At 56.8% G+C, this 51,719-nt stretch carries 73 protein-coding genes and 2 pseudogenes (2 of these 75 only partly in view); 25 read left to right on the plus strand and 50 right to left on the minus strand.

Annotated features, from left to right (window positions below; genetic code table 11):
* The 5 genes and pseudogenes from RMV17_RS15330 to RMV17_RS15350 all read right to left on the minus strand — a co-directional run.
* Window positions 1-1,001: the 5' end (the start) of a DUF1983 domain-containing protein gene (locus RMV17_RS15330; protein ID WP_311880900.1), read on the minus strand. Its footprint begins 2,605 nt before the window's first position; 1,001 of the gene's 3,606 nt are visible here — the first part of the coding sequence; its start codon is at window positions 999-1,001; its stop codon lies beyond the left edge, outside the window.
* Window positions 1,002-1,059: 58 nt separating this feature from the next.
* Window positions 1,060-1,653 (minus strand): tail assembly protein, encoded by a 594-nt coding sequence (locus tag RMV17_RS15335; protein ID WP_311880903.1) that lies wholly within the window; start codon window positions 1,651-1,653, stop codon window positions 1,060-1,062.
* 59 nt (window positions 1,654-1,712) lie between these two features.
* Window positions 1,713-2,057, minus strand: coding sequence for a hypothetical protein (locus RMV17_RS15340; RefSeq protein ID WP_311880905.1), 345 nt, complete (start codon window positions 2,055-2,057; stop codon window positions 1,713-1,715).
* Window positions 2,058-2,090: 33 nt separating this feature from the next.
* Window positions 2,091-2,198, minus strand: a pseudogene (locus tag RMV17_RS15345) (phage tail protein); the annotation flags it as partial.
* A gap of 57 nt (window positions 2,199-2,255) precedes the next feature.
* Entirely contained in the window at window positions 2,256-2,606 is a 351-nt protein-coding gene (locus RMV17_RS15350; protein WP_311880907.1) for a hypothetical protein, read from the minus strand.
* A gap of 134 nt (window positions 2,607-2,740) precedes the next feature.
* On the opposite strand from RMV17_RS15350, the gene RMV17_RS15355 reads away from it, so the two are divergent.
* Together RMV17_RS15355 and RMV17_RS15360 are read left to right on the plus strand one after the other, a co-directional pair.
* On the plus strand, window positions 2,741-3,277 hold the full coding sequence (locus RMV17_RS15355; protein ID WP_311880909.1) for a hypothetical protein: 537 nt from the start codon (window positions 2,741-2,743) through the stop codon (window positions 3,275-3,277).
* Window positions 3,278-3,363: 86 nt separating this feature from the next.
* Window positions 3,364-3,567 carry a hypothetical protein gene (locus tag RMV17_RS15360; protein WP_311880911.1) on the plus strand — a complete coding sequence of 68 codons (204 nt, stop codon included), beginning with the start codon at window positions 3,364-3,366 and terminating at the stop codon, window positions 3,565-3,567.
* On the opposite strand, the gene RMV17_RS15365 is transcribed toward RMV17_RS15360, so the two are convergent.
* The 26 genes from RMV17_RS15365 to RMV17_RS15490 form a co-directional block, all read right to left on the minus strand.
* Window positions 3,564-3,809 carry a hypothetical protein gene (locus RMV17_RS15365; protein WP_311880913.1) on the minus strand — a complete coding sequence of 82 codons (246 nt, stop codon included), beginning with the start codon at window positions 3,807-3,809 and terminating at the stop codon, window positions 3,564-3,566. The genes RMV17_RS15360 and RMV17_RS15365 overlap by 4 nt on opposite strands.
* A gap of 25 nt (window positions 3,810-3,834) precedes the next feature.
* Window positions 3,835-4,599 (minus strand): C40 family peptidase, encoded by a 765-nt coding sequence (locus RMV17_RS15370; protein ID WP_311880915.1) that lies wholly within the window; start codon window positions 4,597-4,599, stop codon window positions 3,835-3,837.
* 1 nt (window position 4,600) lies between these two features.
* Window positions 4,601-5,350, minus strand: a complete 750-nt coding sequence (locus RMV17_RS15375; RefSeq protein WP_311880916.1) for a phage minor tail protein L — start codon at window positions 5,348-5,350, stop codon at window positions 4,601-4,603.
* A gap of 9 nt (window positions 5,351-5,359) precedes the next feature.
* On the minus strand, window positions 5,360-5,698 hold the full coding sequence (locus tag RMV17_RS15380; RefSeq protein ID WP_311880918.1) for a phage tail protein: 339 nt from the start codon (window positions 5,696-5,698) through the stop codon (window positions 5,360-5,362).
* On the minus strand, window positions 5,698-8,748 hold the full coding sequence (locus tag RMV17_RS15385; protein WP_311880920.1) for a phage tail tape measure protein: 3,051 nt from the start codon (window positions 8,746-8,748) through the stop codon (window positions 5,698-5,700). The genes RMV17_RS15380 and RMV17_RS15385 overlap by 1 nt, the downstream gene beginning before the upstream one ends.
* A 27-nt stretch (window positions 8,749-8,775) precedes the next feature.
* Window positions 8,776-9,045 (minus strand): DUF1799 domain-containing protein, encoded by a 270-nt coding sequence (locus RMV17_RS15390; RefSeq protein ID WP_311887057.1) that lies wholly within the window; start codon window positions 9,043-9,045, stop codon window positions 8,776-8,778.
* Window positions 9,046-9,098: 53 nt separating this feature from the next.
* Window positions 9,099-9,479 carry a phage tail assembly chaperone gene (locus RMV17_RS15395; protein ID WP_064116694.1) on the minus strand — a complete coding sequence of 127 codons (381 nt, stop codon included), beginning with the start codon at window positions 9,477-9,479 and terminating at the stop codon, window positions 9,099-9,101.
* Window positions 9,480-9,488: 9 nt separating this feature from the next.
* Window positions 9,489-10,148 (minus strand): phage tail protein, encoded by a 660-nt coding sequence (locus RMV17_RS15400; protein WP_311880923.1) that lies wholly within the window; start codon window positions 10,146-10,148, stop codon window positions 9,489-9,491.
* Between the two features lie 39 nt (window positions 10,149-10,187).
* The gene (locus RMV17_RS15405) at window positions 10,188-10,616 is read right to left on the minus strand and encodes a phage tail terminator-like protein (protein ID WP_311880924.1); all 429 of its coding nucleotides are present in this window, start codon (window positions 10,614-10,616) and stop codon (window positions 10,188-10,190) included.
* The gene (locus RMV17_RS15410; RefSeq protein WP_311880925.1) at window positions 10,613-11,209 is read right to left on the minus strand and encodes a hypothetical protein; all 597 of its coding nucleotides are present in this window, start codon (window positions 11,207-11,209) and stop codon (window positions 10,613-10,615) included. Before RMV17_RS15410 ends, RMV17_RS15405 begins: the two co-directional genes overlap by 4 nt.
* Window positions 11,206-11,574 carry a hypothetical protein gene (locus tag RMV17_RS15415; protein WP_311880926.1) on the minus strand — a complete coding sequence of 123 codons (369 nt, stop codon included), beginning with the start codon at window positions 11,572-11,574 and terminating at the stop codon, window positions 11,206-11,208. Before RMV17_RS15415 ends, RMV17_RS15410 begins: the two co-directional genes overlap by 4 nt.
* 16 nt (window positions 11,575-11,590) lie before the next feature.
* On the minus strand, window positions 11,591-12,094 hold the full coding sequence (locus RMV17_RS15420; RefSeq protein WP_311880927.1) for a DnaT-like ssDNA-binding protein: 504 nt from the start codon (window positions 12,092-12,094) through the stop codon (window positions 11,591-11,593).
* A gap of 57 nt (window positions 12,095-12,151) precedes the next feature.
* A complete protein-coding gene (locus RMV17_RS15425) occupies window positions 12,152-12,742 on the minus strand; it encodes a hypothetical protein (RefSeq protein WP_311880929.1) in 591 nt (196 codons plus the stop codon).
* A gap of 45 nt (window positions 12,743-12,787) precedes the next feature.
* Window positions 12,788-13,750, minus strand: a complete 963-nt coding sequence (locus RMV17_RS15430; RefSeq protein WP_311880931.1) for a major capsid protein — start codon at window positions 13,748-13,750, stop codon at window positions 12,788-12,790.
* A gap of 12 nt (window positions 13,751-13,762) precedes the next feature.
* Entirely contained in the window at window positions 13,763-14,491 is a 729-nt protein-coding gene (locus RMV17_RS15435; protein ID WP_311880933.1) for a hypothetical protein, read from the minus strand.
* A gap of 80 nt (window positions 14,492-14,571) precedes the next feature.
* The gene (locus tag RMV17_RS15440; RefSeq protein ID WP_273915418.1) at window positions 14,572-14,940 is read right to left on the minus strand and encodes a hypothetical protein; all 369 of its coding nucleotides are present in this window, start codon (window positions 14,938-14,940) and stop codon (window positions 14,572-14,574) included.
* Between the two features lie 32 nt (window positions 14,941-14,972).
* Window positions 14,973-16,064: a minor capsid protein gene (locus tag RMV17_RS15445; RefSeq protein WP_311880937.1), complete on the minus strand. Its 1,092-nt coding sequence runs from the start codon at window positions 16,062-16,064 to the stop codon at window positions 14,973-14,975.
* Window positions 16,039-17,457: a DUF4055 domain-containing protein gene (locus tag RMV17_RS15450; protein WP_311880939.1), complete on the minus strand. Its 1,419-nt coding sequence runs from the start codon at window positions 17,455-17,457 to the stop codon at window positions 16,039-16,041. The genes RMV17_RS15445 and RMV17_RS15450 overlap by 26 nt, the downstream gene beginning before the upstream one ends.
* Window positions 17,454-18,755, minus strand: coding sequence for a terminase large subunit domain-containing protein (locus RMV17_RS15455; protein ID WP_034152698.1), 1,302 nt, complete (start codon window positions 18,753-18,755; stop codon window positions 17,454-17,456). The genes RMV17_RS15450 and RMV17_RS15455 overlap by 4 nt, the downstream gene beginning before the upstream one ends.
* Window positions 18,742-19,203 (minus strand): DUF2280 domain-containing protein, encoded by a 462-nt coding sequence (locus tag RMV17_RS15460; protein WP_273915414.1) that lies wholly within the window; start codon window positions 19,201-19,203, stop codon window positions 18,742-18,744. Before RMV17_RS15460 ends, RMV17_RS15455 begins: the two co-directional genes overlap by 14 nt.
* A 32-nt stretch (window positions 19,204-19,235) precedes the next feature.
* A complete protein-coding gene (locus tag RMV17_RS15465; RefSeq protein ID WP_311880942.1) occupies window positions 19,236-19,859 on the minus strand; it encodes a putative metallopeptidase in 624 nt (207 codons plus the stop codon).
* Between the two features lie 89 nt (window positions 19,860-19,948).
* Window positions 19,949-20,491 carry a hypothetical protein gene (locus tag RMV17_RS15470; RefSeq protein WP_311880943.1) on the minus strand — a complete coding sequence of 181 codons (543 nt, stop codon included), beginning with the start codon at window positions 20,489-20,491 and terminating at the stop codon, window positions 19,949-19,951.
* A gap of 113 nt (window positions 20,492-20,604) precedes the next feature.
* A complete protein-coding gene (locus RMV17_RS15475) occupies window positions 20,605-20,853 on the minus strand; it encodes a hypothetical protein (RefSeq protein WP_311880945.1) in 249 nt (82 codons plus the stop codon).
* Window positions 20,850-21,038: a hypothetical protein gene (locus RMV17_RS15480; protein WP_311880946.1), complete on the minus strand. Its 189-nt coding sequence runs from the start codon at window positions 21,036-21,038 to the stop codon at window positions 20,850-20,852. The genes RMV17_RS15475 and RMV17_RS15480 overlap by 4 nt, the downstream gene beginning before the upstream one ends.
* Window positions 21,035-21,226, minus strand: a complete 192-nt coding sequence (locus RMV17_RS15485; protein ID WP_311880947.1) for a hypothetical protein — start codon at window positions 21,224-21,226, stop codon at window positions 21,035-21,037. The genes RMV17_RS15480 and RMV17_RS15485 overlap by 4 nt, the downstream gene beginning before the upstream one ends.
* A complete protein-coding gene (locus RMV17_RS15490; protein WP_311880948.1) occupies window positions 21,226-21,456 on the minus strand; it encodes a hypothetical protein in 231 nt (76 codons plus the stop codon). Before RMV17_RS15490 ends, RMV17_RS15485 begins: the two co-directional genes overlap by 1 nt.
* A 253-nt stretch (window positions 21,457-21,709) precedes the next feature.
* On the opposite strand from RMV17_RS15490, the gene RMV17_RS15495 reads away from it, so the two are divergent.
* The gene (locus RMV17_RS15495) at window positions 21,710-22,147 is read left to right on the plus strand and encodes a hypothetical protein (RefSeq protein WP_311880949.1); all 438 of its coding nucleotides are present in this window, start codon (window positions 21,710-21,712) and stop codon (window positions 22,145-22,147) included.
* A gap of 34 nt (window positions 22,148-22,181) precedes the next feature.
* On the opposite strand, the gene RMV17_RS15500 is transcribed toward RMV17_RS15495, so the two are convergent.
* The 12 genes from RMV17_RS15500 to RMV17_RS15555 all read right to left on the minus strand — a co-directional run bounded on the left by RMV17_RS15500 (window position 22,182) and on the right by RMV17_RS15555 (window position 28,684).
* Window positions 22,182-22,514: a phage holin, lambda family gene (locus RMV17_RS15500; RefSeq protein WP_085731213.1), complete on the minus strand. Its 333-nt coding sequence runs from the start codon at window positions 22,512-22,514 to the stop codon at window positions 22,182-22,184.
* A 73-nt stretch (window positions 22,515-22,587) separates the two neighbouring features.
* Window positions 22,588-22,845: a hypothetical protein gene (locus RMV17_RS15505; protein WP_311880951.1), complete on the minus strand. Its 258-nt coding sequence runs from the start codon at window positions 22,843-22,845 to the stop codon at window positions 22,588-22,590.
* A gap of 288 nt (window positions 22,846-23,133) precedes the next feature.
* Window positions 23,134-23,298, minus strand: coding sequence for a hypothetical protein (locus tag RMV17_RS15510; RefSeq protein ID WP_311880953.1), 165 nt, complete (start codon window positions 23,296-23,298; stop codon window positions 23,134-23,136).
* A 76-nt stretch (window positions 23,299-23,374) separates the two neighbouring features.
* A complete protein-coding gene (locus RMV17_RS15515; protein ID WP_311880954.1) occupies window positions 23,375-23,683 on the minus strand; it encodes a hypothetical protein in 309 nt (102 codons plus the stop codon).
* A 174-nt stretch (window positions 23,684-23,857) separates the two neighbouring features.
* Window positions 23,858-24,535 carry a hypothetical protein gene (locus RMV17_RS15520; protein ID WP_311880955.1) on the minus strand — a complete coding sequence of 226 codons (678 nt, stop codon included), beginning with the start codon at window positions 24,533-24,535 and terminating at the stop codon, window positions 23,858-23,860.
* Window positions 24,532-25,137, minus strand: a complete 606-nt coding sequence (locus tag RMV17_RS15525; RefSeq protein ID WP_311880957.1) for a recombination protein NinG — start codon at window positions 25,135-25,137, stop codon at window positions 24,532-24,534. The genes RMV17_RS15520 and RMV17_RS15525 overlap by 4 nt, the downstream gene beginning before the upstream one ends.
* On the minus strand, window positions 25,134-25,604 hold the full coding sequence (locus RMV17_RS15530) for a hypothetical protein (RefSeq protein ID WP_311880959.1): 471 nt from the start codon (window positions 25,602-25,604) through the stop codon (window positions 25,134-25,136). The genes RMV17_RS15525 and RMV17_RS15530 overlap by 4 nt, the downstream gene beginning before the upstream one ends.
* The gene (locus RMV17_RS15535; protein ID WP_311880961.1) at window positions 25,597-25,824 is read right to left on the minus strand and encodes a hypothetical protein; all 228 of its coding nucleotides are present in this window, start codon (window positions 25,822-25,824) and stop codon (window positions 25,597-25,599) included. Before RMV17_RS15535 ends, RMV17_RS15530 begins: the two co-directional genes overlap by 8 nt.
* A complete protein-coding gene (locus RMV17_RS15540; RefSeq protein WP_311880962.1) occupies window positions 25,821-26,618 on the minus strand; it encodes a hypothetical protein in 798 nt (265 codons plus the stop codon). Before RMV17_RS15540 ends, RMV17_RS15535 begins: the two co-directional genes overlap by 4 nt.
* On the minus strand, window positions 26,605-27,531 hold the full coding sequence (locus RMV17_RS15545) for a helix-turn-helix domain-containing protein (RefSeq protein WP_311880964.1): 927 nt from the start codon (window positions 27,529-27,531) through the stop codon (window positions 26,605-26,607). The genes RMV17_RS15540 and RMV17_RS15545 overlap by 14 nt, the downstream gene beginning before the upstream one ends.
* Before the next feature lie 268 nt (window positions 27,532-27,799).
* Window positions 27,800-28,414, minus strand: coding sequence for a hypothetical protein (locus tag RMV17_RS15550; protein ID WP_311880965.1), 615 nt, complete (start codon window positions 28,412-28,414; stop codon window positions 27,800-27,802).
* A 54-nt stretch (window positions 28,415-28,468) separates the two neighbouring features.
* Window positions 28,469-28,684, minus strand: coding sequence for a YdaS family helix-turn-helix protein (locus tag RMV17_RS15555; protein WP_311880966.1), 216 nt, complete (start codon window positions 28,682-28,684; stop codon window positions 28,469-28,471).
* An 87-nt stretch (window positions 28,685-28,771) separates the two neighbouring features.
* Between RMV17_RS15555 and RMV17_RS15560 the strand changes: the two genes are divergently transcribed.
* From RMV17_RS15560 to RMV17_RS15585, 6 genes are all read left to right on the plus strand, one after another.
* Entirely contained in the window at window positions 28,772-29,503 is a 732-nt protein-coding gene (locus RMV17_RS15560; RefSeq protein ID WP_311880967.1) for a helix-turn-helix transcriptional regulator, read from the plus strand.
* A 33-nt stretch (window positions 29,504-29,536) separates the two neighbouring features.
* Complete coding sequence (locus tag RMV17_RS15565; protein WP_311880968.1) at window positions 29,537-30,982, plus strand: PIN-like domain-containing protein; 1,446 nt, start codon at window positions 29,537-29,539, stop codon at window positions 30,980-30,982.
* Between the two features lie 529 nt (window positions 30,983-31,511).
* The gene (locus tag RMV17_RS15570; RefSeq protein ID WP_150596909.1) at window positions 31,512-31,784 is read left to right on the plus strand and encodes a hypothetical protein; all 273 of its coding nucleotides are present in this window, start codon (window positions 31,512-31,514) and stop codon (window positions 31,782-31,784) included.
* Between the two features lie 357 nt (window positions 31,785-32,141).
* Window positions 32,142-32,570 carry a hypothetical protein gene (locus RMV17_RS15575; RefSeq protein WP_311880971.1) on the plus strand — a complete coding sequence of 143 codons (429 nt, stop codon included), beginning with the start codon at window positions 32,142-32,144 and terminating at the stop codon, window positions 32,568-32,570.
* A gap of 193 nt (window positions 32,571-32,763) precedes the next feature.
* A complete protein-coding gene (locus RMV17_RS15580) occupies window positions 32,764-33,012 on the plus strand; it encodes a hypothetical protein (RefSeq protein WP_311880972.1) in 249 nt (82 codons plus the stop codon).
* Window positions 33,013-33,015: 3 nt separating this feature from the next.
* Window positions 33,016-33,465: a hypothetical protein gene (locus tag RMV17_RS15585; protein WP_311880973.1), complete on the plus strand. Its 450-nt coding sequence runs from the start codon at window positions 33,016-33,018 to the stop codon at window positions 33,463-33,465.
* A 3-nt stretch (window positions 33,466-33,468) separates the two neighbouring features.
* On the opposite strand, the gene RMV17_RS15590 is transcribed toward RMV17_RS15585, so the two are convergent.
* The gene (locus RMV17_RS15590) at window positions 33,469-33,804 is read right to left on the minus strand and encodes a hypothetical protein (protein WP_311880974.1); all 336 of its coding nucleotides are present in this window, start codon (window positions 33,802-33,804) and stop codon (window positions 33,469-33,471) included.
* Window positions 33,805-33,898: 94 nt separating this feature from the next.
* Between RMV17_RS15590 and RMV17_RS15595 the strand changes: the two genes are divergently transcribed.
* The 5 genes from RMV17_RS15595 (at window position 33,899) to RMV17_RS15615 (ending at window position 37,564) form a co-directional block, all read left to right on the plus strand.
* Window positions 33,899-34,786: a RecT family recombinase gene (locus RMV17_RS15595; RefSeq protein WP_311880976.1), complete on the plus strand. Its 888-nt coding sequence runs from the start codon at window positions 33,899-33,901 to the stop codon at window positions 34,784-34,786.
* Complete coding sequence (locus RMV17_RS15600; protein ID WP_311880978.1) at window positions 34,783-36,411, plus strand: YqaJ viral recombinase family protein; 1,629 nt, start codon at window positions 34,783-34,785, stop codon at window positions 36,409-36,411. Before RMV17_RS15595 ends, RMV17_RS15600 begins: the two co-directional genes overlap by 4 nt.
* A complete protein-coding gene (locus RMV17_RS15605; RefSeq protein WP_311880979.1) occupies window positions 36,408-36,650 on the plus strand; it encodes a hypothetical protein in 243 nt (80 codons plus the stop codon). The genes RMV17_RS15600 and RMV17_RS15605 overlap by 4 nt, the downstream gene beginning before the upstream one ends.
* The gene (locus tag RMV17_RS15610; protein ID WP_311880980.1) at window positions 36,647-37,111 is read left to right on the plus strand and encodes a hypothetical protein; all 465 of its coding nucleotides are present in this window, start codon (window positions 36,647-36,649) and stop codon (window positions 37,109-37,111) included. The genes RMV17_RS15605 and RMV17_RS15610 overlap by 4 nt, the downstream gene beginning before the upstream one ends.
* A gap of 75 nt (window positions 37,112-37,186) precedes the next feature.
* Window positions 37,187-37,564: a hypothetical protein gene (locus tag RMV17_RS15615; RefSeq protein ID WP_311880981.1), complete on the plus strand. Its 378-nt coding sequence runs from the start codon at window positions 37,187-37,189 to the stop codon at window positions 37,562-37,564.
* Here the strand turns inward: RMV17_RS15615 and RMV17_RS15620 are convergent.
* The 3 genes from RMV17_RS15620 to RMV17_RS15630 all read right to left on the minus strand — a co-directional run bounded on the left by RMV17_RS15620 (window position 37,557) and on the right by RMV17_RS15630 (window position 39,267).
* A complete protein-coding gene (locus RMV17_RS15620) occupies window positions 37,557-38,213 on the minus strand; it encodes a hypothetical protein (RefSeq protein WP_311880982.1) in 657 nt (218 codons plus the stop codon). The genes RMV17_RS15615 and RMV17_RS15620 overlap by 8 nt on opposite strands.
* Before the next feature lie 71 nt (window positions 38,214-38,284).
* On the minus strand, window positions 38,285-38,473 hold the full coding sequence (locus RMV17_RS15625; RefSeq protein ID WP_311880983.1) for a hypothetical protein: 189 nt from the start codon (window positions 38,471-38,473) through the stop codon (window positions 38,285-38,287).
* 92 nt (window positions 38,474-38,565) lie between these two features.
* On the minus strand, window positions 38,566-39,267 hold the full coding sequence (locus tag RMV17_RS15630; RefSeq protein ID WP_311880984.1) for a hypothetical protein: 702 nt from the start codon (window positions 39,265-39,267) through the stop codon (window positions 38,566-38,568).
* Window positions 39,268-39,352: 85 nt separating this feature from the next.
* Between RMV17_RS15630 and RMV17_RS15635 the strand changes: the two are divergent.
* Window positions 39,353-41,157 (plus strand): annotated as a pseudogene (locus RMV17_RS15635) (DNA cytosine methyltransferase).
* 331 nt (window positions 41,158-41,488) lie between these two features.
* Here the strand turns inward: RMV17_RS15635 and RMV17_RS15640 are convergent.
* Together RMV17_RS15640 and RMV17_RS15645 are read right to left on the minus strand one after the other, a co-directional pair.
* On the minus strand, window positions 41,489-41,821 hold the full coding sequence (locus tag RMV17_RS15640) for a hypothetical protein (RefSeq protein ID WP_311880985.1): 333 nt from the start codon (window positions 41,819-41,821) through the stop codon (window positions 41,489-41,491).
* Window positions 41,818-42,186, minus strand: a complete 369-nt coding sequence (locus tag RMV17_RS15645) for a DUF6864 domain-containing function (protein ID WP_311880986.1) — start codon at window positions 42,184-42,186, stop codon at window positions 41,818-41,820. The genes RMV17_RS15640 and RMV17_RS15645 overlap by 4 nt, the downstream gene beginning before the upstream one ends.
* Before the next feature lie 418 nt (window positions 42,187-42,604).
* Between RMV17_RS15645 and RMV17_RS15650 the strand changes: the two genes are divergently transcribed.
* The 6 genes from RMV17_RS15650 (at window position 42,605) to RMV17_RS15675 (ending at window position 46,336) form a co-directional block, all read left to right on the plus strand.
* Entirely contained in the window at window positions 42,605-42,919 is a 315-nt protein-coding gene (locus RMV17_RS15650; protein ID WP_311880988.1) for a hypothetical protein, read from the plus strand.
* 49 nt (window positions 42,920-42,968) lie between these two features.
* Window positions 42,969-44,135: a site-specific DNA-methyltransferase gene (locus tag RMV17_RS15655; RefSeq protein ID WP_311880989.1), complete on the plus strand. Its 1,167-nt coding sequence runs from the start codon at window positions 42,969-42,971 to the stop codon at window positions 44,133-44,135.
* Window positions 44,136-44,186: 51 nt separating this feature from the next.
* The gene (locus RMV17_RS15660; RefSeq protein ID WP_311880990.1) at window positions 44,187-44,390 is read left to right on the plus strand and encodes a hypothetical protein; all 204 of its coding nucleotides are present in this window, start codon (window positions 44,187-44,189) and stop codon (window positions 44,388-44,390) included.
* Between the two features lie 39 nt (window positions 44,391-44,429).
* Window positions 44,430-44,672 carry a DUF4224 domain-containing protein gene (locus RMV17_RS15665; protein ID WP_311880992.1) on the plus strand — a complete coding sequence of 81 codons (243 nt, stop codon included), beginning with the start codon at window positions 44,430-44,432 and terminating at the stop codon, window positions 44,670-44,672.
* Window position 44,673: 1 nt separating this feature from the next.
* Window positions 44,674-45,723 (plus strand): tyrosine-type recombinase/integrase, encoded by a 1,050-nt coding sequence (locus RMV17_RS15670; RefSeq protein ID WP_311880994.1) that lies wholly within the window; start codon window positions 44,674-44,676, stop codon window positions 45,721-45,723.
* A gap of 451 nt (window positions 45,724-46,174) precedes the next feature.
* Entirely contained in the window at window positions 46,175-46,336 is a 162-nt protein-coding gene (locus RMV17_RS15675) for a hypothetical protein (RefSeq protein ID WP_311880995.1), read from the plus strand.
* Window positions 46,337-46,466: 130 nt separating this feature from the next.
* On the opposite strand, the gene RMV17_RS15680 is transcribed toward RMV17_RS15675, so the two are convergent.
* A complete protein-coding gene (locus RMV17_RS15680) occupies window positions 46,467-46,847 on the minus strand; it encodes a hypothetical protein (RefSeq protein ID WP_311880997.1) in 381 nt (126 codons plus the stop codon).
* A 483-nt stretch (window positions 46,848-47,330) separates the two neighbouring features.
* Between RMV17_RS15680 and RMV17_RS15685 the strand changes: the two genes are divergently transcribed.
* The 4 genes in view from RMV17_RS15685 to RMV17_RS15700 are tightly spaced (at most 33 nt apart) and all read left to right on the plus strand, a layout consistent with a single transcriptional unit that may run on beyond the window.
* Window positions 47,331-48,011, plus strand: coding sequence for a class I SAM-dependent methyltransferase (locus RMV17_RS15685; protein ID WP_311880998.1), 681 nt, complete (start codon window positions 47,331-47,333; stop codon window positions 48,009-48,011).
* Window positions 48,012-48,044: 33 nt separating this feature from the next.
* Window positions 48,045-49,586 carry a class I adenylate-forming enzyme family protein gene (locus RMV17_RS15690; protein ID WP_311880999.1) on the plus strand — a complete coding sequence of 514 codons (1,542 nt, stop codon included), beginning with the start codon at window positions 48,045-48,047 and terminating at the stop codon, window positions 49,584-49,586.
* A gap of 15 nt (window positions 49,587-49,601) precedes the next feature.
* Window positions 49,602-50,636, plus strand: a complete 1,035-nt coding sequence (locus RMV17_RS15695) for a class I SAM-dependent methyltransferase (protein ID WP_311881001.1) — start codon at window positions 49,602-49,604, stop codon at window positions 50,634-50,636.
* On the plus strand, window positions 50,629-51,719 hold the 5' portion of the coding sequence (locus RMV17_RS15700) for an acyl-CoA dehydrogenase family protein (protein WP_311881002.1). Its footprint extends 70 nt past the window's final position; the window shows 1,091 of its 1,161 coding nt (coding positions 1-1,091); its start codon is at window positions 50,629-50,631; the stop codon falls past the right edge of the window. The genes RMV17_RS15695 and RMV17_RS15700 overlap by 8 nt, the downstream gene beginning before the upstream one ends.

Below are 51,719 nucleotides of genomic sequence, written 5' to 3' on the forward strand. Positions count from 1 at the left end.
AAGCGTGGTTCCTGCCCGCTTAATCCGTTCGGCACCAGCTGGTCGCAGTATTGGGCGATGCGATACAGCTCCCACTTGTCGACCATGAACGGCTTGATGCGCTTGCCCAAGCCGAAGCGCTCTTCAGTGCAAATGCCGTAGGTGATCCACGCCGGGTTATTAGTCCAGGCCGATTTCATCGAGCCGTCCCACGTCCCCGTATAGGTGCGCTGAATCGGGTCATAGTTGCTCGGCACCATCCAGCGGCGAGCCTTGCACTTGACGGTGACGGCCGGGATGTTGGTGAACTGCTCAGCGTCGAACTCGATGTAGAGAAGCGCGGTATTCGGGTAGCGAAGCTTCGCGTCGATCACCTCGGTGTAGCCGGCCACCAGCATGGTGTCGGCGATCTTGTTGGTGTTCTGATTCGGAGTCAGGCGGCGCACGCGGATCTGCCAGCCGGTAGTGGCGTCCGGCAGGTCAATGCGGCGCGAGCGCTCGTAGCGCGTGGTGGTCTTGCCGTCGACAGCATCCACCAGCACCTGCTGATAGGCGCCGCCGTCGGTGGCCACATCAATGGCGTACTCCATGCGGTACCCGCCAACGTTGCCTTCGTCGTCGGACCGTTGCAGTGCCGGCCAGGCCAGTCGCATGCGCACCGCAGAAAGCTGAGTGTTAGTAATCGACCGCACCCACGCGGTATCGCTGCGCAGTTCGATGTTCAGCGATGTCTCATTCTCCACGGCCGGAATGCCGGGGATGTAGGTCTGATCCACGGAGCCCGGGCGCCAATCCCACTTCACGTTCGGGAAGTTGTAGTTGCCGCTGGAATCGCGGATTGGCGTGTTGTCCAGATAGATGTCGTAATCGGTCGGGACGCCGTCGAATTCACCCTCGCCCACGGCGATCAACAGCTTGGCCAAGTTGGTCGAGCGCAGGCTGTCGGAGGCTTCGGTTGGCGACTTCGGCTTGCTGCTGCCGCCCTTCTCGCCGCTGATGTCGATCTGTGCTGCTGCGCCCATGCTTTCCTCCAGGCATAAAAAAACCGCCTCATGGGCGGTTGATGTGTTGCTGACCTGCTTACACTTTGTCTTCAGCCAGGATCGAAGCAGAGATGATCATCCCGCCCCACCGGCGTTCGCCGATGCAGATCGGTGCCGGGTTGCCGCTGGCCGTGGTGTTCTTGGCGCTGCCGAAGGCGTAGGACGGGGAGTTTTCGGGGGATGCGCTTTGCTTCAGGCCCGTCGCTTGCGGACTCAGGAGCTGCACGACGCCACCGATTGTCAGACCAACACCGGCTGAAAAGAGACTCGGCCCAGCCCCGCCAGCAAAAAAAGAAGCCGCGATCAGCACCACCCCGATAATCGTTTGGAATACCCCTGCGCGTTTGCTTCCCGTAATTACTGGGACGATACGAATTTCGTGAGTACCTCCCAATGAGAAATCTTTCTCGCCGACGTTCTTTTTATTACGGAAAATCGCGAAACGCATGCCGCGTAGATCTAGGTCTTTGATCGCCTTATCAAAACCATCTAGCGTGCATTTCAAAGCCTTGAAGGCCTCACCAACTGACTTTGTTCCGAGTTCTCGATAATGAGTTCGCCCGAACAGTTTTGCCAGCGGCCCCGATAGTAGGATGGTTGTCATCAATGGATTGGAAGCTGTCGCCGACATAACATATTTACTCCTGACGAAAAAAAACCGCCATTTGGCGGTTTGTTGATCTAGTCGGGTCACAGACAGTCTCGGACTGCGTCCTCAATCGCTCCGCGTCCCACCATTTTTGCCCACGGCATTCTCTGATAGAGGGACACCTTGCTTCCCGAGCCGACGCTGGTTACTTCAAGCACTTCATCAGCCGAGATATCTGTTGCCACGATTAAGCGATAGCCGTTCTCAGTTTCAGACATAGTCGATGCTGAGCGGGACTCCTGCCATTTAGGCAGTACACACAAAGCGTATTGTTTAGGCGACTTCTTCGAGCTTGCGCTAATGGACGGAGGATTCTTTTTCAAATCACTCGGGGTTGAACAACCCGCCAACAGCATTGCCCCCAACGCCACTACGATAAATTTCATGCAGGTCACTCCTGTGGAAAATGGCCCACGATATCACTGCGCGTCCTTGTGGCGCAGCACCAACCGTGTTCTGTCGAGCCACGGCCCGCCGAAGACTATGACATCAGGTGCTAGTCCATACATATGGTGTAAAGAGCGGGGAAAAACCGAACGCTGCGGCATGCTCCAAACAAAAAAAGCCGCCTGAAGGCAGCCCTGTCAAAGACATTTATTCACAACTTCGGCTCGTCGGTTTTTACGCCAATCCATCAGTCCAGACGTGAAATACAATTCAACGCGGCTTCCATTTGAAGAGTTCTTAAAATCCGCAAACTCAATCTGGCCTGCGCTTACGACTGTCTTACCACTATCAGGTAGCGGCTGTACAAAGACGTCGTAATGCGCCCCAGCTATGGACTGATTCTGCCAGCCATAGAGAACACATTCGGCCACAGTATTAGCATCTTTTTTACTGTTAAATGTTTTCCATGGCCCGTCAGCACGACGCTCGCTCATTGAGGCACAACCAGCCAACAGCGCTACCGCCAACGCTCCTACGATCAATTTCATCCAGGTCACTCCTGTGGGAAAGGAGAGTACTGTAGCGCGGCACTGTCCGGGCATCCAGCGTGGATGGAATGCCAGTGGCAAAATTGGATCCATAAGTAGTAGCGTTATGCCTTATTTCTTTTGAAGGATCCGGTATGGATCTCGCTACTGATTTACCTAGCTACAAAGATCTGTATCTCCCTGTTCTTGTCGCTTTGGCTTTTTGGGGCTTCAAAAAAGCTTTCGTTCCCGCACAGCGCTTTGTAGGGAAAGCCCTTCGAAAGTCTCGCAGCAAAGAGCTGAAAAAGGCGAAAGCGATTCGTGTCGATGCCTTCGCTGTACAGCGACAGCTTCAGAAAGAAGGCGCGCTTTTCGGAGCGTTCATGTTGTCAGCAATCGTATCGATGGGAGTCATGTTAATAGCGCTTCAAACGACTTCTTCAACAAGTCGAGTCTTTTACCAACTCGTTTACATGGCTCCGCCGCTCGCGCTAGAAGTGTGGTGGTTATCCCAGAAAACGTTTGTTGAGACGCTCCTTCAAGAAGCCAGTCGCCTTGGACATGGATTCACAAGAACCATCCCCTCCAGATATCGCTCGCCTAGGCGAGCAAAAGATCGTGAAGTTCGACAAGAACAAATCAGGATCGTGAAGAAAACGAAGACCACTTGGAGGCAAATCAAACAGTGCTGATTGCTTTTAAATACCCAGTCCTTTGCCTGCAAGCCCAAGGACTGGGATTGCGCCAATTTCGGCGCGGATAACGCAAGGAAAGTGAAATGAGCAAAGAGCTGCCAAAAGATCCAGAAAATGAAGGCTGGGTACTCGGCTGGGGTGTTGTCCGCAATGCGCCTTGGAGCTTTATTGGCATTTATCAAAGCGAAGACGAGGCAAGATCCGCAGCGAATAATGCTGGAGAGGGCTACTTGGTACATCACGGATCGCACAAGCCAGGAACAGATGATTTCGTCTGGACTTCCTAAGCCAGATTCGTGAGCGTAACGGTCCCGGGGCCGAAGGTGATTTCGGCTCTTAGCCCAGGCTTTCCAATGTAGCCGCGACTATGGCCATCACCGCCGGGGCCGACTTTGCCCTTGAAGTTCAAACGGTCGATTTCAATATTGTCGTCGAGGACAGAGATCACAACTTCTGCACCCCGCAGCGCCCCGCAGGACGCAGTAAATAAATCTCGAATATTCAATACGTAGTTCTGAGTGACTTCCATTTCCTGCTCCCGCGGCCGTGCCGCATCAGGTGGTTGGTTGTGCATCTTTATGCCGGAGTATCAGGCGTGTTCTCTCATGCCACGGACCGCCGAACACGATGACTTCGGACGGCCTGCCATACAGGTGGTGAAGCAGGAACGGACCGGGGCCGAACGTTGCTGCGCCCTCACCGGGCAAAGCCGGATCAGCGCCTAGGAAAATCCCGGCGTGGTTTGGGTAAACCGTGCGCCCCACTTCCATCACGATCATGTCGCCGCGCTGCGGCTGGTCGACGCGGTAGAAGCCGGCGGCCTCGTAGTTCGCCTCGTACAGACTGGTGTTGTCCTTGCTCTCCCACCAGCCATCGGCGCGTTTGAAGGCTTCGAACTCCAGCCCCCACTCGCGCTTGTACCAATCCGCGCAGACCTGCCAACAGTCCCACGCGCCGTGCACGAAAGGCCGCTTCAGTAGCGGCACCTCGCCGGACGGTATGACCGTTCGAAGATCGCCTTCGGGCCAGCTCAGGATGTGCCAAGGCAACGCAGTCGCCTCGCACATGGCCAGGTCGCGCGGTGACGGCCTGCTGGTGGCGTCCGGATGCGAATGAACTACACCAATCACCTCCCCGACGTCCTCGGCCGCTGCGTACTCCTCCGGGTCGATTCGAAACTCTTCGTTCGGCTCAGTAGAGACGTTGCGGCACGGGTAGTACTGCTGCTTTCGACCCACCGCCAGCAGCAACCCGCAGCACTCTTTCGGGTACTCGGCTGCCGCGTGCGCCTGGATCGCATTCAAGATGTGCTTTCGCATGTCAGCTCCTTGCGATCAGGGATACAGCCGGGAAGCCACCGAACGGCAACGGATTACCCTCGCCGAAGCGCGGGATGCAGCCCTTTCCTAGTGTGGCGTCGCACTCGTCTAATTCCGGGTTGTCGGTGATGACGCCATCTTTCGTGACGTATGGCCCGGTGTACCCGCAGTTCGGCCCGCGATAGCCGCCGGTGAGACACCAGTGGCAAAGGGTTGTGGCCTGCCGCCCGATTGATTCATTGCCAACGTCGCCCGGGCTGGCCAACTCCCAACTGACGGTCTCCCCGTCCTCGTTCATCTTCTGGTCGACATACCAAACCTCAATCGTCTCTTGAGTCGGATCCGCCGTAGGATTGCCCCCCGGAAAGTTCGCTGCATCAAGGTATGTGCCGAGCGTGTGGCGCATCGTCAGTTTGAAATCGGCCAAGTCTTGGAACGCTAAGCAAAGCGCCGTGATGCGCCCGTTTACGTTGCCGACCGAAAGCGTGGGCCGAACCGCCGTACCATCCCCGTTCGCCTCAATGCCTTCGATCTGCATCGGCCAGGCGCTGTATTCATCGCCCTGCCAGTAGATCGCCTTCGCCGGGAGTTGGTCTGCATTGTCGCCGGCGGCAATCAGCTCGGCCGCCGTGTGCGGGATCGCGTGCCCGTGGAAGCGCAGAACGTCCGCGCCGTAGTCCGTGCCGTCCAATTCAAAGAGCAGCACTTCGCTGCCAGGCTCGAGCACTTGGATATCACTGATCAGCGGCATGATTGCCCCTTATGGTTGGAATGCCCGCTCGAAAGTGGCGGTGAGTTTAAAGACCCTGCCACCCATTGCTGTGGGAGCGGGATTTTTGCAGGTGAACAGTCCGAGTTCGCCGAGCGGCGTTGTCCAGAGAAATGCCTTTGCCCCAGCGTGCCGGTCGAGGAACTCCATGATCTTCACCACCACGGCCTCCTGGCCTACGCAGGTGACCGGATACGAGTCCTCTTTGTTATTCGGCCCGTCACCGACGTTCTGCGCGTAGCCGTTTCCGAATTTCGAGGTACGCACCCGATAATTGATATCGGGCGTTTCCCCCCGCTCGGTCGGCCAGGTGAATTTCTCGATGGCCATCAGGCCCTCCCATTTGCGTTTCGGAAGCTGGTACCGCCCGCGCGCCAAGAGTCAGCGACGGCTTTCTCGGCCACGGCCTGCATTTGCGATTGCAGGTTTCTCGACAGGGCCTGCTGGTCAATCTGCATGCCTTCGGAGCCTCGATCCTGCGTCACCACCGTGACCGGCGCGCTGATGCTGATCGCAGTCCCGGAGCCACCGCCGGCCGCGAGGACACCCAGCTTGCCGCTGGAAGTCCGGGTCAGTGGCATGATCGCCTCCGGCCCCGCCTCACCCATGACGCCCGCCCGGCCTCCAGCCATCCCGAAAGCGGTTGGCGAACTGACGATGTTGTTGGTGAAGGCGCCGCCATTGGCGAACATTTGCACGCCGGACGACCAGGCGCCGCCGAGCGCTTGCGGGAAGTAGTTGCTGGAGTAACCCGCCGAGGACGCCCCGAGATTCGACGATGTCGCACCTGCTGATCCAGCCGCCAGCCCATTCCCGCCACCTCCGCCAGTGAAGTAACTGGTGGCCGCACCAACCAGACTGCTCAGCAACGCCGAACTGGCCTGACGGGTCGCGATCCGCGCCATATCCGCCAGAATCGACTTGGTGAAGTCAGCAAACGACAGCTTCCCGGTCATGGCAAAGTTGACGACCGCGTCTTCCATCGAACTGAAGGCGTTGCCGAACAGGGTCTTCGTCTGGCCAGCAATATTGCTCGCCGAATCCAGGTAGTTGGCCCAGGCCGACGTTGCGCCTTTGGTCCAGTCACCCTGCGCCGCCTCCACGTCCGCGTAGTTCTGGCGGATTTGGTCGGTGCCAGCTTTGTTCGCATCGGCGAGGGCCTGCGACTTCCGAGCGAACTCCTCCTCCGACATGTTCCGCGACGGATCGGACTTCTGGTTTGCCAGTTCCAGTGATTGCTGAGCGAACCGATCCTGCTGGCTATTCAGCTCATTGTTGAGCGCGTTCTGGCGATCGCCTTGTCCGACGCCAAGCACGGCGCGCTGCCCCGCCAGTTCCAACGCTCGCTGCTGCTGAGCCAAGGCCTGAACGTAGGTCGCTATCGCACGCTCTTGTCGGGCGAGGCGGCCGGTCTCGTTTGTGGCCAAAACCTCGAGCTGGCTGTCCGCATCTTTCTGCGCTTTGACCATGCCGGCGCGCGCATCGGCGATCTTCTGGTCAAGCTGGATGCTTTGGGCGGCAGAGGTGGTCTTTTTCGCCTTCGCGGCTTCCAGTGCGGCAATCTCTGCCTCGTAGGCTGCGGTTACCTCGTCGCGCTCGTTGCCGATCAGTGCTTCGCGTTTCAAGGCGTAGTCAACTTGAGAAACGAGTCCGGCCTTCTGCGCGGCGTCCAGTTCCTTCTGGGCGTTTTTGTACTCTTCGCTGATGGCTGCGAGGTTGTTCTTGGCGTTGTTGAAACTGGTCAGATCAACCTGCGACCCGGCCGCTTTCGAATCCTTGAACTGGTCGTTGATGTTCGCCAGGTTCTTATCGATCGCGGCCTGATTCAGGCGCGGGTCATTGGGGGCTACCTTGCGGATGTCTTCGAGCTGCCGCTTGTACTCCTTGATCGCGTCGGTACGTTTCTGCTCATTCGTCCACGCTGACTTGGTGAGTGCGTCTACCTTCGCCATTGAGGAGACGGCATCGCCCTGAGCTTTCGCGTGCTCTCCTTGCCATTTGGCGATATCGGCTTCGGCAGCCTTCTGATCCTCCAGCATGTTGAGACGATTCTGGTAGAGATCAATCATCTCCTGTTTATTCTGGAACAGGCCGACATTGCCTGCCTGAGCGCTCGCCAAGTCGCGCTGGGCTTGCTCGATATCGGCGCCGATATCGCTGCGCCCGATATTCTTCAATCCATCAGCAGCCCGAGCAACGGCGTTGTAGCCCTTCTCCCAGAAACTCAGATTCTCGAGGATTCGAGGTGTGCGCTCGTTGATTGCATCAGCGAACGACTCGGTGGCCAGCTTCACGGCGCCGGCATGATCGCCCTGCTTCTCCAGCGCGGTGATTTGCGAATAAACCGACGCGGTCAGGTAGTGGTATTGCTCGTTCAGTGCGGCAGAGGCTTTGACCGGATCGTCGGCGAGCTTGGCGAACTCCGCTACCGTCTCGCTCACTGCCTTGCCGGTCGCTTCCTGCATCGACACCGCGGCTTGAGTGATGCCCGTAAAGCTCTCGCCGGCGATCTTGCCATTGTCGGCAAGCAGAGCCAGCACGGCTGCGGCTTGGCCAGTGGTACCAACGGTTGCGCTGACCTGACGGGCCATGTCGCCCAATTGCCCGGCGCTCACACCGGCATAATTGCCGGTGAGGATTAACGATTTGTTGTAGCTGTCCTGCTCTTCGCTGCCCTTGTAGAAGGCGTATGCTAGCCCACCCACCGCAGCGGCGGCGAGCGCAAGCGGACCAAGAATTGCGAGCAGCCCCGCCGCACCCTCGCCCGCACCGGCACCCAATTGCGCAACTGCGCGAACACCGCTACCCCAGTCTCCCGAAGACAGCGCATTCCCCAGTTGCACGACGTTTTCCTGTGCCTGGCGCGTGCCGAGTCGCAGCTTGTCGAAGCCGGTGGTGGTTCTGTTGAGTTTGTCGTAGTCCTTATCGATCTTGCTCAGGGCGGTGTTGTACTCGTCCTGACTAATTCGGCCGGCGTCCAGATGCTTGCCCAATTGCTCGACCTGCGTATCCAGCTTCGCCAGCGCGGAGCGGGCGGGATCGATGGCGCCCAGCAGGCTATTCAGCGCCTTCTGCTCATCCATGGTCGACTTGGCCAGCGCTACCTGTTGCTTGTCGAGCTGCGCAGAGATCTTCGCTGCCTCAGCCTCGCCATAGGCGCCGGTCTTGGTCAGCTTCGCCAATGCATCGCGCTGTTTGGCAAGGTCCTGTGTGGTCTTGGCGTTGGTAGAAAGCGATTTCTCCAGCGCCTGCATTTCGTTCATCAGCGAAACGGCGGACTGCTCGGCCCGACCGCCAGCTTTCGCCATTTCATCTAGGCTCGTTTTGGCCTCGATCGCATCGGCCGAGTCGATCTTGACGCCGAGTTCTGCAATGTTCATCGACTCACCTTGAATAAGTGCCCGTGGTTACGGGCTGTTTTCCCTTTCCTCCGCCATCACGCGCAGGGCTTCGCCTTCCAGCACCTGCAGGTCAGGAAAGATTTCAGCGAGTTTCTTTTTCTTGATGCCGAGGAATTCGGCGACGTCGCGAATGCAGTTGTAATCGAGACCGATCGGGCCACCGGTGCCGACCCGCCACTGCGTGGACATTCGATTGAACAGGAGAAAGGCCGGCCAGTTGCATGGCCAGACCTCTACATCGTCACCCGACAAATCGGCAGCCGTCAGCCCGAGGATTGCCAACTGCTCAGCAGATGGCCCGCTTTCGTACAACGCTGCGGCTGCTGCCCTCAGTTTCCCAGCCGGGCCTGATTGAATGCGCTCTGGTAGGCATTCACTACCGCTTCGGCAGTACCTTGGCATGACTTCACAAGGGCAAGGATGCTCTTGTCGTCGAACTTGTCATCGAAGCCCCAGCCCGCGACCAGGTCCTTGATCTGCTGCACCTGATATTCGGTTTCGGCAGCAACGACATCTGACAATGTGGTGCCTTCCCCGAACCCCTCGCGCATTTCCTTCGCCTTCAGGTTCCATTCGTCGAACAGCGCGGCGAGTGCCGGGCGATCGCGATACTTGAAGGTGAACTCGATTGCCTCGGGCTCACACCCAACGACAGGGATGTGCACAAGTGCCCTGAACGTAGGGTTCTGGGCGATCCTGATCTTTGCCATGGGGAGTCCTTATGCGCCGGCCAAGTAACGAAGCGAACGAGCCGAAAGCCCGATGCTGATAGTTCGCGTCATCACGTTGTTACGCTCCATCGTTGGATCAGGAGTGATGCTCACATAACCCGGGTAGAGGATCTGATCGCCGTTACGCAACTTCATGCGTACAACGGCCAGCTCTTTGGTGTCGTCGAAGCCTTCGACAGTCTCGACGTATTGAGCGGTCGGCTGATCCTCCACCACGATGGTGATCGTGGTCGGGTTGCGGTTGGTTGGAAATTGCTTGTCGTCGTCATCTTCCAGGTAGCCAACAGTTTGGTATTGCTGCTCACCGCCGGAGGATGTGAAGGACGTAACTTTCGAGATTTGCGTCCATCCGGACACAGGAATCACTGAGCCAGAACCTGCGCCAACAGTGAATTTGTCAGTGTTGATGGTATTGAGACCAGCCAAGGCAAAAGCATCGGCAGTGACGCCGGACGCCTTTACTGCGCGGTCATTGATCAGCGCCCAACCGGAGTTGATCAGCAAAACGTCGCCATTTTCGATGCTGTGCCCCACAGAAGCAGCGACCGGCGGTTTCGCATTGGTCAAGGCAGTGAAAGCGACGGCGGATCCCATAATGCTGGCAATCTCCAGCACAGCGCCGTTCGGCAGCGGGAAGCGTGCGGCCATGGTGTGTTTCCTCTTGAGTGCCCGCCTGACGGCGGTAGGTTATGCCCCAGCGGGCGGTAGGTCTGCGACACCTGCGTAGGTGAAGCTGGCCGGGACCGTGTAGGTCGCCGACTCTGTGATTGTTGGCCCTTGATCTACTGGTTCCGTGATGAGGCCATCGAACCCGTTGCGGGCCAGTGGCGTGTCTACGCGAAAGAGTTGGGTCAGCTCTTCAACAAGCGTCTCTGCGGTGGCCATGGCCTGGGCAGATGGACAAACGATGCTGATCTGATAAACACCGGCGTATTCGTAGGCGTCCCCGCCGAGATAACGGCAAGTGGTGCTGGCTGGTAGCTGGAAGGCCCGGAGATAGGTTTCAGATGGATTTGGCGTGAATGGCTGATTCGAATAGGCCACTCGTATTGGACGCGCAGCCGACCATGCGGCCAGCTTCGTTTCGATGGACTGACGGGCGCGTGCGTGACTCATACCTGATTGTTCCTGATGGCCTCCTGCACGATCTGCTGAAAGCGAGCCACGGTTACCCGGACCATGCCGCCAGGAGCTTGGGTCGAATGACCGAACTCCAGCGGAATCGCGTAGGGCAAGTTGTTGATGATGTAGGCCATCTGGCCGGCGGTGAAGTCGCTCATTGCTGCTACCAGCGCCGCGGTAGTCTCCGCGCCGCTCGGGTCAACCTCGTCGAAGGTGACGCTCTCGACCACGCCGAGAGATATGTGCCAGTTCGCGCGGAACCGGCCGCCGACGTAGCCTTCAGGCGCCTTGATGTCCATGCCGTCGTTGAGCTTGCGGCCCTTCTTCAGTCTGCCGCCCTTCGTGGGGTTGGCTGGGTCACTGCGCAAAGCGCTGCTGTGGTCGTCGACGGCCTTGTTGTATTCGGTCGCAATCGCGTTCTGCGCCCAGATCTCCGGGTTACCGACAGGAGACATGCGGATCAGGCTGCTGCCGACCTCGATGATGATCTCGCGCACACTCGCGTCGATGGCTTCGCTGGTCTGGGCGGCAAACTCGGCCAGGCTCATAGCGAAGCTACCGGACTGGCCGGCACCTGCCCGGCTCACGACCGCACCTGCAGCTCATACAAGATGGGCGTACCGGCAGGGTTGACCTCTTTCAGCGGCGGGACGATGGCCCAAGTACGGTCCTGAGTGACAACCTTGTCGAGCAAGCCCGGTACCCAGGACAGGCCCTGCGCGGCAATCTTGAGCTTCTTGTCGCCCTGCTTGATAAGGCTGTTGTTTTGGAATTCTTGGCCGGTGAAGTCGAGCAGGATGCCTTGGGCGATTTGCTCGACGGGCACGCCTGGCGCTTCGCCGCCGAGATCCGGGTCGTACTCGCCCGGCTGAGTCTTGCTGATAGTCACCGACTGGCCGAACTCTGTGATCATCTCCAGAGCCATCACGGCCATTTCGTCGTAGAAGGCCATGGTGGCTCCGTTTCAGCTATGCGCGCACTGCGAACAGACCGCGCTTCTGTAGGTAATCTGCAAATTGCGTGGCGCTCGGCCGATCCGGCGCCGCCGGCAATAGTCGGCCGCTGGTGTTCGGGATCGTCGCGTATTCGCGGGTTACCGCGCCCTCGACACGCTCAAGCGTTACCGCGCCTTTGCGCTTCTCGATCGGGTCGACGTCGTCAGTGTGGATCTCGGCAGCCAGCGCCATCTGTCCGTACTGGATCCGCGCCGGCAGGTAGTTGTCGGGCTTGAGCTCGTAATCCAGCTCGACGCCGCGGCGTGGCCAGGACAGGGCCTGTTCGCTGTTAGACTTTCGCCCTTTCCACGTCATGCCATCCATTGCCAGCGCGGACCGGCGCAGCAGCGCTTCCTGTACTGGCACATCTGCCGGGATGGTCACGCCAAACTTCACGGCGTAAATGGCCAGGTCTTCGGCGGATGCGTAGCTTTCGGCGTCAGGCTTGCCGGTACCGTCCTCAATGATGAGAGTCATGAATCAGCTCGCTGTGGTGTTCTGGATCGGATGCCACGTTACCGGGCACCCGGATTGTTACGCCTGCTGTAGGTCAGCAACTGCCTTTTCCAGCGACTCTACCGAAGCGTTCGCTCGATACGGCACATTAGCGGCGTCGAGTTGCGCCTTGAGGCTTGCGATCTTCTCGGCATTGTCGACCGGCTCAGCTGCTGCCTTGAGACGCACGACTTCAGCGCGGAGCGATTCAACCTCGCCCGCCAGGTTGTCACGTTCACCCGTGAGTGTTTCGAAACCTTCATGAATGGCTTTCAGCGCACCGAACAAGCGGATTGGCAGTTCGCCGGCGCCCGGGTGTTCCAGATCCGATTGCCCCTCGGCGGCGTCGATCAGTCGCAGAATGCCGTCACGCTCGGCGCGCAGCGTGGCGTTGTCCTGTTCCAGGCCGACAATAGCGTCGGCATCACCCGAATCAACCGGCGGGCTGATCAAAGGCTTCAACACCGAGACGTCGACGCCTTGCGCCTCATAAGCGTCGACCACCTTCGGCCAGTCACCAATCACAACTGCATGAGTTACACCCGCCTCAGGCTGATCAAAGTGCGCGGGATTGCGGTACCGCTTCTCCGGATCGAAGTCCGAATTCTGAGTGGAATAAACCAGTTCCATAAATATCTCCGTAGCGGCCATCGCTGGCCGCTGTCTGGGCCGGTATCAGCCGCCGGCTGGTGGCGTAGTAGTCAGGTTGATCAGCACACCAGCAGTCACCTTGTTGCTGTTGGAATGCTTGACCCAGTTCGCAGCCGAACCCACGGCGGCAAGCGTTGGGTTCGCACCACCAGCAGCTTCCTTCCAGCTGTAGCCGAGAACGTCGATGTTGACGGCGCCTTCAGCGCGGTAACCGATACCCAGGTTCTCCTCATCGTTCACCGCATACGAACGGAAGCCCGGCGCCTGAGACTCGGTGATCAGCACAGCGTTTGGCAGCAGGCCGAAGATCACATCTGCGGGCGCAGTGTCGGTCACCAGCACTGGCTTGCCGAGTGTGCCTGGCAATCCGCCGTAGATGACAACGCCGGCCTCTTCGTAAACCTTGTTCGCGATCGCTTCATCGACGATGTCGAAGTAAGCGCTGGAGTGCATGACCCACAGAGCAATGCGGCCGAACTTGTCACCGAACTTGCGCATGCCGCGGGTCAGGGTCTTTTTGCCGTCGGTTTCAATGTTGGCCGAAACCACCATGTCAGCGTTGGAGCTGATCGAGGCACGCAGTGCAGCAGTGGCGTACTGGATGAAACCTTCCAGAGTGGCGTCGGCAACGTCGGCGCCGATGATCTGCGAGAACTCGTCGACCGGTCGGCCGCGGCGTTTGAACGCTTCTTCGGTGGTCTGGTACGGGCCGTACTTCCACGGTGCTTTGACGCCAACGGCTTCGCCAGCGCCGATCTTCTTCGCGGTCACCTTGCCGGTGGAGTTAACGTCGCGGTGCTCCAGCGAACCGCCGATCTTGTAGAACGAGCGCTTGCGGAAGTCGCCTTCGATCAGCTCGTTGTCGAGCACGATCGCACCATTGGACGATGCGTTGAACACATCGAGGTTGTCCTGGACACGCTCCAGGTATGCAGTTTGCGCCTCATCGTTGTAGATGATCAGGTCGCTGTTCACAGTCGTTGCCATGGGTGGATCCCCTTACTTGGGCAATTGCAGATATGCGGTTTGGCCGTGCTTACGCTGGTAGTCGCGCTTTTGCTCAGCAGTCATTTCGGAGCGCTTGAATGCAGCCTGGCCGCCACCCCCGCCCGGGGCTTGTGTCCCTGAGGCCCTTGGCCACAGATGAGGTGCGCTTTCGCGCAGAGATTCCGCCCATTCGAGCGGGGTCAGAGGGGTCTTGCCGTCTTTGCCGAGGATGACCTGGCCGGATTCATCAACGGCGACCGCTTCACCCTCTTCGTTCAGCGAGAACACGCCTTTGGCGCGCAGGATGATGTCGTCGGTTGCTTCCGGCAGTGCGCCGGCTTTGAGCGCTGCACCGCGCACCGAATCGCCCAGGACTTTGCCCTGGAACTTGGCGGCGAATGCCTCGGCCTTCTCGGCCCGCGCTGTGACGGTCTTCAACTGCTTGTCGTAGTCACCGCGCAGGCGCTCGGTGCGGCGGTTAAAGACCTCGTCCACCTTGCCCTCGGTCAGCAGCTTGGTTTCTTCGTCCTGGCCGGCACGACTGAGCAAGCCTTTGACGGCGTCGATGTCGATGCCTTCAAACTGGGTTTCGAACTGGGTTAGCTTGGTGGAGGTGTCCTTCAGCTTTCCCAGCAGCTCTGTATTCTTGGTTTTCAGCCCGGTAACAGAGGCTTCAACGGCAGTCGCGATAGCGGCCTTGATTGCCGGGTTTTCTAGGTCGATTTCGTTTTCTTCTGCCACGTTGATGCACCCCTTGGGTATGTTTCGCCCGTTTTGCAGGCATAAAAAAACCCGCCGAAGCGGGTTATATTCATAATCGTTTATTCTAAATACATCTCTAATGTCTCAAGTGTTTCATCATCTTGAGCGAACTCGCATATAAGGTCTGTGATCGCAATTAAGCTGCGTCGCGCCTCAACTTCCTCTTTGCTACCAGAGACGGCTGAAATAAAAGTGTGGGCTTGTTCGCGTACGTGCAATCTTAACCATCTATTATTCCGAATACTTGCCAGCACCAGCAAAATATCATCCTTATACTGGTGGGAATGGGCAAACACTTTAATGCAGAAAATAGCATTGCGTTGATTCCACAGCCGATCAACAAAACTATGAAATCCTGCTAACCCAAAAGCTCGCACAAAATCATTGAAAAGGTCTTCTTGCTCTTGTCCTTGGAGTTTACCCAGCATCCGACACCTTCCTTGATATAGCGCTAAAACAATCAGATTAGCAGACCAGCCCTTTCAAATGATAACGGTTCTAGAGCGCGCATCTGCACCAGAGTCAACGGGGCGAAGTTGCGATCAAGCTGCAGTTCGGCGAAGCGCTCCACCGTCAACCCGCCCTCACGGAACAACTTGGCCCGCACGGGACCGATTGCCACGTCCTGGAACGATGCGGGCTGCTGCTGAAGCCAGTGGTAGTAATCGAGGTCAGCACTGACCTGCTGTCCGCCATCAGCACCCACCGAGGCGCGTGTTGCGCCCTTCGCGAACATCTCGCTGAGCTTTGTCAGCAGAGTGAATGTGGTGCGACAGTTCGGGTGAAACGGCGGCCGCGGCCCAGAATCGACCGGAAACCGTCGCTTATCCATCGACCGACACTGCTGGCTGGTCTTGCTGTCCAGCGTGGCGACCATCTCGACTTCAGACACGATGTCCGTGTTGGCCTTGGCCACCTCCATGCGCGCCTGAGACGACACATGCTGTATCGCGGTGTGCACGACGGTGCTGGCATTGCGGTTGGTGGTAGCGAGAATGCCGTCCTTGTAGCCAGCCGACTTCGTGCCGCGGATGTTGCGAATGATCTGGAAGTTCGTCTGCCCCTCGAAGAAGCCCTGCCGGATCGTGCCGGTGACGCGCTCGCGCTCTGCACTGGTCCAACCCTTGATGAACGACTTCAGCAATTTACCGCCCCCGGTGCCGCGAACGCTGAGTGGGTTTGTCAGTACAGCTGTACGGATAGCCGCTGCCGTCGGCGCGACTACATCCAGCGAGACTCCAACCGGCGCTGACCGGGCCAGGCTCGTAGCCTCGAACTCAGCCTCGTAGTTGGCGATGTCGATCAGGTCGAGGTTCAATTGCGCGCTGTAGCGGTCGAAGATGCCCAGCAGCAGACTGTCGACCTCTTTCAGCAGCGCCTCCAGCCGCTTCACGTTGTACTCGGTCAGATCCGACTGGGTGAGCCGGTCGCGGATCGAGCGGTCGATCTCCTTCAAGAAGGGGGCAAACTTGCCGACCTCCCCAGCCTTAAGCTTTTCGAGGAAGACAGCGTGCCGAATCGTAGCGTCAAGGATTGCTTGGTCTGCCGCCATCTACTTTGTCCTCATCGTCCAGGCCCAAGCCGTCGCCCTGCTCTGCCAGCTCGCCATCGATATGCTGGTCTGTGCGCTCAGGCGCGATCAGGCCCAATTTGCGCAGGTACGCCCGAAGATCCGCTTTGGCGAATCCACCGTTCTGCCAGAGGCCGACCAAGGCGGTGATCATTTGTGGATCAGCCGTCAGCTCCACGAACTCCTGATTGATCTGGTAGGCGACCTTCGCGTCGTTGACGCCCATGTACGTGCAGCACCACATGATCGCCCGGGTGTAAGCCTCGCTGACGTTGGCCACGCAGCCGGCGAGCACCGACGTCGATGCAGATTGATCACCACGTGCTTCGGTCGCCGTCTTGGAAGATAGAGAGGCCACGACCATCCGGGCGCCAAGCTCAATCATCATCTGATTCTTGTCGGCCATCGCCTCCTTCACCAGCGTGTTCGGCAATGGCTGGGCATAGCCGAACTGTCCGCCGGCAGGCAACATCATCGGGGCGCGGGAACCAACGTAGACGCCGTTCTTCTCCATCCAGTCGCGCCACTGTTCGTCCAGACCGGAAATCCATGGCTGTGCCTGGCCACACCAGAAGACGCTGTCCTCGTAGTCGGCGCTGTTCCGGTAATGGCCCAAGTTGATCATGGCGATGTCGTACAGCGGCGACTCATCTATGCTCGGATCGTTGTTCTGCGCGCCGACGAAGGTGAACGGGATCTCCTTCAGGCGGCCGGCGGCGCCGTTGGGCTTGAAGTCCTGAACAACGGCCAATGGCCCGCCACCTTTAGGCCCGGACCGACGCCACACACGACAAACAAAACCATCATCCTCAAGCGCAAGCTCTCGGTATTGCTCGACCACCTTGAAACCAAATCCATCTTCGATCTCCGGCGACTCGCGCAACACCACCAGGGTCAGCACGCTGTGACCGTTCACCATGCCCGTGCGCCAGTTGATGATGTCTTCGGCGCAGTACGACAGGATGACGGAGTGGCCACCGGTGCCGGCGTCTTGGTGATAGTCGACATACAAACCGTGGCGACCAGCCTCAAGCACCTTTTCCAGCGTACCTTGCGAGTGCTGGTAAATGCTCACGCCTGACCCATTGGCATTGTCTTGCAGGTACTCCATCTTCTTCGCAACGACCAACGTCGGGTCTTTGTGAAACGCCAAACCAAGCAAACCGTTTCGCGTATGACCAGTGGCGTTCTTGAACACCGCCCGTTCTCGATAGGCCTTGTTGCGATCAACGTTCTCCGGCGACTTATCGTGAGCATTGATGTAAGGCAGTCGGTCGACAACCCGGTGCTGGCCAGCGCAGACATCGCGCACGGTCGACCAGCGATCCAGTACTTCGATGTAGTCCGCCCGCTTGAAGGAAACGTCGTTGCTCATCGGGCGTATCCCATTTTGATAGCGGTGACCGGTTTGATAATCGGGTACTCGCGGTGAATGAAGTAACCGCCGCCGTCGTTGGCGTGGTCGTTGCCTTGGCTCTTGTCTGGCTCGCCATTGGGCGCCCAGATCTGCTGTTCCAGGCCATCGGCGTAGGTCGGGCATGTGAACGGGTTCACCAGGTAACGCCGCTCGCCCTGCGCGTTGCAGAACATGGCGTTCATGGCGTTGATCCGATCCTTCACCGGCGGGTTGGCCGCCGGCGCGATGACCGTGAAGCCCGCCTGCTTGAGCATGGCGATATCGGTGAGGCTGGCATTGACTGACTTGCGCGAGTCGCCAGAGGCGTCCGGGTAGATCCGGATCTCGCAGGTCTTCTTGTAGTCGTTGCCGGTGTGCTCCCAGTACCGCTCTTTGATGCGACGAATCATGTCCGGCGTGTCGTAGCCATCCATCAACTCGTCCACGGCTCGCGGTAGGCCTTGGTCACGTTTGACGTGGGTGATCGCGGCCATTTTGCCGACGTTGAAGTCCATGCCGATGAACAGCGGCTCGCCAGCCTGCACAGTGTCGAAGCACTGGTTCAGCTTGCGGTCGTAAGCGTGGTAGATCGATCCGGACGTCAGGTTGACGAACTGTCCGTTCAGGTACGCGCGGATCAGCTGCTCGGGGTACGACTCCATCAGCGATGCGATGTAGTCGTCAGGCAGGTTCAGCTCGTTGTCGAAGGTGCTGGCCTGGATCAGGCCATACATTTCCTTTAGCGCCGGCTTGTCGCGTAGCTGCTTTACGAACTGGAGGAAGACGAACTTGAAGCCTTCAGGCGTCGTTGTCACATCTACGCCGTTTTTCAACCCGGGCAGGTTATAACGCATCCGGGCAATGATCTTGCGCCAGGCCTGCTGCGCCTTGATCGACGTCAACACGTCCAACTCATCCACTAGAGCGTGACCGATCTTGAAGCCGACGATGGTCTGCGGCTTCTCCATCGACCGGCAAATCACAGTGCCGCGATACTGCCGGCCGCTGTAAATGTGAACCTCATGGTTCGCCTGGTTGATCTTGGTCTTCAGCCCCCAGTCGTAGGCTACCTCCTCCATTGTTGGATAGAAGATGTCGCGGATCTGCGGGTATGTCGGTGCGAAGTAACCAGCGTTGACGCCGGGCCACTCCATGAAATGCTTGCTCAGTGCTGAGCATCCGACCCAGGTCTTCCCGGAGCCGAATCCAGCAACGAAGGCGCGAAACTTGTGGGGCAAAAGGAGGAACTGCGACTGCGGAACGTTAAGGCTCGGCATTCGGCTTCCTCGCATCCACTACGTCGACCTGGATGCGCGTCGGGATTGCCGGCTCATCGTCTGGCTCATCCTTCCGGTGGCGATTGACATAGACGTCGCCGACTTCCTTCGCGGCTTGCTCGAGGATCTGCATCGCCAGGCCGATGTTCTTCAGCGACTCGGCCCGCTCGACAAACCGGTTCATGGCGCGGAGCCGGAACGCTCGGTTCGCGATCGGGATTTCGGCGGTCTCCTCGCGGAAGCGCTTGCGGGTATCTTCAAACACCGCTTTCCACTTCACGCCAAGGTCACGGCCGGCATGCTTCGTTGGGTCGTACTGTTCGCACTGCTGGCGAGACACTTCGACGCCGAATGTTTCCTTGACCGCCTGCACTACCTGAGTCGGCGTATCAAAGCAGGCCAACGCCTGCACAATGAACCGCTTCACCTCATCTTTCAGGGCTGCCATATGGGTTTATTCCGTCAAGGTCCTGTCAAGGATCAGGCCAACTTGAGCAGACAGGTTCCGCAGGCCCTCGATATGTTCAATTTCCCCACCTCAGCAGGATTGTTTGCTGCGTCCACCAGTTCTTGAACTTGAGGGCTCGCCCCATACCGACGCACCACACCGACGAACTCTTCAACGTCGTGTCCTCGCATCTCAAGCTTGGGCAATCCTTCCTGGGTGAACTTGGGTGCGCCGTACTGATCTGTCGCCTGAGCGATGTGGTACAGCTCGTGTTCGACCAGTGCGCAGAAGTCAGCGTCACTGCATTGAGCGCAGTAGTCCGCGGCCAAGGTGATGATGTAGGCCGGCACTTCGCCGAACCAATCCAGCATCTGCTGTTCCATCCGAGCCTTCTGCCAGCCACCGGCGCGGAACGCAACTTGCTCGGCCTGACCTACAACCGTGCGACCCTTCTTCGTGAAGGCGGCAGACGCCCACATCACACGAATATCCGCGTCGATCAGATGGGCGTGTTCTTCGTTGTGGATGCTTCCGGTATCGGCGAGGATCTCGGTTTGGAGCCATTTCCACACTTCCGGAGCAGGTATCAGGCGGATACCGAAGGCCGATAGCTCTGAAAGCTCAAGCACCGATGATGGAGGGAATGGCCTTTCCACCAATGCCTCCTTCTTTTATCTTACTGCTAAGAATAAAAAACCCAGCGTTTTGGCTGGGTCTGTAGCTCGGGCATTTGAGATGTCATGTCTTACGGAGTTGGGCATTGAGCAAGCAATCCGACCGCAGCAATGTTTGATTCACTAGCTGTCTTCGCGGCAGAGAATGACTTCACTCCATTTTCTATTGCCTGCCCGACTGCCGCCCTTCGCGCCTCGTACGCGGCCGTGCCCAGAGGTCCCTTTTCGCTCGAGCCCAAGGTGGTACTGACAAGACCTGCCACCCCGGCAGCTATCCCGGGAGCTACCCCACCAGTTCCAGCAGCAGCCATGACTGCTCCTGCTATACCAAACACACCGCCAGTAAGGCCAATTCCTAGTTTGTACCCTTCAGAGCACTTTGCACGGTTTTCATACCAGTTATAAACGCTACGACAAAATTTGTTCACCTTCCAAAAACTCGCGTCTGCGTGCCCTCTTTTTATATCTTCCGATTTCTCGGCTATCACCGCTGTTGGATAGGCGCTCATATCAGGATATGGCTCAACGCTTGATTCAGTACACTCCCAAGCAGCGCTAGCTTTCGGACAAGTTAGGATAGCCAAGGTGGCCATCATGCAGATTTCCTTTTTCATATATATCTCCCCATACCGCCTAAAATAGGCAGTTTAGAGGTTAGATTAAGGATAGATTTCTGCACCTAGCAGCAGAGGTATTTGTGTGCATCTATAGAGCACTCACCAACACATCATTCGCCACCCGACAGCACATCAATCAGCTTCTGCTCACCCAGGCGCATTGCACCTAGGCATTGGAGGTCGTCGCACTTAGGCCCGAGCCCGAACACAGTCACCTGCCCTTTCGGGCCGATCAGGGTCAAGGCGCCTACGGTGCATTCCGGATGGACACCAGCATCGAGGTCGTCAGCGATCTTGCGCAGGGTCTTGGCGGCGTCGCGCCAGCCCTCACGCTTGAACTCAACGAGCTTCGCGGTCATGCCGTTACCCTCTGGAACCACTCTTCAATGATCCGGCGCACTACCGGCTCGGTCAGGATGGCTGATGGCTCTTCAACGGCGATCACTGAGCGCACCAAGTGACAGGGCAGAACATGGACACCGTCCTCAGCCGTTACCGTCAGGTGCGGGCGCTGATCAGCGATGTCGTGGATGTCTGCGGTCATGCCTTCACCATGTTGTGGGTCTGTGCGTGGGCGTGCCCGTGCAGCCCGGCGACGATCAGGCCCTGAGGCAGTCCAGCAGCCTTGGCCGCGTCGATGGCCTTGGCGATCGCGCTATCCAATTCGGTCAGTACCTTGTTGATGTCCTGGCTCAGGGGTAGCGCGTGGCGCAGGCGAGTTACGTTGCTCATCAGCTGAAAGGGTCAGCGGGTTTTGCGATCGAGCGAACGAACCACATGAAGCCCTGCTGGAGATTGGTCTTGGCCAACGCCAGCAGCCGAAGGTCAACACCTTCAATCTGGCCGATCTGTTTGAACAGTTTGCCGGCGCCGGCTTCCAGAGCCTTGATCGAGTTCATACCGTCGATTTCAGACTGGGTCAGGTCGCGGTAGCCGGTTATCTTTTGGTGCTGGTTATCCATGCCGCTCTCCTCGTCGCGTGTCGCGACACAATTTGAGTTGTGTGAAAAAGTGTCGCGGCTCAGTCCATCCGAAGGATGCGAGCGAAATTGCCGCGGGCCGGCCTGGTTGGGACGGCGTTGTCGTTCGCTCGGTCAGGAGCCCGACACGCTCATCTGCAACCATTAGCCACTTGGCTGCTCACGCGCGCCGGGCGGCGCAGCCTTTACACATGCTTTAAACTCCTTGGCCGAATTACTTCCATGGCAGGAACCCATGACTCAAACAGCTAACCACCAGACTCCATCCCCTTCTTGGTTTACAGTTACTTTTTTCTCACTGCTTTTCTCCGTGATAAGCGGTGTAGTCGTTGCTGCGGTCGGTTATGGCAAGCAAGAGGCTGCGAACGGGACGCTTGTGCAGCGTGTCGCGGACTATAAAGAGGCGAATGATCGATTAGTCGCAAATAGTGAAAAATGGAGTAACGCCTACGACGTCAGAGGCGAGCTACTCGCGTCCGCTCAGTCGCGCGTGGCGGAACTGGAGAACGACCGCTGCACACCTCTAAAACGAGATATTGATGCCATTCGGAACGACATTAACTTTTTAGAAAACAACAACCAATCCGCTCAACAAATCGAGCGAAACATCCGCCAGATGAACGATTACCAACAATCTCTGCGAGCTTGCTATGCCTCGACGGGGCACCGCTGAATGCGGATTGCTAAAGCGTCCGCCTAAACTTGACTCACTCAGCCTTGCGGGTCGGCAGCTTAAAATCGGTGACCCGATCCGCGATGTTGCGGATCTTCTCGACACCCAAGAAGCCAACCCAGCCGCCGGCGAAGGTGGCCATACTCTGAGGCAGGCCGAAGAAGTCCAGACCGCTGATGATGGTCAGGGTCAGACCGCCGCATATGGCGCCTTCCACAAGCATCTGGCGACGAGTACCGCCACCGTAAGTGATCCGCAGCACGGCCATGGCGCAGGACAGCGCAGCCGCATAGAGGATTGGCGAATGCTGGCTCAACCACGCAAGCGCTATCGCCCATGTGTCTGGTTTGTCTGGCATGTTTGGCATCTCGGTTCCTCCCCGTCAGGGAGTCAGGAATAAAAAAGCCCGGCAAAAAGCCGGGCTCTTGGTGTTGGGATTGTCACATCCCGAAGGACGGACCTGATCTGCTTTTCTTCCGCTGCTTCTCCGCCTCAGCCTCCTGATGGAGCTCAGCCTCGGCTTCCCTCTGGCGCTCGGCCTCAGCTTCCGCATCACGCTGCTCAAGAAGCTTGATATAGCCCTCGGCTTGCTCTCGGGATGGATACGGATTGCCAATGGTCTTCCCGCCGATGAACACCTGATAGAGTTTCTGGCCGGTTATGGAGCCACGACCTTCATTGATGTGGTACTTCGACATACGATTCCCATCCGCGATGACAAAGTGCCACTCTATCAGAGACAAGAACGAAAAAGTCCCTGCAAGTGCAGAGGCCCTGAATAGGTGCGCTCGTCTTTCTGAGCTGTTGGCCAAAGGCCTTCTCAACGTCGACGCCCCTTTGCATCGATCTCGCTGATCCAGTCTCGCGCCACCCCGACAGCATGGTGAGGTAAGAGTGCGCGGGCTGCCGGTGTTGATTCCGTACGTCGCACTATCCGGCTATCGACGTCCAAGCCTTCCCGAAGGCTGTCCTGGCTACAGGTGAAATTACAGATTCTTTTTATGGATGCGCCAACCCATGGCGACACCGGGATGCAGATACTCGCCGGTGCGCGGATGGCGCGAGAAGTCTGTCTCGCCAACTTGGCGTGCGGCCGCCTCCCAAGCCGTTCTGGCGCGATCCAGAAGATTGCTTTTGGCTTTCAGCTTCATGCGCACCTCCGGAAGGTTGAATTTGAGGCAATAAAAACCCGACACGAAGGCCGGGTTTTAGGCGAACTACAAATTTCTAACTGGTTTGAGTCGGATCGATTCGATCAAGCTCATCATGGCCAAGCCAAGTAAGTTCGGTAAAAAGGTAGTCAGTGTAGTAAATCCCGGTCCCTTTGACGGCCGCGGCCCCAAGCGCCTCTACGTATCGGTTTTTAACCAAAAGCTCTGCTGCATACATCGCTTCTGCGAAATAGGACTCTCTAGCCTCTGGCGCATATGGCTTGCTGTATTCTTGGGCAATAGTCGATGCAAGCACCTCGCCCTGCATTGGAAGCGCACCAATTTTTTGCAGAATCAACTTAACCGCTGCTTTGCTTCTTCTCAAAGGTCGCTCCTCGACGGTTGTTCGACTGCCATCTGGCAGCGCAAGGAGCATACCAAGACCGAGACCAAAAACACAAAACCCGGCGCTGTGGCCAGGTTTCGAAGTGGTCCTGCGCTGTAAGTAAGTTGCGCAGTGTGGGAAAAGTACATCAAATCCCCCACCATGGCAACACCTTTATGCCGCATCCTCTGAATTTTCTGCGTGAATAACCTGCCACACAGGCTGTTGAGCCTGAATATCCACTTCCTCGATGGCATTTCTCAGGAAATTCCAGATGTCGATCCAGTCGCGATCCCAGTGCTTGGGCTGGATAGCGATCCCGTACAGCTTCATCATGGCGTCAGACACTCGAGCCGGCCCCCATGCATCACCGCCATTCGCCTCGGCCTTGTAGGACTGCAGGGCGCAGGTGATCAGACAGTGCACCTTCGCCGCCTTCGCGTCGGTGAGCGCACTGAAGTCAGTATCCGACCAGATCAGCTTCTCGGCGTTGAGCATGTGAACGACCGTCATGCACGGGTGGTAGAGGTAGTGCCCCAACTGCTGCACCTGGAACGGCAACGACTCGATCGCCTTCTGCACTTTCCCCATGGTCACCAGGTGGGCAGCTCGATGTGTCGACCGACCAATTGGCGTGCGGCGCGTCTCGGCGATGTGGATCTTCTGGCGCACAGCCATGATGCGCTCTTCCTTGTCCTCGCCCTGGGCGGCAAAGATTATCTCTCGAAGCGCGGCCTTCTCCTTCCTGACGACGATCGCGGATTTTGCCCGGTCAGCTGCCGCTGCACTGATTGAGGCGTTCGACTCATGCTGTGCATCTGTCCACGCTTGACGTGCGTTGATCAATTTCATGCTGCCTGCCCCTTTTTCAGTTCTCGGGTCTTGGCCCGGTATTCGGCCTTGATGGTTTTGATTTCGTCGACGGTGTACTTGCGGGGCTGATGAGGCCCCTCCAGCCAGGCCACGGTTTCGGCGCCGATGCGCAGCACCAGCCGGATGCGGTACTCGACTGCGTTGCCGGACAGGTTGCGGTTGCACTTCACGCACTGACGATGGATGTTCAGCGGCTCGAAACGCAGTTCCGGGCAGGCACCCACGGATCGATAATGCCCTGCGTCCCAGCGGCTGCCAGTGATCAAGTCACTGTCGTTCGGCATTGAGTCGCAGCTGATGCACGGCAAGTGCGCATCGCGGAGGCGGACGTACTCGTTCACCGCGGCCTGGGCTTCGCGCAGGTGGTCAGCCCTGGTCTTCAGCTTTTCCTTGCGAACTTTGATTTCACGGCGGTCGCGCTGAGCGATAGCCTTCTTCGCCCTCTGTTCATTCCGTGGCGCATCCTTCAGCGCGCAGGCTGGGCTGCACACTGCCTGCCCCAAGCGCGCGGGAACGAATGAGGCCCTGCATGTTGGGACGCGGCATTTTTTGGCACGGGGCGGTTTTCGTTCGATCGTCATGCAGCCTCCTGACCCAGCAGATCATCGAAGTACACGCCCTGCTGTGCGAAGCGCGCGACGATGCGGTCGGTGTACGCCACGCCCTGGGCTCGATTGAAAAGACTGGTTACTGGGAAACCGTCCGGGCCGAACAAATGGCAGCCCCCCATCATTTCCAGCTTTGTCGCGTACGGAAGATGGCGCATCACCCGGTACCACTCCGCCTGAAACCCGGCATCCTCGTTCAGCAGGATCTGCACGCCGATGTGCAACTTGCAGTACCGGCGCGCGTCGGCCTCATCGCCGATCTGGGTCATCTCTGCGATGCGCTTGTACATCGCGAACCACAGCCGATTCTGGTCGAGCGTGCGATCCTTTCCCGGGCGCAGCGATACGACGACGAACTTCTTATCACGGTACATGGCGCTAAGCTTCGTGATGGCCTCTGAGAGTTTCGCCTGACAGTTCACGGAGATTTTGTCAGCCATGGGTGGCCACCTTGTTCGGCAATCCGTTGATCAGCTCACCGAGTTGCTGTGTCAGTCGCTCGTTCTCGGCCAGCAACTCCAGCGCCACCTCCTCCACGGTCTTCTCCCCGAGAAAGTCCTGCAGCGCTTCGGTGTTGCGCTTCCAGTCCGAGCAGTCGGCACGGAATGACGCGGCTTCGGCCCACAGCAGCTTCTGGAGTTTTTGTTTATCGATGCTCATTGAGCCGCACTCCTTGCTTCCAATTGTTCAGCCTGCTGAATCAGCAGCGCCCGGCGATCCGCCAGCTCATTGGCTGCCAGAATTCGCAGTTCTGTTTTTTCCTCTGCCGATGCTTGGCGCATGGCGAGCATCGAATCCTTCACCGCGGCGAGCTTCTCGCGCAGTTTTGGCGAAGGACGCGCAATCTCACCGGTGAGCAGCGCAACGACGGCACGGCCGTCTTCAGTTACCGGCGCGACACTCAAGTCGGCCAGGTACAGCTGCCCGCGCTCATGTGGGATTCGCTGCATTTGCACGGCTTTGGTGATCGCCTGCGTGCGGAGGTTCGCATCGAAGCCGACGGAGACGTGCCAGTTGACCTGTTTGCTGTCCTCTCGGGCCTGCCCCACCAAACGCTCGTAAGCGCTGTTGAACGCCATGCGCGCACCTACCTTGTCGCCCGCATCGAGGACAGGTTTCGCAGCAGCCAGTGCGAGCTGGATTTCGTCGGTCAGCACCACGGTTTCAAATTCATCGTTGGTGGTCATGGCGATCGCCCAAGCTTCGTCCTTGCCCGGACGGCCGTCAGCAGCCTGCACTCGCTGGAGAATGTCAGCCATGGCGAGCTTTCCCTTCACCTCAAAGCGGCATGCCTTCAGCGCGGCTTTCACGGCGGGCACCGAGTACGCGCAGAGGTCTTCGGCCATCATCGCCGCAGTGCCTGGGTTCATTTCCTGACCCATGGCCTCGGCGGTGGCGCAGATCGCTGCAGCAAGCCCGGCAACCTGTTGATCGTTCATTTTAAAGGTACTCATTGCGCTCTCCCGCTTGGCGCTTGGCCAATACCATTTGCGCGGCCTGTTCGGCGGCGGAGACGTTCGCCTCGGTACGCTCCATCTGGCGTGCAGTTGTCCCGTTGATGCGCTGACCGGTCACCCACTGGGTGTGGTAGCTCTCGGCGTTGGCCAATAGTTCGTTGAGGCTGTGGCACTTGCGCAGGACGGCTGCATCGCTGGTTTTCAGGAAATGGGCAGCGACGTGGTGAGCGACGTCGGCGCCGAGGCGGTCGACCAGTTGACCGAGTTGGCCACCGACCTTGGCGTTCCAAACCGGCCAGGTGCTGTAGCGCTTGCGGTAGGCCATTGCGTAGTTCGCCCAGACCTTGAAGGTTTTGCAGGACTGGTCTTTGGGGCCTGGCATGTCGGCGGGAATCTCAACCCGTGGCGCATCGGTGCGATCAACCACCAGAATCAGATTGCGGGACTGAGCCGGCACAACCTCGGCGGAAGCCGGGAGTGCAATTGGTTCAATGACCGGTTCATTGACTGGTTCAGAACAGTGACTGGTTCTGGGTGCAGCTCCTGCACTACCCCCTAGTGCAGGAGATTCACTAGGGGGTGAACCTGCTGCACCACCCTGGTGAATCTGCTGCACTACCCCTGGTGCAGGAGGTGCACCACCATCAAGCGTCAGGAAGTAAACATTCGACGAATTGCCCTTCGGCCCACCCTTCCTGATTTCCTTGCGCAGCAACCCTGACTCACACAACGCGGTGATGTGGTTCATAACGGAACGCTTGCTGATCTCGCACTGATCGGCGATGTGCTGATAGGACGGCCAGCACTCCCCCATATCACTGGCATTGTCTGCCAGCTTGATGAGAACCAGCTTGCGAAGTGGATTGCCGACGCGAAGCTTCATCGCGGCGACCATGAGACCCATGCTCATGCTGCACCTCCAGTAACGAGCAAGGCTTGCTGGAAGTTCACACCCAACGTGAATGCCTTCACCTGGTTGATCGTGTCGGTAAACTGCATGTCAGGTGTTCCTGACGCTAGGAGCAAAGAAATAGATGCGCGACACGTTTTTCGAATTTTGAAAACGTGTCGCGACATTGTTCGGGGTATTGCTCGAATTGGGTTGGCTCTGCATAATCGGGCTTCTCTAGTTTTGCGAATCAGCCGACCTTCTCCGTCGGCTTTTTTGTGCACGCTGTTCAGGCGATCTTCAAATTCGGTCGGTGTTTTGCGATCAGTGCCTCAGCCTTCCGGCCCAGCTCCCCTGCCCGCGCTTCAACCTGACGGCATTGCTCGGCGAACATCGGCAGGTGCGGCAAGTCCTCTTCGCACATCACCTGGTCATCAAAGACTTCGCTGCCGGTATCAATCACATCGCCCAGCGCGCGGATCAACGCACCGAAGCTTTTGTTGGCGCATTGATCGCTTTGCATTTGACGGGCGCCGATCAAGCCGTGGCGCCCGGCCAGCTCGTTGATGCAGTGGACGCGGAACTCTGGCTCCAAAGCGTTCACCCAAGACTCTTCCAGCCAAGTTGGCATTTCCTGCTCACCGGAGAGCCAGCGCTGCACGCGCTTCAGCCAGCGGCCAGTCGCTTTCACGAACTCACTGACGTCACCGGCCAGTTCTGGCGAATAGAAGTCAGGAACTTCCTTCTTCTTAGCGCGCTCAGGAATCGATAGGTGCAGTTCAAGGCTCAACGCCTGAGCGAAATCGTCCTGGCTAAGGCTGGTGCGGGCTATCTGATTTGCCGCGTGCGCCACCAACACCTGGTCGCGAGTTTGGGCGCTATGTCTTGGACTGGACGTTTCCATAGGAACTGCTCTCTTATAATCTTGCTTCGACGGATTGGCGGGCAGGGATGTCGCTTAAGCGGCTATCTCGGCCCAAGGAAACGAAGGGCATAGGTTTTCTTTTTTGAAAGCGCCTCCGGTCAATGCTTCCGCTCGCTTGGCAATAACCGGAGACATGCCGTGCTTCCCTCGAACCCAACCGGAAACGGTGCTTTGATCAACCTTGAGCTTTTCGGCGGTGGCCTCCTGAGTGCCGAAGTAGTCAACGAGTCCCTTGTAAATTGCATTCATGACGCCCCTCCATACGGGAATACCCATATATTAGGTTATGGGAATACCGATTTGCAAGAGTATGGGAGCGCCCGTAATACTCCGCGGATGGAATTCAAAGACCGACTTAAAGCAGCCCGCAGCCACGCCAAGCTTAATCAGACAGAGCTTGCGGAGCGTGCTGGCCTCACCCAGACCTCAATCTCCGATTTGGAGAGGGGTAAATCGAAGGCTACAGCCTTCGCGGCTCAGATCGCCTCAGTTTGTGGCGTATCCCCTATGTGGCTGGCGGAGGGCGTCGGCGAAATGATCAAGGGCGTCCCCGAAGAGCAACTTCAGCGGATCCAGCCCAGCGTAAAACTCGGCAACATCGAGACTTGGGACGACGAAACGCCGCTCGATGACGATGAGGTCTACGTTCCCTTTCTTCATGAAGTAGAACTAGCAGCAGGATCTGGCACCTTCGCAATTGAGGAAAGCGCTAATTCCCGTCTGCGCTTCTTTAAGAAAGACCTTCGCCATAACGGCGTTCAGTTTAGCAACGCTAAGTGCGTGAGGGTTGGTGGAAATAGCATGGTGCCGGTGCTGCGTGACGGCGCCACTGTTGGCGTGAACGTTGGAAAAAACTCGCTAAGCGATATTGTCGACGGCGAGATGTACGCCATCAACCACAACGGTCAGCTTCGTGTAAAACAGGTTTACCGCATCCCGACCGGGCTTCGCCTGCGCAGCTTCAACCGTGAAGAGCATCCGGACGAGGACTACACATTCCAGCAAATTCAAGAGCAGCAAATTTCGCTTTTAGGGCATGTGTTTTGGTGGGCAATGTATTCAAGATAATCACCAGCTTCAATAACCAAGAATGGATTCAGCATGAATGATAGCGCAAGCCAACTATTGACAAATCTAGTTAAAGTACATAGGGAAATTGAAGAAAAAGACTTTGAAAAAATCTGGAAGGAGGGAATTTTTGTTTTCGACTCCAACGTTCTCCTGGATTTATATCGCCTTCCCGAGTCTGCAAGCAAAGACCTCCTGAAAGTTCTCAAAAATAAAGACTTCACTGATCGCATCTGGATAGGCTTTCAGGTAATGGTGGAATTCCTGAACAATCGCCATGAAGCAATTAGTGATCAGAAAAATAAATTTGAAGAGGTCAGGAAACATCTTGCGCACTCTATGTCTCAGTATCATGAAACATTCAGCACGCTAACCAACTCCCTTAAGGGCTTAAAACTAAAGCAGCGCCACTCGCTTATCGACCCTGACAAATACATCAACGAACAGAAAATAAATTCCGGCGTAGAATTCATTGAAGAATTTATTGAGCATTTAAACTCCCTTGAAAAAAAACAGTCCGATGTCAATGACAAAGATACGATAAAAAGTATCGTACTCAGTCTTTTCGAGGGCAAGATAGGCCAAGGCTTCACCAAATCCGAACTTGAAAAGCATTACGAAGCAGGCGAAAAGCGGTATGTAAACAGTATCCCTCCAGGGTATAAAGACAAAGCAAAAACTGGATCTTACCTCGTAGACGAACGGGAATTCATTCGCAAGTTTGGCGATCTCATTCTATGGCATGAAATAACACGAAAAGCAAAAGCAGAAAGCTTAAAGTATATAGTACTAGTAACTGGCGACGTTAAAGAAGACTGGTGGTATGAAAAACGAGGTAAGAAATTAGGACCCCGGAAGGAGCTACTGAATGAGATCTATCACGCGGCTCCAGAGTTAGAATTCTTTCACATGTATGACACCTCGAACTTTCTATTACGAGCCAGAGATGCATTCAGCATTAATGTCCAAGAGTCGTCAATCAAGGAAGCAAAAAACCTCATTGAAAATAGCCGCACAGACAGTTCAAGCAACGATGTAGGCGCAATCTCACTGCAGCAGTTATTGTTAAAAATAAGCGGACACTTCTCCAACGCAAACTTAAAAATGACCGCAGCCTTCCAGCGCGTACCACCGTTAACTTGTAATGAAAATTTGCTTTATGATGCTTTTTTTGAGTTTTTCTCCATCTGTTTAACATACGGAAAAGGCAGCAGCATTATTGCAGGTGCTGGTACTCAAAATGGACAGCTAACGGTGCGTATCCAAAATAAATTACCTGATGAGCCTGCGTATGATTTGCTTCGTTCTGGCGAAAATGACGAGATGTTTAGTTCCAACTTATCAAGGATTCGACTAAGCCTTACAAAAGAAGGAATAACAAGTACAGTTAAGTATGCCGCCCAGAAATTCTTGGTGGATGTCACTTTTTCCAGCGAAAAACTTCTCAAGCAAATCACCACGCTTGCTGAGGACGTATAAGGCAATATTCGGAATCTAATATATAGATTACCCTTTTTCTTAACACACCTCGCCTCGTCCTCAGAGCGCTTGAAACGGCGGCGATTCTGATCGCCGCCAGCCCTCCATTTATAGAATTCTCACGATTTTCCCCACGAGCAACCATGAGCAACGCAAAAAATATGGGTATTCCCATTGACGATAAATATGGGATTACCTATATTGCACTTAAGCCGTGCACCGCGGACCTAGCAGCGAAAGCCGCGCCGCTCTTTAAAAGTCAGGAATCTTCGCGGATCGATCCCCGGAAACGGGCATAGCGCGAAACACAAACTTCGATCTCCATGCAGGCTCTGGAACCTGCCGTCCTCCCCATATGGGAGGACGCCAAACCATGCAAGCCAGCCGGCGAAGAACACCGAACACGAAATGTGTGACGCCGGCCAGGTGGGGAAACCGCGGCGCCGAGCATGGGGCGGACAGCAACACGGAATTTTTCACTGATGCACCTGGTGACGGGTGCATTGGGAAAACAACCGGAGGCAGCAGCATGCAAATCAACACGCAGAAAACAGTGCAGGTCGACGTGACTGAACTGCACCTCTACATCAAGGTCCGCGATGGATTCGCCGCAGGTCTGAAAGATGCTCAGGGCGAGGAAGTCGGCAGCTATGAAGGCTACGTGCCGGACTTCTTCCCCGGCCAGCACTACGGCGACTACTTGATCCTGAACATCGATCTGGAAACCGGGCAGATCAAGAACTGGAAGAAGCCTGGCGCCGCTGACATCGAGAAGATGCTCGCCCAAGGCGAAGACGACTGAACAACCAGCGCCACGACAGCCCTGTCGTTAACTTCCCGATCCTCTCTATGAGAGCGCATCGGGGTGTGATCTGAATCCTGCCGCCAAGCAGCACAGCTTCTATCCAGCGAGATTCGAAGGAATGAACTCGGGTCGATGCAGGGATTGCGCCTGCCTGATCACGCCCCGATGCGGACCAAACTGCCGCCTATAACCGCCCACCTGCATCAATCCCAGAATCGGTTGTCATCGAGGGCTGGTGAATTGAACACGGCCGTGGAACTCGGCGCCGGAGACGTTACCGGCAGCTCCGCGAGCTTGAGATGCTCCTAGCGGCATGGTCAAATAAGTAATGGCCTTTTGCTACGGTAATCTCAGTTGAAACAGAATCGCGGAATAATCATATTTTTCTCGGCAATGACTTTGTTCTTTATCTTGGTACAGGTATGGCATGCGAAGACTGCTCCGGAAGAGAAAATTCAGGAGCGGGAACGCCAGCTCAAAGGGCTTGCGCTCATAATGGGCGCCCAGTCCAAAAAAGTATCTGACGATTCAACTCGCGTCGATTCTGTGACCTACAACGATGAGGTCATGCGTATCTCTTACACACTCACAAAAGTTACGAAAGACGAAATCGATTCTGATGAATTCACCAAGGACGCTAAAGCGCTTGCATTTTCTGCATTCTGCAATGAAAAAGGTTTAGGACAGTTCGTAAAAACGGGTCTTTCCATTAACCTTCTGTACAAGGATTCAACCAGCTCACCGGTAGTTGAGTTTCAGATAGGCAAGTCCGACTGCCTCTGAAGACTGCCCACTGAAGCCCGCCTCTCTCGCGGGCTTTTTTCTGCGTGTCGTACCGCAATGAGTCCGCGCAGCTAGTCATCAATCTACCGACCAATCCCGAATGCACTCCCCTCCGCGCCCATCGGCAAACAGCGGAACGGATGAGTGCATCCGAGTTTTGTTGGATCAACACCCCGCCACTCTGGAGGCGACCATGCACCCAAGTGTTCAGCTCGGCAAAGAAGTGCGCGCAGCACTGCGCATTCGTTCTCGCATCGCCACAGAAGATCTTTACGCACTGATCGGCCGGCCTCTACCGGTAGCGATGCCTCGCTTCGTTGTGAAGCTGGCGGGCGTTGCCTTCTTCCATGTCATGGATAGCCGCACCGACAAAGTCCGAGGCTTTCGTAGCGATCACAACGAGGCCTGCGCTTTGGCGCGCCGGCTTGAATCTAAGGAGTAAAACATGGCTGACTTTCTCGAAACTCTGGAGGGGCCGGACTGGCTCCACGACGCAATCAACTCGCTGATCTGCGGTGACAACATCACGGCGCCGCGAGCTCACGGCAAGACAGTTGCGTTGGTAACTCCGCAATCGCTGTGGGAGGCACTGGCCGAACGCTTGGGCGCACAAGAAGATATTGCCCCACTGCTCACGGATAACCGCGAGTATCCGATTGAGCGGATGATCTGCGAGGTTATCGCCGACGGACGCCGCATGCACGGAAGGGCTTATGACTTGGCTATCGAGGCATTGGGCAAGCCGAAGAACGAAAATAGCCCGACCGCTCTTCATGAGGTAGCTGAGTCACTGATCCGGCCCCATGCGAATGAATACGGCCGGGCACGTGCCGAAGAGCTTGAAGCAAGTCGCGCAGCAGACGTGGCAGAGCAGCGCAAAGCAGACGCCGCGTAAGCGTCAAGATAGAGCTCGCTTCGCCGAGCTCTCCGCTTTTCTCAATGCCGCAGCTTGCTTCTTTGCATCAGCCGCTCGCTTTGCAACATCACGAGATAGCTCAAGGATGGTATTAGAGGCGCTTTGATAAGAATAAAAAAAACCCTTTCCTTGCGGCTCGTAAATTGTACTTCCGCGAGCGGTATCCGCCTTGTAGATCTCCTTGATGCCCAAGGCTGTCGCCAGGTTCACCATAATTTCTTCGAGAGTCGCGCGCTGATCCAGACCAGTATTTTTTATGGTCCCACCATAAAAACCATTCTGTGGTTTTGGCGCCTTAACAATCTTTGTCTTTGCCATTCCTTGACCTCGCGAATTAAGTGACTCGAGGAGTATCTCACATCCATTTTTTTGAATATAACAGCGCTCCGCGAGGATAGCGCGGGAGGCACTTATGTCCGCTCAAAGCGTGGCGCCGGTGGCGCACGACCGAAACCTTCACGTCCTTCCGCACGCAGCAACCAGCACCAGCGCTCTAGTGTTGGACGGCGACAGCTTGGACAAGATGATGCGCCTGGCCGAAGTCATGGCCACCGGCCGTGCCACTCTGCCGAAGCACTTCAACGGCAACCCGGCGGATTGTCTGGCAGTCGTCATGCAATCAATGCAATGGAAGATGAACCCTTTCGCAGTGGCGCAGAAAACGCACCTGGTGAACGGTGTATTGGGATACGAGGCACAACTGGTGAACGCCGTGATCACCACCTGCGCACCGGTGCTGGATCGCCTTCACTACGAGTGGTACGGCGCGTGGGAAAAGGTGATCGGCAAATTCACCATTAAGAATGGCGACAAAGGCGAGTACCGCGTCCCGGGCTGGAAGCTCGAGGATGAGCAAGGGTTAGGCGTGAAGGTCTGGGCGACCTTTCGCGGCGAAGACGAGCCGCGCGTGCTTGAGCTACTGCTGGCCCAGGCCCGCACCCGCAACAGCACGCTCTGGGCTGATGATCCTCGCCAGCAACTGGCTTACCTCGCTACCAAGCGCTGGTCGCGCCTCTATTGCCCTGACGTGATCCTTGGCGTGTACAGCCCGGATGAGTTGGAAGAAACCGCATCAACCATTCGCGACGTATCACCGGCGCGTGGCACATCAACAGCTGAGCTTCCTCCCTACCCCGACGAGAAGCTCACAGAGAACTTGCCCAAATGGCAAATCGCTGTCGACGCCGGCCGCTCCGCCCCTGATCACCTGATCGCAACCGTCAGCAGCAAATTCACCCTGAGCGAAGAGCAGACCGCCAAGATCAAAGCGCTCTCGCCAATTGAAGGAGACCAAGAATGAAAATCCACAATGTCGCGCAGGGCTCCGAAGCCTGGCACGCGCTCCGCGCCAACTACTTCACCGCATCCGAAGCACCGGCAATGATGGGCGCGTCGAAACAGATGAAGCGCACCGAACTGCTGCACGCAAAAAAGACAGGCCTCGATCGAGATGTGTCGTGGTGGGTGCAGAAAAACCTCTTCGACAAAGGGCACGAAGCGGAGGCACTTGCTCGGCCGATTCTCGAAGGGCGAATCGGAGAAGATCTGTTCCCCGTCGTCGGCACCGAAGGTGATCTGCTCGCATCCCTCGACGGCTGCACAATCCTCGGCGACGTGCTGTTCGAACACAAAATGTGGAACGAGCAGCTTGCCGCCGACGTTCGCGCCGGCAACCTTGATGCGCACTATTACTGGCAGCTCGAACAGCAGCTGCTGGTGAGCGGCGCCGGGAAGGTAATCTTCGTCTGCTCCGATGGCACTGAAGAACACTTCGTTTCGATGGAATACACACCGGTACCGGGCCGAGCCGCGACACTCGTAGCAGGCTGGAAGCAGTTCCAAGCCGACCTTCTGGACTTCACTCCCGCCGAGGTGGTGCCGGAGGCCGTCGGCAAAACGCCGGAATCATTGCCAGCGCTGCGCATCGAGGTGACCGGCATGGTCACCGCCAGCAACCTAGAGCAATTCAAAGCTTACTCCCTCGCTGTTTTCGGCTCGATCAACACCGAGCTGCAAACGGATCAGCACTTCGCCGACGCAGAAAAAGCGGTCAAGTGGTGCGGCGATGTCGAGGAGCGTCTGGAAGCTGCCAAGCAGCACGCGCTGAGCCAAACCGAAAGCATCGACGCACTGTTCAAGACGATCGATGACATCGCGGCGGAGGCACGGCGCAAGCGCCTAGAGCTGAACAGTTTGGTAAAAGCCCGCAAGCTCAGCATCCGTGAAGACATCGTCATGGATGCAGCCAAGGCACTTCAGGTCCACATCGACCAGATCAACTCTTCGCTGGGCGGCAAAGCGCGCATGCCCACGGTGCCTGCGGATTTCGCCGGAGCCATCAAAGGCAAGAAGACGATCAGCAGCCTGCGCGACTCTGCCGATTCCGAGCTGGCCCGGGCAAAGATTGCCGCCAGCCAAATCGGCGACAGCATCCGGAGCAACTTGGCCAGCCTAGACGAGCTCGCCGCCGACTGCATGTTCCTCTTCAATGATGTGCAGCAATTGGTGATGAAGGCGAACGAAGACCTGGTCGCGCTGGTCAAGGTGCGGATCTCGGAACACCGGAAGGCAGAGGAGCAGAAAGCCGAAGCTCAGCGCGAGCAGATCCGTCAGGAGGAGCTGAAGCGAATCGAAGACGAGGCGAAAGCCAAGGCGCCGGTCGAACAGGTTCCAATTGCCAGCCCGGCACCAGTGAAAGCTGCTGCGCCGGTTCAGTCAGCCTCGAAACCATCGACTTCAACCGCGGCGCCGCTGAACCTGCAGGCCGAAGTGTTCGATCTGGAGTCGCTGATCAAAGCTGTCGCATACGGCCAAGCCCCTATTTCGGTGCTGACTGTTGACTGGGAAGCGCTCGACGCGATGGTCGCCGCTCAAGGCTCCAAGTTCAGCATGGCCGGCGTGAAGTTGGTCAAGGTGGCGGCATGATCAGCAACCACCTCAACCTCGTTGAGCAGCACCGACCGGACGCCGAGTCGATCTCTGAGCGAATCGCACAGTACCTGGCTGCCGGCGGGCGGATCGACCAACTGAAAAGCCCGCCGCGCAATCCGCTGCCACCGCCCCGCTCGAACAAAATAGACCCTGAAACGGTCCTCAAGCGGCGCCCGAAACCGATATCGGCAGCCGACCGCAAGACACTGCGCAAAATGGCGGATGCGATATGAAGTCGAAGCGCAAACCCAACAACGGTTTCGCCCGGGCTGAACGCAGTTGCCGGGCGCTGCTGCGCACCAACCACGTCGCGGTGGTGAACATCGACCCGAGCGGCAGCCAGATCATGGCGAACTGGAAGAGCTGCAAGCAGATCCGCAGTCTGGCGATCGCCAACGCTATTTTCGATTTCTCGTATCGCTGGAAGATCTACATCGGCGCCATGTGTCGCGACGAGCGCGGCGCTGAGTACATCAAGTCGGTCGAGATCTCGCCAGAGGGCATCTGCAAGGTCGAGCGCCTGACCGATGCGATCGAGCATTACTATCTGGAGCTGCGCAACAGCTGTAACCCGACCCATATGGTGGCGTCAGGCTGGATCGCCATTCCGGACGAAGTTTCGATGGATGAAGCCGAAGCCGCGAAGCTGTTCTACGCCGCCGGCGCCTGGCATCAGGTGAAGGTCGCAGCGTGAGACGTTTTCGCACCCAACAACGCAAACGACAGACCTGGCTGGACTTGCCGGCCAGCGGAATTGAAGAGGTAGGCCATGGCCGAGGAAAAGGAACTGACGGAGGAAGCCAAGAAGCAGCGCAGGAAGCGCGAGAAGGCAGCAGCAAAGGACGCTGCATTAGGCGTCGAGAAGTTTACGGTTGAGGTCGCCGGCGTGTTCAAGCCGGATCTGAAGAAGGTGATGAAGGATCACGGCTTCAACAACCAGCAGGAGGTGTATCAGAACCTGCTGCGCAACCTGATCGCCGCCGACTTCGAAACCCAGGCCAAGATGCTGCACTGTGTTACGACACCTTATGTTGTTACCGAAAAGGTGTCGCGACTGATCGAGGCGGCCGGAAGGAAGTCACTCGCCGACGATCCGCCAGAGCCTGATGACGAGGTCGAGATGCCATTTATACGTAAGATCAAATAGGCAGATCTCGCATACGACAAAATTGTATTAAACCCGGTTCATCCAAAATTATATGACTGAGGACGTCATCACCTTTAGGGCGCCAAATCGCTCGAACCTCATATTGCTCTTGAAATTCGGGCTCTTTTATCAACGCAGGATGCGTGCCCCAGTCTTCACCGTTCCACTCTTCCGCTCGGCCTTTGTAATGAACACGAGATACGCACATTAACTCAACAGGAGTGATCGCATTTAGAGCACGAGTTAAAACTTCGTAAAACGCTTCCAAGTCTGAAATTTCGACACAAGAGTCAGCTTTATCAAATTGTGCAAGCGTATTCGCGGAGTAGCGTTCTGACGTGCAGTGTATAAAGCAATCTTGGTGATTAAAGCTCTTAATCTGGTTAAAGTTAGTTAAGTTAGCCCGTACGCCTTTCCCCATTACGAAACCACCGAACTGCTCAAAAGATTTTTTCTGTTTTTCGCTTAATGTGTCCGTATTAGCGGAAGGAATATTAAACGATACTTGCTTTTTGCCTTCGTTAGCATCCGCTATACCTTTTTTGTGCTCAGCTTTCCGAAAATCATGGAGGGTTCCAACTCGGATATTTCCTCTAGATAAGAGGTTTTGGCTATGGATGGTTTCTGAATACTTGAATACCGGAAGCATGACTAACTCCTTTTGATGAACCCGAATCCAGGGCCGAACACAAATACCGCAACGGTCGGAGATACGCCAGCTCAGACGAAATGCGGCGGCTCAACGATTCGATGCTTCGACTCCATGTAGCTGGCCAGGTCGATCACCTCGCGAAGGAACACGACCACCTCAAGCTTCACCGCGTCGTCCGGCAGCCCTATCTGTTTCAGCATTGCTTTAGCGTCCTCTTCGATAGCCGCTAGCGCATCTACATCGCTCTGCAACCTCATGTCGGCCTCCTGCCAGTGTGAGATTGCAGATAAATAACCCACTTTTACGAATCACGCCAGCCGACAGCATTGGTCTGCTGAGCTGGTCGGGATCACCATAATCGTTCGGTTGATCGTTGGTACTTCGTCATCCAAGTTAGAAACTCGTTACCCGTGAAGGTAATCTGAATTTTTTCCTCGACGATGACTATAAGATCTTTGGCAACAAGAAAATTCAGATAAGGCTGCAGCTCCCAATCATCCATAGTCGGTTTAAACCTCGCCTTGTGTTCATCCCACTCACGCTCCACTTCGACCATTGACAACCCAACCAAAGCACGCGCATTCAATAACTGAAGCAACTTAATTTGCCCACCGTAAATGTAGGAATAAATCCCTTCAAAATAACAAAGCACACGCCACCCAGCGTCGTTAACACGCAGATATTGTAAAGCGTCGGCGTCACTCTTCCCGTCAATCTCTTTCTTCACAAGTTCTAAAGCAAGCTCAAATGTATGAGGAAAGTCACCACCAGGCATACTTTTGAAGTCACCATTTTTTGTTGATGGCTGAACTGGAGGGACTTGCGCCTCAACTTCAAAGCCGTCCGCGCCTATTTTCTTTATACGAGGAAGGATGTTTTTTATTTCACCTCTGAAGTAATACACCCCGATACAAAACATAATTAGAACAGAGTGCGGCCAGCCTAAACCGACCCACAGCGCTGCAACCACTTGCTGAGCCCACTCCCACACAGAATTCACGCCTGAAATAAAGCTAGGCCATTCGCAACTTGAATCCGGTGATCCGTTCAAGGCTTCTACTCCAGTTTCCAGTTCTGGCTAGGTCACCAATCAATAGCTCATAACAATCAATCACGCCAGCCGGCGAGGATCCCCTATGTCCGCACAACAGAAATTGCATCAATTCATCCATGGCCAGCCGAGCATCGGCCTGCCGTTCGAAAAGGAACTGGTGGTTGACCTGTTCGCCGGCGGCGGTGGCGCCAGTACCGGAATCGCCCGGGCATACCGGGAGCCGGACGTGGCGGTGAACCACAATCCAATCGCCTTGGCTGTGCATCGCGCCAACCACCCAACTACAGCGCACTACGTGGCTGACGTGTTCGAGGTTGACCCGCGGGAAGCCACGGGCGGACAGCCGGTGGCGATCATTTGGGCATCACCGGATTGTCGTCACCACAGCAAGGCCAAGGGCGGCGCGCCGCGCGATCGTGGTGTTCGGGGGTTGGCCTGGGTGGTGATCCGCTGGCTGTTCGTAACTAAGTCGCGCCTGCTCTTCCTCGAAAACGTTGAAGAGTTCTGCGACTGGGGCCCGATCGACGACGACGGCCAGCCGATCAAGTCTGAACGCGGCCGCACCTTCAAAGCGTTCATTGCCGCAATCAGCACCGGCCTACCCGCTGATCACCCGGACATGCTGGAAATCATTGAGGCGATCGGAGAGTTCGTGCCGATGGAGGCTCTGGTGCGCGGACTGGGCTACAACGCTGAGTGGCGGGAGCGCATCGCGGCGAACGCCGGCACACCAACTATCGCAAGCGGCTTTATCTGGTGGCGCGCAGCGACGGCAAGCCAATCGTTTGGCCGGCGCCGAAGCGTCATAAGCGGTCAGCGGCGAAGCAATTGCCATGGCGATCCGCGGCCGAATGCATCGACTGGAGCAACCTCGGCCGCACGATCTTCCGCGAAAGACCGATGGCCGAGAACACCATGCGACGCGTGGCCAAAGGGTGCTGGCGCCATGTACTGACCAGCGCGAAGCCATTCATTGTTCCTATGCGCGGTACATCTTCGGCGCACACCAGCACGCACGGTGCCGACGAAGCGCTTTCGACGATCAGCGCGGGCGGCACTCACCACGCGCTTGTGCAGCCGGTAGCAGCACCATTCCTCACCGAGTGCGTCAACGGATCAGCGCAGCGCAACTTTGACGTGCAGGAGCCACTGCGCACTCAGGTCGCCCAAGTCAAAGGCGGGCACTTCGCCATGGCGGCAGCGCATATGACCGCGTTCGGGCAGAACGCCGCGGGCAGCTCACCTGACGATCCAGCGCAGACGGTTATGGCCGGCGCTGCTAGGCACGGCATCGTCACAGCGTTCTTTGAACAGGCCAATGGCGGCTTCTACAAGGGTGACGGCCGATCGGCCTACGATCCGATATCGACCATCTGCCAGTCCGGCGCCAATCAGCGGCTGGTGAGTGCTTACCTGGTGAAGTACTACGGCAACGAGAAGGACGGCATCTCGCTCAATGAGCCGATGCACACGCTGCCGACGAAAGATCGCGTCGCGGTTGTCGAGACGGTGCAGGTGCCCGACATGCTGACTCCTGAGCAGATGGAAGGCGCCCGGCGCTGCGCCGCCTTCATGCACAACTACCTGCCGGAGCACTTCAAAGATCCGGCTGAAATGGTGATGGTCGGCGGCTACGTGCTGATAGATATTACGCTGCGCATGCTGCAACCGCCTGAGCTGAAGGCCGCTCAAGGCTTCGACAAGAACTACATCATCGATCGCGGGCTGTTCGTCGACCCCGTAACCGGCGCCGAGGAATGGCGCGACATCAAGAAAGTCGACCAGGTGCGACTGATCGGCAATAGCGTCTGCCCAGACGAAGCCGAGGCACTGGTCGCCGCCAACGCCGCAGACATCATTGAGCTTTACCAGCGGCTCGCCGCGTAACTCAGGCAAGCCACACCTGCCAAGGCATCGTGTTGAGCCATTCGATCAAGTGGTACATCTGCTTCAGTGCTTGGTCGATGATCATCTGCAGCAACAGGTCTTCAATGATTCGTTTCATGCGGGTCGTCTCTGGCGTGGTGATAGCCAGATTGTTCCGTCACGACCTTCTCAGCGCATCGGGGGAAAGTTGTGGAAAGGCTCCACACAACGAAAACTTCGAACATCTCCCCCATTGACACCCTCCACCGCCCGGGCATGCCCCGGCATAGGACACCCCACGCTCAAAAAAACTGCCAATCCGTTTGGCTCAAACAGTGGATAAACGTATCAATTACCTACCTTTGCCAAACGAATAACCAAGTGCCAGCGTAATAATGGGAAGAAATATAGACCAAACACCCTTCACCACTTCAAGAATCTCTGCCGCCGTCATAGCGGGCGGAGAAAACGTCCTTATATAAATAGCGCCACAGGTAACCGAACCAATAACGAAACTCCAGAAAATTGTTATATATATAAAAGTATCTTTTGCATAATCCCCAGACCCAATTTGTCTGGTAATAGATCCTTCGACCTGTTGAGCAGGCTGGGATGATGTGTTTACGATCCGCGTTTTCGGTTCATCATCAATTTCTCCAGTCTGCGGAGTAGCATTATCTATCATGCATCCCCCTCAACCCAGATATGGTAGTCAAACTTTCTCGAGGTCACTTTTGACCCAGTGTGCAACTTGGTCCAGTAGGTTATAAAAATCTGCCATTTACCAGCCCTGGCAATTTTTATTGGAGTGTAATAATAATCACCTTTAGCACTATTGTGATTATATATATCTAGATACAACTTGCCCTGCTCAACATTTACCTTATATCTAGAGGTACCATCATCATCTAGAAACCGAACCATGCAAGACCAATCATCTAGAAAGATTTCCATTTCTGGATTTTCGCCAGTCAATGACACCGACTGACTACTAATCATATATCTCGCGCCAACCTTAGTCCGCACAACTGGCGCAAACATGTCTTCCATTAACCACCCCGCAATTTCTAAAAAATAACTAATCGTTCCAGGTTAAACGCTACCATACGAACAGCCATGTAAACATACCACTGAAAACCCCTCGACACCCACAAAACGATGCCGAAAAAACGATAGCCGATCTAAGCTTGGGTCTAGGACGCCTTGGGTAGACGCCGCGCAACATGTTCATGATGAATGCATTCGAGAGCGGACGCAAAACGCAGCGGATCAGTGTATTGGATGTGCATTGCGTGTTTATGCGCCGACTCTTGAGGAAGGTCGATCAAGTAACCTGCTGCGGCGTAGGCCTGGATCGATAGTACGAGCAGTTCAACTACATCCTCAAGTCGATGCGCAAATCAATCGCCACCCCTCTGTAACTCCCTCCTCCTTCAAAGTCAGCCGCTATAGCGGCAAGGACGAAGTCATGTCTGAAGAAAAATTGATTGGCCCCGTCGAAGTCGTGCGCGATGAAGACGGGTACTGGTATCACCCGAACATTCCGGACTTCGATGAAGACGCCGAAGCATGGAAAGCATGGCTCAATACCCAAGGCCTGCAGGTCGTGGGCTGGCACATGGATTCCGACTTGGAAACCCACCCCTACTGGGAAGACGATTCAGCTCACTGCCTGGGCTGGGAGCCAGAGACGCCATCAGGCGATGGCTGGTTCCTGCTCGGCATCTTCGACACAGACGACGGCCCCTATGTGCAGTGGGCTCGCCGCGAGGTGACGCCATGATCTTCGCCCCGCTCTACATGGCCTACCTCATCTACAAGGGGCCGTGGCGATGAACAGTTATCAGATCCTGATCGGCGACTGCCTGGAGCTTCTTCGGCGGATGCCCGACTGCAGCGTCGATAGCGTGATCACTGACCCACCATACGGCCTATCGTTCATGGGCAAGAAATGGGACTACGACGTTCCAGCAACCGAGGTGTGGGCAGAGTGCTTACGCGTGCTCAAACCCGGCGGGCACTTGCTTGCCTTCGCCGGTACACGCACGCAGCACCGGATGGCGGTTCGCATTGAGGATGCTGGTTTCGAGATCCGCGACATGATTGCCTGGGTGTATGGCTCCGGCTTCCCCAAGTCGCACAATCTCGGCGGTTCGTACGAGGGCTGGGGCACAGCATTGAAGCCGGCGCTCGAGCCAATCACTGTCGCTCGGAAACCATTTTCCGGCACGGTCGCTGCCAACGTCCTCAACCACGGCACGGGGGCGCTGAATATTGAGGCCTGCCGAGTCGCTGTGGTTGACGCGGCCTACGCCCGTAATTGCTCTGGTGATCGCAATGCTGCCGGCACTCGATCGTGTGAAGCGCAGGGCGTGACCAGTTTGCGCGCCGGAGGTGGATCCGCTGCGTCCGGCCGTTGGCCTGCCAACCTGATCCATGACGGCAGCGCCGAGGTAGTCGCGCTATTTCCCGCTCAGGCGGGCGCCTCTGCGCCTGTGACCGGCAATGAACCCACGGCCAACGGATTCAGCGGGGCGGTCAAGTACAGCGGCATGCGCGAACGGGTGGCCGGAGCTTTCCACGCCGACAGCGGGAGCGCGGCGCGGTTCTTCTACTGCGCCAAGACCAGTCGCAAAGATCGCAACGAAGGTCTTCTCAGCTCGGATGCTCCCGCTGTCGCCAAGGACGCAACCATGCGCGACTGCGAGACAGCCGAATGGAGTACTCGAAACGGCAACAGCCATCCAACGGTGAAGCCGACTGACCTGATGGCCTACCTGCTGCGCCTGGTAACACCGGCCGGCGGCGTTGCTCTCGATCCATTCATGGGCAGCGGAAGCACAGGCAAAGCCGCGATGCGTGAAGGCTTCAAGTTCGTCGGCTGTGAGATAGACGAGCAGTACGCGGCCATCGCCCGAGCGCGCATCGACCACGAAGTGACACGACAGCAAGAGTTGCGAACCGAATCTGATCAGCTCGATCTGTTCGGCACCGGCTAATTCCTCCCCCAACTCAACAGCCTGCCGCTGTACGGCGGGCGAGGTGCATGCATGTTTATTTGCGCAGAAACCAAGATCGGGCGGTGCAAATCGCTCGGCGATCAGGTGCGCGTTCTGGCGCTTCGCCACGGTGGCGGCTGGAGTCAGGCGCGCGAGGATCTGGTGAAAGAAGCAGAGCAATGGTTTGGCCGAGAGCCGGTCACTACAAAACAGGAATGGCGCGCCGTCCGCGCCGAAGTCTTCCGCACCGAATAACCACCTTCTGCCGCAACGCGCGGCATGGAGCAATACCCCATGAAAACCGAAATCCTCTCTGACGAGGAGCTGGCCGAACTCACCGGCTACAAGGCCCGGGCCTACCAGCGCCGCTGGCTGATTGATCGCCAATGGGTCTTCGTCGAAAGCCGAGGCAAGCGTCCACTTGTGGGCCGCATGTATGCCCGTATGAAGCTGGGCATGATCAGCCCCACAATTGCCGATCCTAACCCGCCACCGGCCGCGCCGGCATGGACGCCAGACTATTCGCGAGTGAACTGATATGCGCCCCCGCAAGACCGAGCACCAGCACCTTCCCCCTCGGATGTACAAGCGCTCAAGGAAGCGCAAAAACGGTAGTACCTGGACCGCGTATTACTACCGTGACCTGCTCGGCAACGATATCCCTCTCGGCAAGGATCTCGACAAGGCCAGGCTGAAGTGGGCCGAACTCGAAGCCAAGGAAAAACCGCTCGACCTGCGAACCATGAAGGGAATCTTCGACCGGTACATTCGCGATGTGGTGCCAAAGAAAGCACCGCGCACGCAGAAGGACAATTTGGCAGAAATCAAGCAGCTTCGGCCGATGTTCGACAGCGCTCCGATCGACTCGATCACGCCAGCAACGATTGCTGGCTACCGAGACGCACGATCGGCGAAGGTCCGGGCGAACCGTGAGATCGCTACCCTCTCCCACATTTTCAACATTGCACGGGAATGGGGGCTGACGACGAAGGAGAATCCCTGCCAAGGCGTGCGCAAGAACAAGGAGACGCCGAGGGACTACTACGCGAATGATTTGGTTTGGGAGGCGGTATACAAGAAGGCAGCTCAGGAGCTGAAGGAAGCGATGGACCTAGCCTATCTGACCGGGCAAAGGCCGGCAGATGTGCTGGTTATGCGGAAGGATGATGTTGAAGGCGGGTATCTGACTGTTCAACAGAACAAGACGCACAAGAAGCTGCGCATTCAGATGACGACCGCCGGAGAGGCGAACAGCCTGGGCATTCTGATCGCGGCGATCACAGAGCGAAACGCTGCGCACGTTTCGAGCTACCTGATCATCAACCGGAGCGGTAAACGGATGACTGCGACGATGCTGAGGAAGCGATGGGACGCGGCGCGAGAGAAGGCAAAACTGGAAGCTCTTGAGCAGGGAGACGAGCTGCTGGCTAAGCGGATCGGTGAATTCCAGTTCCGGGATATTCGGCCGAAAGCGGCGTCGGAAATCAGCGATGTTGGTGACGCCAGCCTGTTGCTCGGGCACACAAAAGGCGACATTACTGAGCGGGTTTATCGCCGTGTCGGCGCGATCGCCAAACCCTCAAAATAGGCAAAAAATGCGTTCCATAACTCGAAACGCGCCCCTTGTAGAATGCGGTCTGTAGAGGTGCTGTAAAACAAAAGTATTGGAACGAAAAAGCGTCTGAGGCCGCGTATTCAGCGGCTTTCCATAGCGGTCTTGAAAACCGTCGACTGTAACAGGTCCATGAGTTCGAATCCCATCGCCTCCGCCATCTTATGTACGACAAAGCCCTGATTATTCAGGGCTTTGTCGTTTCTGGCGTCCTGAAAAATTTCTGTCGTGCCAATAGGTTCAGTGCGCTGACGTCACGAAAAACAGCTCACCGGCTTTGCGCTGCGAGCTCGTACGCTTTGAAAATCTTCTCTGCGGCGCCGTATCACAATTCAACAGCCAGAGAATGAACATACGTTCATCGAAAACATGACTCGATGCGTCTAGGCTGCGGGTTCCGACATAGTGACTACAGGAGTAACCCACCATGTTTTCGCACGAAAGCGTCCCGCTCATCATCATATTTGTCATCATGCTGACAGGCGTGCTTACGGCCTTTTTGCACCCGGTGCATGCGCTCTTTAGCTGGCTTCGGAGGCGCAGGGAAAGATCGACCGTCAAGATCGCAGAAGACATGAATTCGCGCTGAATTCTTCCATTAAAGGCCCGGATGCGTCTGGGCTTTTCACGCCTGAGACGAAGAAAAAAACACAGTAGAACAGACCGTTATTGCTTTGAGCATTCTGTTCTTCCTTGGCGTAATTCTAGAAAGTGTCCTGTCACTCTGCCGAACGCCGCATCTCCTCCCGTGTAGGCATGGTCCAGTCCGAGGCGCGTCGTTCATAAATAGAGTCGGGCTTCTGCTCTTCGTAGCTGAACATCAATAAGTAAAGCCCCAGCGCCACTGCAGCCAACAGTGCCCTGCCGATCGGGTTGGCATCCTTCGGCAGTCCACCGGGGCCGATTGCTACCCAGCCCCCGCGAAGGTAAGCAAACACGGCTTGGGTAAACCACGCTTGTGCCCCTACGCATGTCCAAAACTGACTCCACCCGCCTGTGAAGCGCCAGAACGCATTGACCAGTGACGCGATCACCATGACCGCCAGGATCAAATAACGAAAACGTTTGAGAGCGCTAAGAATGCGGCTTTCCTGCTTCATATCTGCCTTGTTCTCACTTCAAGAAAAACCATCCGATTATACATTCGAGACTGCAAATATCGGCCGATCTGCGCTTGACATAAGTACTGGCGACTCGTCCTTCCCGGTCAAAATCAGCGGCCACTCAAGATCAGCATTATTCTCAACCACAACAATTACAATAATTTCTTATTACACAATCAATGTAACTACACCGTGACAAAAAACATCCACACCCAGCCTCGCTTCGCCTTGACAGGAGAAACCGTGCGATGGAACTATCCCTTCCGCTATCAGGTCTTCCAAAACACTCGATAGCCATGGGTAACACTTGAAAAACAAAAAATGAAAAGGAGTTTCATTATGTCTTGCCCTCGCCCGCACCCTCATCTCCCCCTCTCTATCGCTTCATTCCTTCAACATCATTCCTGACATTGCTTGACCGCATGCGTTAATCCGTGCGGCTTTCCGTGTGCTCACGTATATCGATGACAGAGAATAACTATGAAAGTAGTGAATAGTTCCGTCTTGAAAGAATGGTATGACAGAGAATATAACGCCAGCGATAACGGCGCGCTCTTCGGTGAATTGCGCGGTGAACTGAAGCAGTTTCTGGACGACCTGCCTGCGGGTCCGGGTCAGGCTCTGGAACTGGGCTGCGGCGATGGTCGCAACCTCACGGCATTGGCCCGCAAGGGCTACAGCGTGAGCGGCGTGGATATGGTCGACAGCACGGTGCAAAGTCGCAAGCACAACCCCTGGCTGCGAGAGTTGAATTTCGAGCAGGCCGACATTCTCGACTACACCCCAGCCCCGCAAGCTTACGACGTGCTCGTATGCTCTGAAGTTCTGCACTTTTTTACTCCAGACGAACTTCAGCAGGTAATGCCCAAATTAATCAGCGCAGTCAAACCGGGTGGGTTTGTATTTCTCGACCTGTTATCCGACTTGACGCGTTATTTTCAGGCAACTGGCGAACCGTTTATCTGGGACAAGGAAGCGGGTTTATCCATTCTGCAAAGCGAAGGCTTGTTTGATCTGTGGTTAGCAGACTTCGAAATTTTTGCATTCAATCACTTCTTCGATAAACAGAGTTGGCCACTGAGCAATTCAGACAATTTGCCGATTGATCCATATACCTGGCAAGGCACCTATGTTTCGGTGTGCGCAAGAAAACGTAAATAAGCCCCCAGGTTGTGCTTGAAAGGATATTGAGCGATGCAACTTTTTCATCAGGTTATCGCGAATAACGCGAGTATATACCCGACAAAACCGGCGATTGTCCTTGATGGGGTGACGACTACTTATCAGCAACTGCAGCAACGCGCGGATGACATTGCCGCCCTGCTGCCAACCCTGGGCGTTGCGCCGGGTGATCGCGTGGGTTTTTACGCCCCCATCAGCGTTGATCTGATCGCCGCCTATCTGGGTGTACTGCAAGCCGGGGCGATCACCGCCGCCACCCATCACACCCTGAGCCGCGCCAAGCTGATCCATCAACTCAAACATTCGGGCGCACGGGTGCTGCTGACCGACTGTACCGAAGATCTGCCAGGACTGATGGAAGCGGCCGGTCTGGATCTGGTCCTGCTGACTGTTGCTGCGCCCTTGGCTTCTTCGCCCGTCATCGTTCTGGACGAGGTCATCACGGCACAACGACAGCAAAAAAACCGCACCGCGCCGCTGCCGGCCGAAGACCCCGAGCGTGCCACTTCGATCTTTTACACCTCGGGCTCGACATTCAATCCCAAGGGCGTGCTGGTCAATCACCGGATCATGCTAGCGGCCAGCAGCCGCGTCACCGCTTACCTGCAGAATACCCCCGACGACCGCATCCTCAGCTACTCGACGCTGGCGTCCGACTATGGCGTCTACAACGTGATGATGCCGTTGTTCGCCGGCGCTACCAGCGTCATCGAAAGCCGTCCCGCCAGCAGCGCCGAGGATGTGCTTGCGGTGGTCGAGCGTGAGGCGGTGACCGCCATGCACGTATTTCCACCGGTGTTTTTCCTGCTGGCCAATACCGATCCGGGCTGGCAGGCACGGATCCCCGGCCTGCGCTACATCTCCAGCAGCGGCCAGGCTTTGCACACCCGGCACATCCAGCAAATCCGCCAGGCGTTGCCGCAGGTACGGATCTTTTCCAACTACGGGCTCACCGAGTGCAAACGCGTCAGCTACCTGTCGCCCGAGGAGATTGATCAGCGCCCCACCTCCGTGGGCAAACCCCTGCCGGGAGTGAGCCTCTATCTGTTGGACGAACAGGGCCAGGCGATCGACCAGCCTGGCGAAGTCGGCGAACTGTTGGTGACCAGCGATTACCTGATGCTTGAGTACTGGGACATGCCCGAGGCCAATGCCAAGGCATTCGTCCACGATGCCTTCGGTCATTCGCGGCTGTATCGCACAGGTGATTTGTTCAAACGCGACGCCGAGGGCTATCTGTATTACGTCGCCCGCAAGGACGATGTCTTCGCGCGCAATATCTGGAACGTCAACCCACGGGAGATCGAGCAATGCCTTGCCTCGCATCCGGCGGTCGCCGAGGTGCTGGTCGTACCGGTCGCCGACGAATCGGCCGGCCATGTGCCCAAGGCCTGCATCGTGCTCGCGCCAAGCCATGAACAGACCAGCGAACAGGCCTTGCTCGATTACTGCAAGTCCCGTCTGGACTGGCATATGGTGCCCGCCCATTGCGTATTTCTTGAAGCCTTGCCGAAAACCTACTCGGGCAAGTTCACCACCAAAGGACTGATCTGACAGCAGGAGCTACCCATGAATACTTGCCAGCCGTCGCTACAGGATGACGCCAGCCTGGATCGCGACCTGCAACAAAGCGCAATGCTGAAACTCGCCGGGCACTTCCACAGCCTCGCCACAGGTGCCAGCCAAGTCCCTTTGCAGTCGTTGCACAGCCACCTGCGGTCGCAGATCGCCGACCCGCAGATGCTCGACTATCACGATCTTCTGATAGAGGGCGCAGGCCCGTTGTTCTCGCACTTCCTGGCGAGCGTGCCGTACATACTTGAAGAACTGTCCAGAGTCGGCGTGGCTTTGACCCGCCTGTCCCAGGCCAGTGTCCGTGAACCCGGCCAGACGTTCAGTCTGTTCGAAGTCGACGCCTTCGATGGCAGCAACGGTCGCGCCCTGGCCGGCCATTCACAAGGCCTGATACGCAGTTTCACCTCTTCGCCCAACCAGGCCAATCAAATCGCCTTCGACCGCCACGCCGACCCGGCGCTGTCGCGTTTTTTCCCGCAATCGGTGTTCAAGGTCAGCCCCGCCGTTTTGCAAAGCCCCGAATACCAGGACTTCGGACAGGGCTTCGATTACATCTATGAAATGGCCGCGTTCCAGTTCTATAGCCGCGACCGCGAGCGACAAATCGCTCATCTCCAGCAGTTTCTCAAGCCTGGCGGACTGGTGTTTTTCCTCGAGAAACTCAACCACGCCGAGCCCCAGGAATACTTGCGACGTGAGCGCGTCAAAGACGAAGTGTTCAAGACCCGCTATTTCAGCGCGGAAGAAATCAGCTGGAAACGCCAGCAAATGCTTGAGCAAATGCAAAATGGCCAAGTCACGCTGGAGGAACTGACAAGCGCTCTGACGGCACGTTTCAAGCATGTCCATTTGCTCTGGAACAGCAGCAATTTCTGCGAATTCGTCGCCTCGGACGACGCTGACCAACTCGAACGTTTCCTCGCGCTGCTGGGGCCGGTGGTGCAACCGGCAGGCTTCTGTTTCGAAGACTCGCGACTGGGTGCGTTGTTACCTTCACCTCGGGATGTCAGGGAGCCCGCCGATGTCTGACGCCTCGGAGCAGTTCTGCCATCCCGCCGCCCTGTCCGCATTCTGTCAGCGTGCCCTGCAGCACCTTGCGGATTGGCGTGACCGGGCGAGCGCGGCAGAAAAAAACCGCCGGTTGAGTGACAGTACTTTTGACGAGCTGTTTGCCGGCGGCTGGCTGGATCTGTTGTCACCACGCGCCCCGGTTACCCACAGTGGTCACTGGCCCACTTTGGTGGAGAGTGCGCGCGTTGCGGCCAGGGCCTGTGCCTCCACCGGCTGGATGATGGCGCTGGTGGGCGGTCACAGCTGCATCATCCGACGCCTGCCACCCGCCTGTCAGGACCGGCTGTATGCCGAAGGCCCCCGCCAACTGTTTGCCTCAGCCTCCAGTGGCGCTGACAGCCAGTTATCGCTGGAAGCGGCGGGCATGCGAGTGAACGGGCGCTGGCGCTTTAGTTCGGGCATCGAGGACGCCACCTGGCTGATGCTCAACGCGCCCTGCCCCAACCATCCAGACGCGGCTCACACGCCACGTTTCCTGGTGCTGATCGCCGCGCATGAGGTGCACAGGCTCGACAGTTGGGACAGCTTCGGCATGGCCGCAACCGGTTCCCATGACGTGCTGACCCGGCAACTGCTGGTGCCCCACGAACGCGTCTTCGCCCTGCATGAAGTATTTGCCGGGCCCGTGCCCGCGACGGGCACCGATTACATCGACCGGGTGCCTCTGGTGCCTTATCTCACCACCTCGATCATCGGCCCGTTACTGGGTTGTGCCGAGGGCGCCCACGCCGCCTATGTTCTGGCACTGGCCGATTCGCCGCTGAGCAGCGACCCTCGTATCGCTGAACAGGTTGCTCACTCGGCCGCGCAGCTGTACAGCGCCGGGCTGCTGTATGACTCACTGATCTCACGACTGCATGACGCCGGTATGCATGGGCGCGCCCTCGACGCTCGGCAACTGAGGCAGCTCAAGCGTGACCGCGCCTATCTGGCGCAGCAATGCGTGCAGGTGGTACGCCGTCTGGTGGAGCGACTCGGCGCCTCGTCACTGGTCGCCGCCAATCCGCTCCAGCGCCACTGGCGCGATGTCCAGGCCATGGC

It is taken from the genome of Pseudomonas sp. VD-NE ins (genome assembly GCF_031882575.1).
Taxonomy (GTDB): Bacteria; Pseudomonadota; Gammaproteobacteria; order Pseudomonadales; family Pseudomonadaceae; genus Aquipseudomonas; species Aquipseudomonas fluorescens_BZ.

Excerpts from the sequence above, each read along its gene's own strand:
- RMV17_RS15335 (WP_311880903.1), bottom strand. The coding sequence starts at position 1,653 with ATGTCGGCGACAGCTTCCAATCCATTGATGACAACCATCCTACTATCG.
- RMV17_RS15395 (WP_064116694.1), bottom strand. The coding sequence starts at position 9,479 with ATGGCAAAGATCAGGATCGCCCAGAACCCTACGTTCAGGGCACTTGTG.
- RMV17_RS15520 (WP_311880955.1), bottom strand. The coding sequence starts at position 24,535 with ATGAAATTGATCAACGCACGTCAAGCGTGGACAGATGCACAGCATGAG.
- RMV17_RS15625 (WP_311880983.1), bottom strand. The coding sequence starts at position 38,473 with ATGAGGTTGCAGAGCGATGTAGATGCGCTAGCGGCTATCGAAGAGGAC.
- RMV17_RS15570 (WP_150596909.1), top strand. The coding sequence starts at position 31,512 with ATGCAAATCAACACGCAGAAAACAGTGCAGGTCGACGTGACTGAACTG.
- RMV17_RS15580 (WP_311880972.1), top strand. The coding sequence starts at position 32,764 with ATGCACCCAAGTGTTCAGCTCGGCAAAGAAGTGCGCGCAGCACTGCGC.
- RMV17_RS15405 (WP_311880924.1), bottom strand. The coding sequence starts at position 10,616 with ATGAGTCACGCACGCGCCCGTCAGTCCATCGAAACGAAGCTGGCCGCA.
- RMV17_RS15645 (WP_311880986.1), bottom strand. The coding sequence starts at position 42,186 with ATGGAAGACATGTTTGCGCCAGTTGTGCGGACTAAGGTTGGCGCGAGA.
- RMV17_RS15450 (WP_311880939.1), bottom strand. The coding sequence starts at position 17,457 with ATGAGCAACGACGTTTCCTTCAAGCGGGCGGACTACATCGAAGTACTG.
- RMV17_RS15460 (WP_273915414.1), bottom strand. The coding sequence starts at position 19,203 with ATGGCAGCCCTGAAAGATGAGGTGAAGCGGTTCATTGTGCAGGCGTTG.
- RMV17_RS15560 (WP_311880967.1), top strand. The coding sequence starts at position 28,772 with ATGGAATTCAAAGACCGACTTAAAGCAGCCCGCAGCCACGCCAAGCTT.
- RMV17_RS15495 (WP_311880949.1), top strand. The coding sequence starts at position 21,710 with ATGACTCAAACAGCTAACCACCAGACTCCATCCCCTTCTTGGTTTACA.
- RMV17_RS15685 (WP_311880998.1), top strand. The coding sequence starts at position 47,331 with ATGAAAGTAGTGAATAGTTCCGTCTTGAAAGAATGGTATGACAGAGAA.
- RMV17_RS15680 (WP_311880997.1), bottom strand. The coding sequence starts at position 46,847 with ATGAAGCAGGAAAGCCGCATTCTTAGCGCTCTCAAACGTTTTCGTTAT.
- RMV17_RS15650 (WP_311880988.1), top strand. The coding sequence starts at position 42,605 with ATGTCTGAAGAAAAATTGATTGGCCCCGTCGAAGTCGTGCGCGATGAA.
- RMV17_RS15525 (WP_311880957.1), bottom strand. The coding sequence starts at position 25,137 with ATGACGATCGAACGAAAACCGCCCCGTGCCAAAAAATGCCGCGTCCCA.
- RMV17_RS15470 (WP_311880943.1), bottom strand. The coding sequence starts at position 20,491 with ATGAAAAAGGAAATCTGCATGATGGCCACCTTGGCTATCCTAACTTGT.
- RMV17_RS15425 (WP_311880929.1), bottom strand. The coding sequence starts at position 12,742 with ATGGAACTGGTTTATTCCACTCAGAATTCGGACTTCGATCCGGAGAAG.
- RMV17_RS15620 (WP_311880982.1), bottom strand. The coding sequence starts at position 38,213 with ATGCTTCCGGTATTCAAGTATTCAGAAACCATCCATAGCCAAAACCTC.
- RMV17_RS15485 (WP_311880947.1), bottom strand. The coding sequence starts at position 21,226 with ATGAGCAACGTAACTCGCCTGCGCCACGCGCTACCCCTGAGCCAGGAC.
- RMV17_RS15605 (WP_311880979.1), top strand. The coding sequence starts at position 36,408 with ATGATCAGCAACCACCTCAACCTCGTTGAGCAGCACCGACCGGACGCC.
- RMV17_RS15360 (WP_311880911.1), top strand. The coding sequence starts at position 3,364 with ATGAGCAAAGAGCTGCCAAAAGATCCAGAAAATGAAGGCTGGGTACTC.
- RMV17_RS15355 (WP_311880909.1), top strand. The coding sequence starts at position 2,741 with ATGGATCTCGCTACTGATTTACCTAGCTACAAAGATCTGTATCTCCCT.
- RMV17_RS15610 (WP_311880980.1), top strand. The coding sequence starts at position 36,647 with ATGAAGTCGAAGCGCAAACCCAACAACGGTTTCGCCCGGGCTGAACGC.
- RMV17_RS15640 (WP_311880985.1), bottom strand. The coding sequence starts at position 41,821 with ATGATAGATAATGCTACTCCGCAGACTGGAGAAATTGATGATGAACCG.
- RMV17_RS15400 (WP_311880923.1), bottom strand. The coding sequence starts at position 10,148 with ATGGCCGCACGCTTCCCGCTGCCGAACGGCGCTGTGCTGGAGATTGCC.
- RMV17_RS15665 (WP_311880992.1), top strand. The coding sequence starts at position 44,430 with ATGAAAACCGAAATCCTCTCTGACGAGGAGCTGGCCGAACTCACCGGC.
- RMV17_RS15475 (WP_311880945.1), bottom strand. The coding sequence starts at position 20,853 with ATGACCGCGAAGCTCGTTGAGTTCAAGCGTGAGGGCTGGCGCGACGCC.
- RMV17_RS15660 (WP_311880990.1), top strand. The coding sequence starts at position 44,187 with ATGTTTATTTGCGCAGAAACCAAGATCGGGCGGTGCAAATCGCTCGGC.
- RMV17_RS15615 (WP_311880981.1), top strand. The coding sequence starts at position 37,187 with ATGGCCGAGGAAAAGGAACTGACGGAGGAAGCCAAGAAGCAGCGCAGG.
- RMV17_RS15530 (WP_311880959.1), bottom strand. The coding sequence starts at position 25,604 with ATGGCTGACAAAATCTCCGTGAACTGTCAGGCGAAACTCTCAGAGGCC.
- RMV17_RS15505 (WP_311880951.1), bottom strand. The coding sequence starts at position 22,845 with ATGTCGAAGTACCACATCAATGAAGGTCGTGGCTCCATAACCGGCCAG.
- RMV17_RS15340 (WP_311880905.1), bottom strand. The coding sequence starts at position 2,057 with ATGAAATTTATCGTAGTGGCGTTGGGGGCAATGCTGTTGGCGGGTTGT.
- RMV17_RS15565 (WP_311880968.1), top strand. The coding sequence starts at position 29,537 with ATGAATGATAGCGCAAGCCAACTATTGACAAATCTAGTTAAAGTACAT.
- RMV17_RS15420 (WP_311880927.1), bottom strand. The coding sequence starts at position 12,094 with ATGACTCTCATCATTGAGGACGGTACCGGCAAGCCTGACGCCGAAAGC.
- RMV17_RS15480 (WP_311880946.1), bottom strand. The coding sequence starts at position 21,038 with ATGACCGCAGACATCCACGACATCGCTGATCAGCGCCCGCACCTGACG.
- RMV17_RS15545 (WP_311880964.1), bottom strand. The coding sequence starts at position 27,531 with ATGAGCATGGGTCTCATGGTCGCCGCGATGAAGCTTCGCGTCGGCAAT.
- RMV17_RS15365 (WP_311880913.1), bottom strand. The coding sequence starts at position 3,809 with ATGGAAGTCACTCAGAACTACGTATTGAATATTCGAGATTTATTTACT.
- RMV17_RS15675 (WP_311880995.1), top strand. The coding sequence starts at position 46,175 with ATGTTTTCGCACGAAAGCGTCCCGCTCATCATCATATTTGTCATCATG.
- RMV17_RS15350 (WP_311880907.1), bottom strand. The coding sequence starts at position 2,606 with ATGAAATTGATCGTAGGAGCGTTGGCGGTAGCGCTGTTGGCTGGTTGT.
- RMV17_RS15670 (WP_311880994.1), top strand. The coding sequence starts at position 44,674 with ATGCGCCCCCGCAAGACCGAGCACCAGCACCTTCCCCCTCGGATGTAC.
- RMV17_RS15585 (WP_311880973.1), top strand. The coding sequence starts at position 33,016 with ATGGCTGACTTTCTCGAAACTCTGGAGGGGCCGGACTGGCTCCACGAC.
- RMV17_RS15455 (WP_034152698.1), bottom strand. The coding sequence starts at position 18,755 with ATGCCGAGCCTTAACGTTCCGCAGTCGCAGTTCCTCCTTTTGCCCCAC.
- RMV17_RS15415 (WP_311880926.1), bottom strand. The coding sequence starts at position 11,574 with ATGGCCTTCTACGACGAAATGGCCGTGATGGCTCTGGAGATGATCACA.
- RMV17_RS15595 (WP_311880976.1), top strand. The coding sequence starts at position 33,899 with ATGTCCGCTCAAAGCGTGGCGCCGGTGGCGCACGACCGAAACCTTCAC.
- RMV17_RS15590 (WP_311880974.1), bottom strand. The coding sequence starts at position 33,804 with ATGGCAAAGACAAAGATTGTTAAGGCGCCAAAACCACAGAATGGTTTT.
- RMV17_RS15430 (WP_311880931.1), bottom strand. The coding sequence starts at position 13,750 with ATGGCAACGACTGTGAACAGCGACCTGATCATCTACAACGATGAGGCG.
- RMV17_RS15555 (WP_311880966.1), bottom strand. The coding sequence starts at position 28,684 with ATGAATGCAATTTACAAGGGACTCGTTGACTACTTCGGCACTCAGGAG.
- RMV17_RS15535 (WP_311880961.1), bottom strand. The coding sequence starts at position 25,824 with ATGAGCATCGATAAACAAAAACTCCAGAAGCTGCTGTGGGCCGAAGCC.
- RMV17_RS15500 (WP_085731213.1), bottom strand. The coding sequence starts at position 22,514 with ATGCCAAACATGCCAGACAAACCAGACACATGGGCGATAGCGCTTGCG.
- RMV17_RS15385 (WP_311880920.1), bottom strand. The coding sequence starts at position 8,748 with ATGAACATTGCAGAACTCGGCGTCAAGATCGACTCGGCCGATGCGATC.
- RMV17_RS15690 (WP_311880999.1), top strand. The coding sequence starts at position 48,045 with ATGCAACTTTTTCATCAGGTTATCGCGAATAACGCGAGTATATACCCG.
- RMV17_RS15655 (WP_311880989.1), top strand. The coding sequence starts at position 42,969 with ATGAACAGTTATCAGATCCTGATCGGCGACTGCCTGGAGCTTCTTCGG.
- RMV17_RS15370 (WP_311880915.1), bottom strand. The coding sequence starts at position 4,599 with ATGCGAAAGCACATCTTGAATGCGATCCAGGCGCACGCGGCAGCCGAG.
- RMV17_RS15600 (WP_311880978.1), top strand. The coding sequence starts at position 34,783 with ATGAAAATCCACAATGTCGCGCAGGGCTCCGAAGCCTGGCACGCGCTC.
- RMV17_RS15440 (WP_273915418.1), bottom strand. The coding sequence starts at position 14,940 with ATGCTGGGTAAACTCCAAGGACAAGAGCAAGAAGACCTTTTCAATGAT.
- RMV17_RS15550 (WP_311880965.1), bottom strand. The coding sequence starts at position 28,414 with ATGGAAACGTCCAGTCCAAGACATAGCGCCCAAACTCGCGACCAGGTG.
- RMV17_RS15490 (WP_311880948.1), bottom strand. The coding sequence starts at position 21,456 with ATGGATAACCAGCACCAAAAGATAACCGGCTACCGCGACCTGACCCAG.
- RMV17_RS15445 (WP_311880937.1), bottom strand. The coding sequence starts at position 16,064 with ATGGCGGCAGACCAAGCAATCCTTGACGCTACGATTCGGCACGCTGTC.
- RMV17_RS15540 (WP_311880962.1), bottom strand. The coding sequence starts at position 26,618 with ATGAGTACCTTTAAAATGAACGATCAACAGGTTGCCGGGCTTGCTGCA.
- RMV17_RS15380 (WP_311880918.1), bottom strand. The coding sequence starts at position 5,698 with ATGGCCATCGAGAAATTCACCTGGCCGACCGAGCGGGGGGAAACGCCC.
- RMV17_RS15695 (WP_311881001.1), top strand. The coding sequence starts at position 49,602 with ATGAATACTTGCCAGCCGTCGCTACAGGATGACGCCAGCCTGGATCGC.
- RMV17_RS15375 (WP_311880916.1), bottom strand. The coding sequence starts at position 5,350 with ATGCCGCTGATCAGTGATATCCAAGTGCTCGAGCCTGGCAGCGAAGTG.
- RMV17_RS15510 (WP_311880953.1), bottom strand. The coding sequence starts at position 23,298 with ATGAAGCTGAAAGCCAAAAGCAATCTTCTGGATCGCGCCAGAACGGCT.